Origin of the sequence: Qipengyuania marincola, from assembly GCF_029688625.1 — a bacterium.
In the GTDB taxonomy this organism is placed as follows: Bacteria; Pseudomonadota; Alphaproteobacteria; order Sphingomonadales; family Sphingomonadaceae; genus Qipengyuania.
In genome coordinates this window covers 729,638-787,167 of record NZ_JARULC010000001.1, presented here as the reverse complement: position 1 = coordinate 787,167, position 57,530 = coordinate 729,638, and the positions used below count along the sequence as shown (strand labels likewise).

Genomic DNA, 57,530 nt, shown 5'->3' with positions numbered 1-57,530 from the left:
GCCGAAAAAGATCAGCAACCAGAAGACCTGGCTCGACCATGTTTCGGCTAGCTGTGCTATCTGTGGCATGTCAGCTCTCGATTAGCGGGTGCGCTGAATTCAGGCGGCCGGTCGAGGGTGCCCCCGACCGACCGTATGGATCCGGTTCGTCTTAGGCGACGAAGATCAGGATCATGGCAACGACGAACGCCAGCAGGCCGAGAAGTTCGGCAGCGGCGAAGCCAATGAAAAGGCGGCCCTGCTGGCCGTCGGCCGCGCCGGGATTGCGCAGCGCGCTCTCGAGGAACGAGCCGAAGACGTTACCAACGCCGATGGCGGCCATGCCGGCACCGATTGCAGCGAGACCGGCACCAACCAGCTTTGCAGCTTCTACTTCCATGACAAACTCCTTTGGGAAAACAGGTAATTGAGTTGAAAACTTAGTGAAGGTGCTCTGCATCGTTGATGTAGAGCGAGGTCAGCAGGGCGAAGACATATGCCTGGATGCCTGCGACCAGAATTTCGAGGGCGCTGATGCCGATCATCAGGATGAAGCTCGGCAGGCCCACGAGGGCGCCAAAACCGAGGCCCGCGTTCGTTCCGTCGATCACGAAGCTCGACAGCACCTTGAGCAGCACGTGACCTGCCATCATCGCGACGAAGAGCCGCAGTGCGAGGCTAAAGGGACGCACCATGAACGAGATGAACTCGATCGGCGCAATCACCGGCACCATCGCGATCGGCGTGCCATGCGGGACAAACAGGCTGAAGAAGTGCAGTCCGTGCTTCCAGAAGCCAACCAGCAGGACGATCGAGAAACTGATGATCGCCAGCACGCCGGTTACGGTGAAATGGCTGGTGAAGGTGAACGGGTGGATTCCGACCAGACCAAGCGGCAGCAGGCCAAGCAGGTTCGCAATCAGGATGAACATGAACAGGCTGAAGACATAAGGCACATATTTGCGCCCTTCCTTGCCGATGTTCGCTTCCAGCATGTTGTCGATGAAGCCGGTGAAGGTTTCCACCATCATCTGCCAGCGACCGGGAACGAGCTCGCGCTTCATTCCGCCGAGCACGAACAGGAACAGCACGACGGTGGTGACCAGCATCCACATCGCGCTGTTGGTGAAGGCGATGTTGAAGCCGGCGAGTTCCCAGCCCTGCGTTCCTGCGATCGGTTCGATCGCGAACTGCTTCATCGGATCGACTTTGGCCGGTTCGGCTACCACGTCTGAAAGTCCCTACATCCTATAAACAACGCCCCGAAATCCCGTGTGGGGATTATTCATCGGGGCGCTTGTTTGCCGCGCGGATAATGTTCCTGAAAGCCACGATTATTCCGAGGAACAACCCGACCAACAGACCCCAGGGCGAGGTGCCGGCGAACCAGTCAACGGTCCATCCCAGCACCGCACCGCCGAGTATGCCCCCGAGAAGATCCGCCAATACCCGGTTTCCGGAACGATAATTATCGTCCGCGCCCGACATTTTCGGTTGGTTACGCTGACTTTCGCGCTGCTGGGCGGCATTGAGCCGTTGTTCCAGCGCGTCAATCCGCGCATCCTCATCGATGGGCTCTCGTGCAGGCTTGTCGTCGCTCATGCCAGGCTCCTTGTAAGGGGGTTGCGCGGCACGGGCACGGACTTGCCCGCCGAGGGCGCCGCCCCCTTAGAAGGGGGGCTTTGGGGAGTCAACACGCGAGGCCCCGGTTATCGCGCTCAGTTGGCCAAAAACATCGCCCCGCAACCGCTTCCGGCCACGGGGCGATCCTGAACCAGAGCGTTCCGGCACTTACGGGCAGCGCGAATCCCGAATGGGTGGTGCGCTGGTGCGGGTTTGCCAGCTGCCGTCGGGCGCCTGATACTTCTCGCCCGGCGATGTGGCGGCAATGGCCTGACAACCGGCAGTGAGCGCGTATTCTTCAAGCGTTGCGTTGTTCGCCTTGGCGCGCTCTGCGTAAACGGCACGGCGCTTGATGTTGATGTCGTTGACCAGGCGGCGCAGATCCGACGTTTCCGCCACGACGATACCTAGGTACCCATCCATCTTCTCACCGACCTGCCCGGCAGAACGGGCCGCGGCATAGGCGGGATCGCGCTGGGCGAAGGCGGGTGCGGCGAGGCCGCCGATGGCAGTGGCCACCGCAATCCCGGTCAGCAGTCCCTTCGAAATTCGTTTGGTCATCTTGTCACCCATCAGAAAATATCCGCGTTCTCTTCGATCGTGTTGCCCGCATCTTCGGCGAGGCGATAAATCACTTCCTGCCGGATGTTGACGTTCAGCTCGATCACGATCGGCTCTTCGGGTGCATTCACCGTGATGCATCCTGCCAAGGTGAGCGAGGCGAGCAATCCCGCCGCAATCCGTTTCGTGCCGCCCATTGCCCTGTCTCCCTGTGTCGAAGGAGTCTTCGCAGCGCCCGGGCGGCCCGTCAAATATCCGCTTTTCATAGCGCTTCCTCGCTTTCCTGCTCCTGAATGGTCTGTTCCTCCGGGATTACATCGTCCGGTTCGATCTCGGGTTCGGCTTCTTCGCCGGTGATGCTGCGCCGCAACAGCCGCTGGCCATCATCCGACAGCAGGCCGAGCTCGCGGGGATCGCGGACGGCCGCCGGATCATAGAGCGACTTGAGACTGGTCAGCAGCTGGTAGAATTGTGCGCGAATGTTCAGTCTGAACTGGAGTGGCAGCGCGGCAAGCCGCTTGGTGATGAAATTTCCGTCCGCCCCCTCGCCCTGGCTGACTCCGTCGAACCGCACCCGGGTGACGATCTCGCCCGTCAAGGGCCCTTCCATCACCACGCGCATCTGGGTGTAATCGAGGCTTTTCAAAGCGTTGAAAGCAAAATTGGCGATCGGCGAAAGGTCTTCGTAGGTCAGTTCGCCGATATAGGAGACGTTGCCGCCGGGCGGGCGTGAAATGAGCACGCCCGTATCGATCCGGCCGTTCCCCGCGGCGTCGAAAACGATTGGTATTGTGCCGTCGAAGCTGCCGGTGGCCGAGATATTCTCGAGCTCCATCTGCGCGACGAACTGCTGCGCCTCGAGACCGACGATCTCGAAGATGTAGCGCCGTTCTTCGCTCGCTCCCAAATTGAGGTCGACGTCGCGCAGAATCAGACGGCCGCCCATGAATGGCCAACTTCCGCCCTCTACGGCCAGCAACTCCCCATCTTGCAACGAAAAGCTGACTTCGCCGTCGAGCACCTCGACGCCCGGATTGATCGATGCCACGCGCAGGGTCTGGCTGGGTGCGGTGGTGAGATTGAGCAGGTCGGTGAATTCAATCGTCCCGCTGGCCCCCTCGACCGGACCGAATGCCGCTGCGAAATCGAGATCATCGGAGGAAAAGCGCCCGCTGCTGGTCACCTCGCCATCTTCGGCCCAATCGATGCGGCCCGTTCCCGTAACCACACCATCGGCATTGGCGATTATGCCCAAGGCAAGCCGCGACAATTCATCCGGTTGCAAAGCATCGTCGAATTGGATCCCGGGAATATCGAGGTCGGCATAGCCAGCACCGGTCGACAGATCGTGACGGATTTCGACGTTGGTAACGACCCGGTCGGTCTCCGGATTGCGCAGCAATGCCTCGGCATCGATGCGATTGTCGACGAGGGTCAGGCTGGCGTCACGCGCGACCAGCGGCTCGAACCGGTCGGGGTCTGCGCGATCGAACAGCCGGAACTCGCCCCCATCGAGGGCCAGTCGACCGTCGGAATAGCGCCAATCGCCAGACGCATTGCGAATATCCAGCGGAACCGCATCCAGAAGCACTTCGGCATCGGCGAATTTACCAGCAATATCCTCGCCGAAACGGGCGGTAAGGTCGGAAATGCGGAAGCGGCTGGCGGTATCGGTCGGGCCCAGCGCAACATCCAGCGACCGCGCCGTCATGACGCCCGGATAGGCGAAGCCGACCGGCCCGCTGGCAATCCGGATCGGCGTCTCGCCGAGAAACCCCTCAAGATCGAGATCGGTCGTTCCTGCCGCGACCCGCAGCCCGCCCGAGCCGGTGGACAGGATCGGCTGTCCGCGCGGCGGGCAGAGCGTCAGGCCCCGGCGTTCGAAGCGCAGGTTGGCAAGCTCGAGCATGTCGAAAGCGACAGGCGTGCAGGCATTCCACAACGCAAGCCGGCCATCGGGCCGCCAGGTGCCATCCACGGGCACACGAAGGTTGGAAGTCGATCCACCGGGCAGAGGCCCGCTCGCCTCGACCTGCCCGGCGAACCGAACAGCACCATTCGCCGACTGCACAATGGACAGGCGCGGTATTCTGAGCGCAGAATCGTCCACTGCATATCGCTCCATCGACAGGCGAAAGACCGATGCCCCGTCGCCGGACTGCTCCATGCGACCCGTGATGCGCGGCAGCCCGTTGCCGCCAGTCGTGATATTTCCGGATAGCCGCGGAACGCCATCGCCATCTGCGACATAGGAAAAGCGCGAGAGCGAGACGATCCGCTCGTTCCTTCCGCTGGTCAGTTCGGCACTCGGCAGGAGCAGGGACAGCCGGCCCTCGTTGCGGCGCAGGCGGAAATCCGTCTCGAGCGCACTGCCGCGGGTCTTGGCGGCAAGACTTGTCGCCATCCGGCGAGCTAGCGGCTCGAGCAGCGTGCCCTGCCCAGTCGTTGCCAGCGAACCCAGCCCTGCCGTGACCTGTTCCCCGGGACGCAGGCCATTGCCCTCGATCCGCCCCTCCATCTGGATGCGCTCAAGATCGGTGCTCAAGCGGCCCTGCCCCTCGACCGACAGGAGTGCCGCCAGCGCCTGGGGGCTCTCGACGCCGCGTCCGACCAGGGAAAACCGCAGTGCTGCGGCCCTGCCGTCATCGGGCAGGCTCGCCCGCACCGTGCCGGTCATGGCGGAGGCGGCATAGTCCGCATAGCGCGTTGCCCCGCCATCGACACGAGCGCTGACATCAGGATTTCCGAGTTCGTCATCGAGATTTGCGTCGAGCTCGAACGTATAGTCCGCAAGCGCAACACCGCTGTCCGCACATACGAAGCGGCCGATACGCAGAGGCCCGGCAAAGGAAGGCGCGCCCGCCCGCGTCGTGATGTCGCCATAGGCGGTGGCGCCGGAGGTCGCACACCCTGCAACCTGCAATTCCGGGGCAGTCGCGGCAAGAACCCCGTCGAAGCCATCGCTCAGGCGACCGGCCCCATCGGCCTTGATCCCGATGGGACCGAATTCGCTCTCGATGAGCCCCCGCCCGTCGACGATCCGCACATCAAACTCGGGCAGTCCCGGCGGGGCATCGCTTTCGCGATAGAGAACGTTGTCCAGCGCGCCGAAGCTCAAGGTGCCATCGCGCCAGCTACCGTAAATGCGCGGGCGGACGAGAGTGACGGACGCAATCTCCGGAAGCCCCAGCCTGTGACGCAGGCTTACGATCACTCGCTCGGCGGTCATATCCGGCGCCTCCGGATCGCCGATCACCAGATCGCTGACGATCTGGGTCCGCCCGCCGATCCGCTCGATATCATAGGTGGCATCGAGCTCGTATTCGGCGAGCTGGTCGGCGATCACGTTCTCGGCAATGTCGTAACGGCTGAACCAGGCTATCGCCAAGGCAGTCGAGGCGAGGACGACCATGCTGGCGGGGACCATCCAGCGCTTCTTGCGCCAGCGAGGGCGCGGCGCTTTTGCCCGCGTCGCGTACTCGTCCCCAGTCCCGCCGTCAGCGTCTGCCATCGGCGCACACTTGCGCCGATGAAACGACAAAGGCAATGCAAGTAATTGATACGACGGGTCGGGGGCATCGGTGTCGCAAAACGGAAAATCATCGCGCACGCATGATGGCCACGGCCATCGCGAACGACTGCGCCAGAGACTGGTTGGCGGCGGTCCCGAGGCGCTGGCCGATTACGAGCTGCTCGAATATCTGCTTTTCGCAGCCATCCGGCAGGGCGACACGAAGCCGGTCGCCAAGCGTCTGATCGACCATTTCGGCTCGCTCTCCGCCGTTCTGAACGCAGAAGTCGGTGCGCTGCGGCAGGTCAAGGGCATGGGCGAGGCGAGCGCAGCAGGACTTCATGCGGTCGCCCTCGCGGCGCGGCGCATGACGCGGGGGATGGTGGAAGACAAGCCTGTGCTTGGCAGTTGGCAGGCCCTGCTCGACTATCTTGCGGTCGATATGGCGCATCTGACGGTCGAGCGCGTCCGTGTGCTCTATCTCAACACCCAGAACCGGCTGATCCTCGATCACCATGTGGGAGACGGGTCGATCGACGAGGCGGCAATCCACCCGCGCGAGGTGATCCGCAAGGCGTTCGATATCGGCGCGACCGCGCTAATCCTCGTGCACAATCACCCCAGCGGCAATCCCGAACCAAGCCGCGCCGACATCCAGATCACCCAGCGGATCGCCGAAGCCGGCCGATTACTCGGCGTCACCGTCCATGACCACGTCATCATTGGACGCGGCGGTCATGTGTCGCTGCGTGCCAAAGGGCTTATCTGACCGCCCCCGGCAAATCCGGGCGATCAGCGCTTCGGACTCAACCCGTACCTTTCGTAGCGCGCCGCGATATCGGGCGACAGGCGCGTGGCGTAGAGAATATCGGTGTTTCCCTCGCTCTTTTGCCCGCGCTCCAGCCGAATGAGGCCGCGCAGGTAAAGACTCGCCGCCTGCGACGGCTCCTTGTTCAGCGCCGCATCGAGATCAGCCAGGGCTTCATCCATGCGGCCGAGGCGATGATAGACCAGCGCCCGGCTGTCGAGCGCGGCGGCGCTGTAGCCATTCGCCTTTACCGAGCGGTCGCACAGCTCCGCCCCGTCGTCGACGCGGTAGTTCCAAGTGCCCATGAACCAGCACTGTGAATTGAGCAGGTTCTCGTCGCCCGGACGGTCCGCCAGCGCTTCTTCCAGCATGGTCCAGCCTTCCTGGCTGCGATCCGTGTTGCCCGCGATTTCGGCGAATATCTGCGCCAGTGTCGCACGCTCCTCGCCGCTGACGTCGATTGCGTCCAGCACGGCCAAGCCCTGGTCGGCCCGTCCGGCAAGCGAAAGCGCCATGGCGTAAGCTGCGCCTTTCTCCATTTCGCCAGTCAGTTCATAGACTACGCGATAGGCCTCGGCAGCCTGGTCGAAGCGGCCGAGGAGATTGAGTGCGTTCGCCCGGAGCTCATAGGCCTCTGCCGTGCCCTCGAGAGCGATCGCCTCGTCGATGTCGTCCAGCGCCCCCTCGTAGTCGCGACCCACCATCTTCAGCGAACCGCGCAGGATGTGGAAACTCGCCTGCTCCGGATAGAGATCGAGCAGAGCTTGGGCGGACGGCATGAGCCCATCGGCCCGCTCGCCGATCTCTGTATCGCTCAGTTCCCATGACCGGCGGGGAGACTGGATGCGGATTTCCGGATCGGCGCTGGCCATGGCCCGCATGGCAGCACGTGCTGCGGGAATATCCGCAGGAGCGATTTCGCTGGGAATGTAGCTGGCCGAATCCTTCACCAGTACCGTGCCGCCGGTCATCGTGAGCGAGCGCTCGAATTTCGTGCCGGCCACGACCTGCGAAACCAGATCGCCCGAACCTTTTATCTCGACTCCTTTGCCGCCGTCGGGAAGCAGGAAGGTCGCCTCCTCCGCGGTGGTCATCGGTCCGCCGACCTTGTAGGGAATGTCGCGCCAGGCCGCGCGGGCACGATCCGGGTCGAACGCCCAGTTCGTCGTGGACGTGTAGATCTTGTGCGTAGCGACATCGCGTTCGATGCCGAACCCTTCGTTCAGCATCCCCTTGGCGCGCAGCATGCCAATTCCTGCATCGGGATCGTAGCTGTAGGACGCATCGTAGACGAAGCCTTCGAACAGATCTTCGGTGAACTTCTGCGCATGGGCGAGCACGAGTTTCGGATCGCTCTCGCTTGCCTTGGCCGCCATGCGCGCAGCCAGGACGCCGCGCGTTTCGACTTCCAGGTCGTAGAGCGCGGGAAAATCGACCCCGCGGCTGAGGTCGTATGTGATGCGGAAGGTCCGGTCGGCGAAGCCGGGCCAGCGCTGCTGGAGCGCGATTACATCGGAACCTTCGGCACGGATTGGGAGGGCATAGTCGAAATTCGGCACTTCGCGGATGGTCGCCAGACGCGTGCCCGCGCTGGTGCCGTCGAGCCAGTAGTGCTCGCCAGCGATGGTTGCGCGGACGACGACATGGTCGAAGGCCCCCGGCAGCGGCTTCGAGACGGACACTGCGTCGCCATTGCCGGTGTTCACCAGCATCGCTTCGGCGTCGATGTCCATCTCATGCAGCATCGCCATCAAAAGCAGCGTCTCGGCCTTGCAATCGCCGTAACGCAGCGACCAGGTCTCGGATGGTGACTGCGGCAGGTAATTGCCGCCGTCCATGCCGTTCATGAGATAGTTGATCTCGTCCTGCACCGTACGCAGGGCCAAGGCGGCGCGCGTCAGCGGATCGTCGCTCGCCGCGCGGATGCGCCCGACTTCGGCGGCCAGCGAACTGCCGGGCGCGATACTGCCCTCGGTGCGATAATGCGGGGCCATCACCGACGCGACATCGGCCCAGCTATCAAAGCTGCCGACCTGGATCGCGGGCTTTACCTTGTAACGACCGGGCGCATCGTCGGGCACCTCCTCGACCTTGTCGATCGGGAGAATGACCTCGACCGTTTTGAAGCTCCCATCATCGCCGATGGTCGGATCCGGAGCATCGCCCAGCATGGCGTAGCTGATCGAGGAGTCCTTCGGCCATGACATGCGCAAACGCCCGAAGCCCAGCTGGGTCGGTTCGGCTGTGAGCAGTTCTGTAGACTGGACCTCACCGGAGAGAGCCTGATCGCGGCTGGTCGTGCTGCTCGCGAAACGCAGTATGTCGCCGACCTTGAGGCCCGGGATCTTGAACAGAGCCGTCAGCGCGCCATTGACGGTGCGGCGCTCGAGCTCGGTCTCGCGCCGGATCACCTCATGCTCGATCCCATCGGCAATAAGATCGATGACCTTGCCGTCGCGAACGATCTCGAGCCGGTGGATAACGAGGTCGCCCTTGTCCGGAAGCCACGCGAACTGCAGCGTTCCAAGGCGCGAAAGCGCATCGGCACTGCGAATGTCGTAAGCGACGTCGGAATACCGCAGCACGACCCCATCCTCGAGCCTCACCTGACGATCGAACAGGATGATTTCGTGGCCCTCTGCCACTGCCGCGTCGAAATCGAGCGGGGCGACCCATTCGGGAGCGGCCTCGAACTGGACGGTATCGCCGGCCCATGCAGGCGCGGCGAGAACGGCCAACGGCGCGACAGCGCAATAAAAGGCAGCTTTCACAAGAATTTCCCCCAAGCAATATTTGCGACGCAGCCTAAGTGTACTTCCCCTGAAAGCCAACCGAATATCGATGAAAGAAAACGGTTCATCGTAATTTTCGAGTTGAGTTGGCTCTGCGGTTCGCAATGGCTCAGGCTTGCGCTCGCTCCCGCGCGCGCCTAGCGGCTGCGGCGCAACCTGCCGCCATTCCAAACCGGAGCCCCGCCCATGGTCCCCCGTTACGCCCGCCCCGACATGACTGCCCTGTGGGAGCCCGAAGCAAAGTATCGCATCTGGTTCGAAATCGAAGCGCATGCGACCGAAAAGCTGGGCGATCTCGGCGTCGTGCCGAAGAGCGCCGCGAAGGCGCTGTGGGATTGGTGGGCAACCGATCCCAAGATCGACGTCGAGGCGATCGATGCGATCGAAGCGGTGACCAAGCACGATGTCATCGCCTTTCTGACCTGGGTGGCCGAGAACGTGGGCGAGGAAGCGCGCTTCATGCACCAGGGCATGACCAGCTCCGACGTGCTCGACACGACACTGGCCGTGCAGCTGGCACGCGCGAGCGATATCCTGCTGGCCGATCTCGACGATCTGCTGGCGGCGATCAGGCGCCGCGCGGAAGAGCACAAATACACGCCCACGATCGGTCGCAGCCATGGCATCCATGCTGAGCCGGTCACTTTCGGCCTGAAGCTGGCGCAAGCCTATGCCGAGTTCGACCGTTGCAGGACCCGGCTCATCGCCGCGCGTGAGGAAATCGCGACCTGCGCCATCAGCGGCGCGGTCGGCACATTCGCCAATATCGATCCGAGTGTCGAGGAATATGTCGCCGAGAAGCTCGGCCTCAAGCCCGAACCGGTCTCGACCCAAGTCATCCCGCGCGATCGCCACGCCATGTATTTCTCCACGCTCGCCGTCATCGCGGGCAGCATCGAGCGCCTCGCGGTCGAGGTGCGCCATCTCCAGCGCACCGAAGTGCTGGAGGCCGAGGAGTATTTCTCCCCCGGCCAGAAGGGATCGAGCGCGATGCCGCACAAGCGCAATCCGATCCTGACCGAGAACCTGACCGGCCAGGCGCGCATGATCCGCGCCTATGCCCTGCCCGCGCTCGAGAACGTGGCGCTATGGCATGAGCGCGATATCTCGCACTCCTCGGTCGAGCGCTTCATCGGGCCGGACGCGACTATAACGCTCGATTTCGCCCTCGCGCGCCTTACTGGCGTGGTCGACAAGCTGCTCGTCTACCCCGAACGTATGCAGGCGAACATGGACCGCATGGGCGGCCTGATCCATTCCCAGCGCGTGCTGCTCGCCCTCACCCAGAACGGTGTGAGCCGCGAGGATGCCTATCGCCTGGTCCAGCGCAATGCGATGAAGGTGTGGGAATCGGATGGCCGCCTGATGCTGCTCGACCTGCTCAAGCAGGATGAGGAGGTGCGCGCCGCTCTGACCGAGGAGGAACTGGAAGAGCGCTTCGATCTCGAATACCACTTCAAGCATGTCGACACGGTGTTCGCGCGGGTGTTCGGCTGACGGCTTGGCCTAGACGGGCGCGCTTGCCCGGCCTAGCACAGCGGAAAAGACAGTTGGGGAGCCGATAACGCCATGCAGATCGTCCGCACTATAGTCTGGGTCTTGCTGCTGTTCGCCTTGCTGGCCTTCAGCTTCTTCAACTGGAAACCGGTCGAGGTCCAGATCTGGTCGAATATCGTGCTTGAAACCAAGCTTCCCGCCCTGGTCATCGTCGCCTTCCTGCTCGGCCTCATTCCGATGTGGCTCGTGCACCGGACGGCGAAATGGCGGATGACGCGCCGGGTCAATGCCCTCGAAGCTGCAACGACGCGGCTCGCAACGCCGAAAAGCGATACGCCGACCGCCGCGTCAACTGCGCCAGCCGCCGCCACGCCGCGGGCGGACAGCCCGCCGCAACCGGCCAATCCTGTCGATCCGGAACCGAAGACCCCGCAATGACCAATCCAGTCTATCTTGCCCTCGATGTTCCGCGCCTGCGCGAAGGGATCGAGCTTGCCAACCGAGTCAAGGGTCATGTCGGCGGGATCAAGCTCGGGCTGGAATTTTTCTGCGCCCACGGCGCCCATGGCGTCCACATGATCGGGCAGCTGGGATTGCCGATCTTCCTCGACCTCAAGCTCTACGACATTCCCAACACAGTCGCCGCCGCCATGCAAGCCATCCATGTGCTGGAGCCATCGATAGTGACAGTCCACGCGAGCGGCGGCCGCGCTATGCTGGAGGATGCCAAGGCCGCGGCAGCCGAGCATACCAAGGTCGTGGGTGTCACGATGCTGACCAGCATGGACGACCGCGATCTTCAACGCACAGGCATTCAGGGAAGCGCGCATGATCACGTGATGCGGCTTGCCGACCTGGCGCACGACGCCGGGCTCGACGGCATCGTCTGTTCAGGACAGGAAGTGAAGGCCGTGCACGGCCAGTGGAAGGATGGCTTCTTCGTCGTCCCCGGCCTGCGCCCGGCCGGCAGCGCCGCCGGCGACCAGAAGCGTGTCGTTACGCCCCGCCAGGCACGCGACGACGGAGCCAGCGTGCTGGTGATCGGCCGCCCGATCAGCCGTGCCGAAGACCCAGTGCAGGCAGCGCGTGAAATCGAGGCGACGCTGTAAGACACCATGAAAACGCAGATCAAGATATGCGGGCTTTCCACGCCTGAAACCATGGACGCGGCGATCGACGCGGGTGCGACCCACGTCGGTCTCGTACAATACGAAAAAAGTCCGCGGCACGTCCCCCTTGAGGACGCCGCCAAATTGCGCGCTCGCGTGCCCGCTACGGTGAAGGTGGTCATGGTCACGGTTGCCATGACGGGCGAGGAATTGGCGCGTGCTTTCGTGGCGATTAAGCCGGATATCGTCCAGTTCCACGGCAGCGAGACCATCGACTGGATGGCCGCGCAACGCCAGAACCTGAAAATCGAGACCTGGCGTGCGGTAGGATTACGCGACCACGGTTCGCTGGAACGCTCTCGCCGGTTCGTGGGTGTTTGCGATCGCGTGCTGTTCGATGCTCCGGCGAAAAGCCTGCCGGGAGGCAATGGCGTCTCGTTTCAATGGGATCTTCTAGACGGCTGGACGCCCTTCATCCCCTGGGGCCTTGCGGGCGGGCTGAATCCGGACAATGTGGCCGATGCCATTTCACGGACAGGCGCGCCGCTGGTGGATGCTTCGAGTGGGCTTGAAAGTGCACCCGGGGTCAAGGACGCCGGTCGCATCCGCGCCTTCTGCGATGCAGTGCGCTCGGCATCACCAGAGTGACCGGTGGGTCACGTAATGCTGGTTCGCGCTTTGCAAGCCATCCTGTCTCGACTTCGCACGGCGCCAACGGCATGGATTGGACAATGACTGAATCGACTCCCAACTCCTTCCGCAACCAGCCAGACGAACGCGGGCATTTCGGCGATTACGGTGGCCGCTATGTCGCCGAGACGCTGATGCCGCTGGTGCTCGACCTGGAGCGCGAGTATCGCGCGGCGCAGGCCGATCCCGAGTTCCAGCGCGAGTTCGACGATTTGCTCGAACATTACGTCGGCCGTCCTTCCCCCCTCTATTTCGCGGAGCGGCTGACCGAGGCGCTCGGCGGGGCACAAGTCTGGTTCAAGCGCGACGAGCTCAATCACACCGGCGCGCACAAGATCAACAATTGCATCGGGCAGATCCTGCTCGCGATCCGTATGGGCAAGACGCGCATCATCGCGGAGACTGGCGCGGGCCAGCACGGCGTCGCCACCGCCACCGTCTGCGCGCGCTTCGGTCTGCCCTGCGTCATCTACATGGGCGCGGAGGACGTGCGGCGGCAGTCGCCCAATGTCTTCCGCATGAAGCTGCTCGGCGCCGAAGTCGTGCCGGTCACCAGCGGTCGCGGCACGCTGAAGGACGCGATGAACGAAGGGCTGCGCGACTGGGTCGCGAACGTCCACGACACCTTCTACATCATCGGCACCGCCGCCGGGCCGCACCCCTATCCCGAGCTGGTGCGTGATTTCCAGAGCGTGATCGGCAAGGAAGCCCGGGCACAGATGCAGGACCGCATCGGCCGTCGGCCCGACCTGCTGGTGGCAGCCATCGGCGGCGGCTCCAACGCACTCGGTCTCTTCCACCCGTTCCTCGACGATCCGGACGTCAAGATGCTCGGCGTCGAAGCAGCGGGCCACGGCCTCGACGGCGACGAGCACGCGGCAAGCCTGCTCGGCGGCTTCCCCGGCGTGCTCCACGGCAACAAGACCTACCTGCTGCAAGACGAGGACGGCCAGATCACCGAGGGCCACTCGATCAGCGCCGGATTGGACTATCCCGGCATCGGCCCCGAACATGCCTGGCTGAAGGATACGGGCCGCGTCGAATATACCGCGATCACCGACGAGGAAGCGCTGGAAGCTTTCCAGCTGCTCTGCCGCACCGAGGGCATCATCCCCGCGCTCGAACCGAGCCACGCCATCGCGGCCGTGGCCAAGCGCGCGAAGGACATGCCAAAGGACAGCGTAATCCTCGCCAATTTGTGCGGGCGCGGAGACAAAGACATCTTTACCGTGGCGGAACGGTTGGGAGTGGAAATCTAGCCCTCTCCCCTTAAGGGGAGAGGGTTGGGAGAGGGGAATGAGAGACGCTGACTCGCTCAAAAAAGCGCGGAAAATGCGAGAGAACATGCCAGAGCCGGAAATGCGGATGTGGCTGGAATTGCGAGCCGCCAGATTTCGGGGCGTAAAGTTTCGCAGGCAAAAGGTAGTCGGAAAATTTATAGTCGATTTCGCCGCGAACCATCCCAAACTGGTCATCGAAATTGATGGGGATACGCATGCTGGGCGCGAAAGTTATGACATGCAACGAAGTCGGTTTCTGGAAGAGCAGGGATACAGGGTGATAAGGTTCTCGAATTCCGATGTGATGTCCAACATGGAAGGGGTGCTTCAGCAGCTTGGCTTGGTCATGGACGAGATGGTTTCCCCTCCCCCAACCCCCTCCCCTGAAGGTGAGGGGGCTTTGTCGTCACGTCTCCCTGGATACCGATAGATCCTGTCCTACACCCCGATAACCGTGCAAAGAGAAGCGCATGAACCGCCGCCTCTTTCTTACCTCCTCCAGACCGAAATCATCCCGCTCGCCCACCACCCGTTTTTCCTCCCTGGACAGTGTAACATGCGGTCCATGTCTCAGACTTCCGCCGAGTTAGATGAACGAACCTGACCCTATGACCACCTCGAATCGCCTCTCCTCCGCCTTCGCCAAGAACCACCCCGCGCTCGTCTGCTTCGTCACTGCAGGCGACGGCGACACGGCGGCCAATCTCGACGCGCTGGTCGAGGGAGGCGCGGATGTGATCGAGCTGGGGATGCCCTTCACCGATCCCATGGCCGATGGCCCGGCGATCCAGAAGGCCAACATCCGCTCGCTCGGTGCAGGGACGACCACTGCCGATGTGCTGCGCATCGCGACCGAGTTCCGTGCGCGCCATCCCGATGTCCCGCTGGTGCTGATGGGCTATGCCAATCCGATGATCCGGCGCGGGCCGGAGTGGTTCGCCTCCGCCGCGAAGGATGCCGGCGTCGACGGCGTCATCTGCGTCGATCTTGCACCGGAAGAGGACGCCGATCTCGGTCCCGCACTGCGCGCTCGGGGCCTCGACCTCATCTACCTCTCCACTCCGACGACCGACGACGAGCGCTTGCCGGCGGTCCTGAGAGGATGCGGGGGCTTCCTCTACTATGTCAGCGTGGCAGGGATCACCGGGAAGCAAAGCGCTCTCGTCGCCGATATCGCCAAGAACGTCAGCCGCATCAAACGGCAGACGGACTTGCCGGTCGCGGTCGGCTTCGGCGTGAGAACACCGGACCAAGCGGCCGCCATCGCACAGGTGGCGGATGGCGTCGTGGTGGGGAGCGCGCTGGTCGAACTGGTCGGCGATCACGGCGCCGATGCTCCGGCCAGGCTGCGCGAGCTCACCGCAGGGCTTGCCAAGGCCGTCCATTCGGCGGCAAGGGCCCCTCGGAAAGAAGAAAAAGCATGAACTGGTTCACCCGCGTCCGCAATTCGATCACCTCGCTCTCCAAGCGCACCACCGACAAGGATCTGTGGGTCAAGTGCCCCAGCTGCCAGCAGATGGTCTTCGCGCAGGAATACGAGGAGAACGCCTACGTCTGCCCGCGTTGTGATCATCACGGCCGTATCGGCGCGGACGAGCGCCTGCGCCAGCTGCTCGACGCGGGCTACGAGGTGCTTCCGGTGCCCGAAGTGAAAGAAGACCCGCTCAAGTTTCGCGACTCTATGAAGTACACCGACCGCCTCAAGAAGGCCCGCGCCAAGAGCCCGCACAAGGATGCCTTCATCGTCGGCTCCGGCGCGATCGAGGGCAAACCGGCGGTCGTCGGCGTTCAGGACTTCACCTTCATGGGCGGATCGATGGGCATGGCTGTCGGCACTGCCTTCTGCCAGGGCGCCGAGCGCGCGCTGACTCGCCGCGCGCCCTATATCGTGGTCACCGCAGCTGGTGGGGCGCGCATGCAGGAGGGCATTCTCAGCCTCATGCAAATGCCCAAGGCCACCGTGATGACGCGCCGCCTGAAAGAGGCGGGCCTCCCCTACATCGTGCTTCTGACCGACCCGACCACCGGCGGCGTCACGGCGAGCTATGCAATGCTCGGCGACATCCACATTGCAGAGCCTGGTGCTCTGATCGGCTTCGCCGGCCAGCGTGTGATCCAGGACACCATCCGCGAGCAATTGCCCGACGGCTTCCAGCGCGCCGAGTACCTCCACAAGCATGGCATGGTCGACATGGTCGTGCACCGCCACGACCTGAAGGAGACGCTGGCGACGCTGCTCGACTATCTGGCACCTGCCGAGGCTGCCTGAGGCCCGTCATGCGGGATTTCGCCCGCTCCGACAGTCCGGCAGTCCAGCGCCAGCTCGACCGGCTGGCTGCGCTGTCGGTGCCGGAGGGCCGGCTCGGTCTCGATACGATCCGCGCGCTGCTCGAACGGCTGGGACATCCGCACAGACGCCTGCCCCCGACTTTCCATGTGGCAGGAACCAACGGCAAGGGATCGACCTGCGCTTTCCTGCGCGCGATGCTCGAGGCCGAGGGTAATACGGTCCATGTCACCACGAGCCCGCATCTCGTGCGCTACAACGAGCGCATACGTGTCGCCGGCGAGCTGATTTCTGATGATCGGCTGGCCGAGGTCCTCGAACAGGTCCTCGATGCAGGTGAGGACCTGAACCCGAGCTTCTTCGAAGTCACCGTCGCCGCCGCTTTCGCCGAATTCGCGCGCGTTCCGGCCGATGCCTGCGTGGTCGAGGTCGGCCTTGGCGGGCGCTTTGATGCAACCAATGTGCTCGAACAACCGGCCGCTTGCGCCATCGCCGCGCTGGGCATCGATCACGAGCGCTTCCTGCTGGCACCCGAAGCCGGTGTGCCCACGGTCCCCCTCGCCCGCATCGCCTTCGAGAAGGCAGGCATCACGAAACAGGGTGCCTCGCTTGTCACGCTATCCTATCCCGACGCCGCCGAAGCGGAGATCAAGGCGGCAGCCATGCGCATGGGCGCGCCTATCGCCATGAGGGGCGCGGAGTGGTCGATGAGCGCGACGCCCACGGGCCTGCACTATGCCGATCGGCACGGCGAACTCGCACTGCCTTTGCCCACCATGCCAGGGCCGCACCAGGCAGAAAACGCCGCGCTTGCCATCGCCATGCTGCGTCATCAGGACTACATTTCCGTGTCACGCGACGCGTTCGCTACCGGCATCACTGGAGCTCGATGGCCGGCTCGCCTGCAACGGCTCACACCCGGCCCGCTAACCGGCGATCGCGAAATCTGGCTCGACGGGGGGCACAATCCCTCTGCAGGGGAAATGCTGGCCAAGCATTTTCAAGGGGAGCGGCTCCATCTCGTGATCGGAATGCTCGATGCGAAGGACCCGTCGGCACTGACCGGCCCGCTCGCCGACGCGATTGCAAGCCTGACGGCGGTTCCCGTTCCCGGGCATGACGCGCATCCTGCCGAAGCCTTCGGCGCGACAGCCAGGATGGCCGCGGATGTGCCCGCGGCACTTGCCAGCCTGCCTGACGACGGGCTCCCGGTGCTCGTCTCCGGCTCGCTCTATCTCGCCGGCGAGGTTTTGCGCCTCAACCGCGAATTGCCGGACTGATCACTCCGCGGGCACCGCTTTCCCCTCGCCCGCTTCCGGCGCCACGATCCCGGCATTCCTGCTGCGCCGTTCGCGATACCACTCCATGCACACGAGCACCGCCGCGGCGAGGCCGATCCATGTGGTCAGGATGAAGACGTCGAAATAGCCCTGGTTCTCGATCATCTCGCCAAGTGCCCCGCGGCCAAGCGTACCGACGAGCAGCGTCAGTGACGACAGCAGCGCATATTGCACCGCGCTGAATTTCTTCGACACGATCGACGACAGCCAGGCCACATAGGCCGCCCCGGCGATCCCGATCGCGAGGTTCTCAAAAGCGATGGTGATCGTCAGCTTGGCCAGATCGGCGTCGCCGATGCCCGGCACCTGGCTGATCAGATAGGTAAAGCCGATCGCCTCGCTGAAGGCAGCCATGTTGTGGCCGCCCACGGCCATGTCGGCGTAAAGAAGATTGGTGAGCGCTGCGAGAATACCGCCGATCAGCAATGTTGCCATGCGCCCGATCGTCGTCAGCAGCAGCCCCCCCAGCGCCAGCCCTGCGATGATCGCGCCCACACCGAAGAACTTCGAAGCGAAGGCCACATCGTCGTTCGTGTACTGCAGCTCGCCTAGGTAGAAGGGATATGCAAAGGTGCCCCAGATTGCGTCGCAGATACGATAGGTCAGCACGACCGCCAGGATCAGCACCAGCGACCAGCCCATCCGTCCGACAAATTCGACCAGCGGCAGCACAAGCGCACGGTAAAGGTGATCGAGCGCGTAGGACCCGCCCGAAACCGCAGGGGCATCGTCTGCCAGCAGGTGCCGCCCCTGCTTCTTCTGCGATGCAAGCCAGCCGGCGATCAGCGCGGGAAGAATGATCGTGGCCACGATGATCCATGGCCCGATATTGACCGTGAACTCGGTCGGATTCGGGCGATCTTCAGGCGCATAGGTCATCGACATGACCATGAAGGTGAGGACGACGCCGATCGCCCCGGCCCAAAGCAAGCCAACCAGGGCCAACGCGCGGTTGCGGATCTGCGGGTTCAACTCACCTGCCTTGCGCAAGGCCCGTACCTGCTCATCGCCTTGAGACAGCTCCGCCGCGCCAGCCGCATTGGGTGCCCAAAGACCCACAAAGCCGACTGCCAGAAGCATGCCGCCCATCAGCATGTACGTTTCGGGCCAGCCAATCCGGGCCGCGATGATCAGGCCCAGCGCCCCACCCACCAGCGAGGACAGCCGGAAACCCATCTGGTAGACGGTGGACAGGATATCGATCGTCGCGACCTCGTCCGCCACGTCGATGCGCCATGCATTGATCGCGATGTCCTGTGTCGCGCTGGCCAGAGCGCCAATGCCCGCCAATAACGAGAACATGCCGAGCTGTGTGCGCGGTTCCAGCAGGCTCATGGTGACGAGAATGGCGCCGAGCAGCAATTGCATCGGCACGATCCACTGCTTGCGCCTGCCGAGGCGCCGCAGCACGGGAATGTCGACCTTGTCGATCAGCGGCGACCAGAGAAACTGGAAGGCATAAGCCAGCCCGATAAGCGAAAAGATGCCCATCGTCTCGAGATCGACCTCAGCCTCGGTCAGCCATGCGAAAAGCGTGCCGAGGAACAGGGCGAACGGCAGCCCGCTCGCGAAGCCGAACAGGAGCATGAAGCCGGTCTTCCGATTGCCGAGCGCCATTCCCAGCACGCGCCAGGCTGATACCTTCTTCGTCTCGGCGTTTTCGGCCATGCGCACCCGTCCTTTCAATTATGGGGATTTCTTGCGACACTAGCCGCTGGAGAGAGAAAGGAAAGCGTCGTGGACGTTCCGACAAAGACCCAGCCTGAACGCCGGCCGACAGCAGGGATGCTCGCCCTGGCGAGGGACATCGCCGAAGATCGCAAACGCGACGTGGCAGAACCAAGCACCGTGCCCGCCTCGGTCTATACCGACCCGGCCTACTGGGAGCGCGAAAAAGCGGCTATCTATGACCGCATGCCGCAGATTCTGTGCCCGTCTGCGCTGTTGCCGGATCCTGGCATGGCTGTGCCGCATGATGCCACCGGCCGCCCTCTACTGATCACGCGCGGCAGTGACGGAAAGACCCACGTCTTTCTCAATGTCTGCCGCCATCGCGGAACTCGGCTGGTCGAGGGCGGCGAAGTCCAGTGCACCAGGAAGCTCGTGTGTCCCTATCACGCGTGGACTTATGCTGTGGACGGGCGTTTGCTGGCCCTTCCCCGCCCCGATACCTTCCCCGGCCTCGACAAGGCGGACTACGGCCTCGTCGAGCTGCCATCCTGCGAGACGGGCGGCCTCATCTGGTTCTGCCCACAGGAGCAGACCGCCGACTTCGCTCTTGCCAGAAAGCTGGGCGAGGATTTCGACGCGCTCGGAATGGGAGATCACGTGCTGTTCCGTCGCAAGACCCATGAGGTGGCGGGCAATTGGAAGCTCATCATGGATGCGTTTCTCGAAAGCTACCATGTCACGCGGCTGCACGCGCAGACCATCGGCCCGTTTTTCAAGGACGGCGCGACCAGCGGCGACATGATCGGTCCGCACTCGCGCAGCGCGGTCGGCCGGCTGGAGGAAATGGAAGGCGTTGACCTCGAAGACATGGCGGCGCTGCGCCGGGTCGTCACATATGCATATCAGCTCCTTCCCGGCGCGCTAATCATTCCCAGCCCGGATTACATCAATGTGATGGTGATGATGCCGCAGGCACACGATCGCACGCTGGTCGAGGATTTCATGCTTATTCCAGAGCATCCGAGCACAGATAAGGCGCGCAACCATTGGGAGCGCAGCTGGGCGCTACTCGACGGCGGCGTGTTTGCAGGGGAGGATTTCCGCGCCGCCGAATTAGGCCAGCAGGGCCTGGCCACGGGCGCGGTGCCGCACCTGAGCCTCGGTACGATGGAGGGCGGCATACGGCGCTATCACGAGACGGTCGAGGAAGCCTTGCGCGCCGCGAACTGAGGGCTTAACCCGCGCGCCATGTCCGACAACCGACTACCAGAAGCCGGCGACCGCATCGCCAAGCTGCTCGCGCGCGCAGGGGTCGCCAGCCGGCGCGAGGTCGAGCGCATGATCGCCGACGGGCGCGTGGCGATCAACGGCAAGGTGCTCGATACGCCAGCCGTGAAACTGGACAGCCTGCGCGGCGTGACGGTGGACGGAAAACCGGTCGGAAAGGCAGAGAATACGCGGCTGTTCGCCTTCCACAAGCCTGCCGGTATGCTCACGACCGAACATGATCCCAAGGGCCGAGCAACCATTTACACGGCCCTGCGCAACGCCCTGCCGAAGGATGCCGGTCGGGTGATGCCAGTAGGGCGGCTCGACTACAATACCGAGGGGCTGTTGCTTCTCACCAATGATGGCGAGATGAAGCGGGCGATGGAGCTGCCGTCCTATGGCGTGCCTCGGACCTATCGTGCACGTGCCTTCGGCGACGTGAGCCAGGCGCAGCTCGACGAACTCGTCGAGGGAGTCGAGGTCGATGGCGTGCGCTACGGACGGATCGAAGCCAATCTGGAACGCGGATCGGGTCGCAATCGCTGGATCGAGCTGACGTTGCGCGAAGGCAAGAACCGCGAAGTGCGCCGGGTGCTCGAGCATCTCGGGCTGGAGGTGAACCGTCTGCTGCGCATCGGCTATGGCCCCTTCCACATCGGCGACCTGCCGCGCGGCCAGGTGGCCGAGATCAAGCGCGGCGATGTCGAGGGCTTCAAGCGCGAACTGGCACGCGGCGGTCGGCAATGAGGATAATTGCCGGCGACTGGCGGGGGCGCAGGCTCGTTGCGCCGCCCGGAGAAGCGACGCGCCCCACCGCGGACCGTACGCGCGAAACGCTTTTCAACATGCTCGCCAGCCGTCTGGGCAGTTTCGAGGGATTGCACGTAGCGGACCTATTCGCCGGATCCGGCGCGCTCGGTCTAGAAGCGCTCTCGCGCGGTGCGGCGGCCTGTCTGTTCGTCGAACAGGACGCGGCTGCCATCAAGGCTATCCGCACCAATGTCGAGGCGCTTGGTGCAAAATCGCGAGCGACCGTACAGGCAGGCTCGGTGATGAGCCTGGCTCCCGCAAAGACGGCGCACGATTTGATCCTGCTCGACCCACCCTATGACACGGGCGCTGGCGAAGTCGCGCTCGACCGCATGCTGCGCCTTGGCTGGATCGGTCCCGCAACCTGGATCGCGCTGGAGACAGGCGCGAAGGAGGAGCCGGCGGTAAGACTGCTCGAATGTGTAGTGGATCGCCGCGTCGGGAAAGCTCGCCTCTCGCTCCTTCGGCTCGCACCCGACGCGGCGTGAGGCAACCCTAAGCGCGACCCATGGGCTCGGGGACTTCGGGAGCCTCATCCTCCACTCCGCTATCGTCATAGCCGTCTTCTGCGGCAGGATCGGCAGCGGCGGAGGAATCCTCTGGCGGCATTGTCGTATCATCGACCGGAGCCGCCGCGGGCGAATCTTCGGACGGCATCGGCGGATTATCGACGGGAGCGGTCTCGGGCGGGTTAGCGAGCTGGGCGTCAATCCTGGCCCAGGCCGCAGCCTGTCCCGCCTCGTCCATGCTCGCGAGTGCGACCTTGTCGCCATCCGTCAGACGCCAGAACACATCCTGCCGCTCAGGCGCGAGCGACCAGAAATAGGTCTGGACCTCGCCTGGCCACTGCCGGAATTGCGCCTGCTGATCCGCAGGCCAGGTGTCGACCGTAGCCATCTGGTCGGGCGTCATCATGGGTGCTGACGGTTGGGCATCGGCAGGGGGCGCTGCCCCATCGTCGCCGACATCCTGCGCGAATGCGGGGATGGAGATGGTGGCCAGTTGGCCACCGAGAATATACCAGAATGTCTTTCGCATGTACTCTTCCTTGGAAGTTTGACATGCGCGACGAACGCGACCCGTTTTTTCCCTGCGTCGGATACTCTGATTAGCTTAAACCGCCCCTATGACAAGAGCGGCGCCGCTCGCCTGTCTTCCCGCGAAAACGCACTGTCGGGATACGTGGCAAAAATGAGGCGAACGGCAGATAGCCTAGAAAAAGGGCAGACCCGCTAACGCGAACCTGCCCCTTTCTGTGTCTGCGCCAGCCTAAAGCTGGCTGCGTGACGAACCGTTATTGTCAGTCCATCTGGCTTGCGGGACGACCCGGCCAATAATCGAGCGGCTTCGTGCCAGTACCGCGCGCTTCCCAGGAATTGATGCAGTTATCCTGCTGATTGGGCGAGCAGATCGGCAGGTCGCCAGTCGGCGGGCCCTGATCGCCGGGGGTGGCCTGCACGCGCTCGTTGCGGACGAACCGGATGTTACTGCTGGTCGTCGTCGTTGCGGTCGCGGCGGGCGTCGTGGCGCTACCGTTGATCTGCGCAGAAATCTGCGTCCACGCAGCGGAGCGCTGGGCCGGCGTCATTTCCACGATCCGGACGCGCTGGGGATCGGTGAGCATCCACCAGCCCTCCTTCTGCGCGTCGGTCAGTGTCCAGTAGTATTCTTGCGCAGCGATCGGCCACGCCTTGTACGTCATCCGCTTGTCGTCGGTCCACGTCATGAAGTCGGCTTCCTGCGCGTCGGTCATCATGTAAGCTTCGGCTTCCATATGATCGTCGGCGATCGCGGGCGCAGCCACAAAAGCGAGGGCTGCAGCACCTGCCATAATCAGATTGCGCATTGATTTCTCTCCAATTTCAGCTTCGAACATGACCACACTACGAAGAAGTCGCCGAAGTTGTTCCGAGACCGTCGCGACCCGAGGCTTGTGCTGACGCTCTGCGTTCCCTACCTGTTCCGAAAGGCGCATGACCAACCTCCCCGAACCCTCCCCGGCGGCCCCTGGCGGCGACGTCCCGGCCTATGCGGCAATGCTCAATGCGCCGCAGCGCGAAGCCGTGCTGACGACCGAAGGCCCGGTGTTGATGCTGGCAGGTGCGGGGACGGGCAAGACCGCGGCACTTACCGCGCGGCTTGCACATCTCATCGCAACCCGGCGCGCGTGGCCATCAGAAATCCTGTGCGTGACCTTCACCAACAAGGCAGCGCGCGAGATGCGCGAGCGTGTTGGACGTCACATCGGGGATGCCGTCGAAGGCATGCCCTGGCTTGGCACTTTCCATTCGATCGGCGCGCGAATGCTGCGGCGTCACGCTGAGCTGGTCGGCTTGCAGAGCAATTATTCGATCATCGACACAGACGATCAGCTACGACTGCTCAAGCAGCTGATCCAGCAGAACGAGCTCGACGAGAAACGCTGGCCGGCAAGGCAGCTGGCGGGGCTGATTGATCGCTGGAAGAACCGCGGGCTCAATCCTGGCGATCTCGATGCCGCCGAGAACGAGGCCTATGCCAACGGCCTCGGCACTAAGTTCTACAAGCTCTACCAGGAGCGACTGCAGGCCCTCAACGCCTGCGATTTCGGCGACCTGTTGCTGCACATGCTCAACATCTTCCGCCAGCACCGCGATATACTCGAGCAATATCAGCGGCGCTTCAAATACATCCTCGTCGACGAATATCAGGACACCAACCAGGTCCAGTATCTTTGGCTCCGCCTGCTGGCACAGGATCGCAAGAACATCTGCGTCGTCGGCGACGACGACCAGTCGATCTATTCCTGGCGCGGAGCGGAAGTCGCCAATATCCTGAAATTCGAGAAGGATTTTCCGGGCGCGGCAGTCATCAAGCTGGAGCAGAATTATCGCTCTACGCCGCAGATTCTGGCTGCGGCATCGGGATTGATAGATGCGAACAGCGAACGGCTTGGCAAGACGCTGTGGACCGAACTTCCCGCTGGCGAAAAAGTCCGCGTGATCGGCGTGTGGGACGGCCCCGAAGAGGCACGCCGCGTCGGCGAGGAAATCGAGCGGCTGGAATCGGAAGGCGCTTCGCTCGACGAAGTGGCCATTCTGGTTCGTGCCCAGTACCAGACGCGAGAGTTCGAGGACCGCTTCATCCAGATCGGCCTCAATTATCGCATCGTCGGCGGCTTCCGCTTTTATGAGCGCGCCGAAATCCGCGATGCACTCGCCTATCTGCGCGTGATCGAGCAGCCGGCGGACGATCTGGCCTTCGAGCGCATCTATAACCAGCCAAAGCGCGGACTAGGAGCGAAGACACTGGAGGCCATGCGCCGCCATGCTCGGCGCATGCAGATGCCGCTGGCCGCGGCATCGCTCGACCTCGCGGACAGCGACGAGCTGCCGGCCCGCGCGCGAAATACGCTGACGGGACTGCTCGCGCAGTTCGTGCACTGGCGCGAGCAAGCCGAGAAGGTTACGCCCTCCGAGCTCTTGCGCTTGGTCGTCGCGGAAAGCGGCTACGAGGAGATGCTCCAGAAAGATCGCAGCGCTGAAAGCGCAGGACGGCTCGAAAACCTTTCCGAACTTGCCCGGGCGATGGAGGACTACGAAAGCCTGACCGACTTTCTCGAGCATGTCAGCCTGGTGATGGACAATGATGCACGCGACGATGGCGAAAAGCTCACCATCATGACCATGCATGCGGCGAAGGGGCTGGAATTCGACCACGTCTTCCTGCCCGGTTGGGAAGAAGGCGTGTTCCCCAGCCAGCGCGCGCTGGATGAAGGCGGCCTCGCCAGTCTCGAGGAAGAGCGCCGTCTGGCCTATGTCGCTATTACGCGGGCCAAGCGGCGATGCTCGATCTTCCACGCGGCAAACCGGCGGATCTATGGCCAGTGGACGAGTTCGATCCCCAGCCGTTTCATCGACGAATTGCCCGAGGAGACGATCGAGCGGGAGACGACTATGACGGGCGGTGCGTCGCTTTGGCGCGCAAATTGGACCGAGACCGAAGATCCCTTCGCGCATGTTTCAACCAGCCGGCCGGACCGGTCCACTGCCCGCGGACCGGGCTGGCAGAGAGCGCTATCGAGCGGCTATGACGCGACGCCCAAACGCATCGCCGAGCCAGGTCGCAGCGCGGCGAGCTTCGCAGCGAAGCCGCGGAGCGACATCGCCATCGGTGCGCGCGTGTTCCACGACAAGTTCGGCTACGGCACGGTAACCGATCAGGAAGGGAATAAGCTCGCGATCGAATTTGAGAAAGCTGGCGAGAAACGGGTTTTGGACAGCTTCGTGAAGCTGGCCGACTGAGCCCTCAGACGGCGGCCTTTTCGGGCGCCGCGCTATCTTGCGGCTCGCGCACTCGATAGCGTTCCTCCCACGGACGCTTGAGCTCTCCCCAGAAACCGCGCGTGCCTTCCTCGATCCCCGTCTCGCAATCGACATAGGGCGCAGGATCGCACCACGTCCCGAACAGCTTGTCCCACAGGGTGATGGTGTTGCCGAAATTGGTCCCCATCAGCTGTTCGTCGCGGATGTGATGAAGGCGGTGAGCGGCGGGAGAAATCATGATCTGGCCGAGAATGCCGAGAGTCCAGGGAACATCGGCATGGATGAAATACCCCCACCAGCTGCGCAACAGCATCGCCGTAAATATTGCCCACAACGGAAAACCGAGCAGCAGCACCAGCGACATGTCGAGCATCAGCGAAAGGAACTTCGCGATTGGATGCTTGCGTTGAACTGACAGCCAGTGGAGCGCCGTATCGGCGTGATGCGTGGCGTGATAGCGCCACAGGCTGGCGCTGTGTTCCAGGCGGTGCCGCCAATAGGCCGCCAGATCGACGACGCAGATTGCCGCGACGACGACCGCGATCGCTGGCAGGCGATCCCAGAAGCTCTCGAACCAGACCCTGCCGTCAAGCAACATGGCGAGTGTCGCGACAGGCACTGCGGTCAGCGGAACGAGGACCAGCGCATTGAGTGCGGCCAGGCCCATATTGGTTCGCGCTTCCGTACGGCACCGCTGATAAGCAGCGAAAATCGAGCGCCGCTTTACGATCAGGGCAAGCGCAGCGAATACCGCGAAATACATCGCAATGTCGCGCACGAAGGCCAGCATTGGATCAAACAGATCTGTCACATGGCAGGGAATGCCATATTTGGGTGAAGACCTCGTAAACGCCGGTGCCTAGTCGGCCGGCCCCTTCCACTCAGCGCCGTGATGACGGGCTATGATAGCGGCGATTTGTCGCGCTGCGGTTCCATCACCATAGGGATTGTGCGCACGAGCGACGGCCTCATATGCTTCCCGGTCATCCAGCAGCCGCACCGTTTCCGCCACGATCGCGTTGGTTTCCGCGCCCACCAGCCGGGCGGTGCCTGCCGCGATGCCTTCGGGTCTTTCAGTCGTGTCGCGCATGACGAGAACCGGTTTGCCAAGGCTAGGCGCCTCTTCCTGAATGCCGCCGCTGTCGGTGAGGATGATCTCCGCACGCGACATCATCCGCACGAAATTGGGATAGTCGAGCGGTGCGATGAGTGCGATGTTTCCGCACCCCGCCAGCGCCTCGCGCATGACGCCCTCCACATTCGGATTGGGGTGCACCGGGTAGACGATGGCAATATCGTCGCGCTCGGCCAGTTTGCGCAAGCCGGCAGCAATGTTCTGCATGCCGGCGCCGAAATTCTCGCGGCGATGTGCAGTCACAGCGATGATGCGCTTGCCAGCAAAACCGTCGAGCACGCGATCGATCTCGGCCGCGAGGTCAGGATTCACCCTCAGCTTGTCACGCGTGGCAAGCAGCGCATCGATCACCGTATTGCCTGTAACGAACACGGCATCGCGCGCGGTGTTTTCAGCAATCAAGGCACCGGCCGCGATGTCGGTCGGGGCGAAATGCAAGTCGGCGACGGTGCCAGTGACGCGGCGGTTTACCTCTTCTGGCCAGGGCGAGTAAATATCGCCGCTGCGTAGCCCGGCTTCGACATGGCCGACCGGGATTTTGCGGAAATAACACGCCAGCGTGACCATCATCGTTGTCAGCGTATCGCCATGGACAAGGACCCGATCCGGCTTCTCGCGGTCCAGAACCTCACCGAAATTCAGCAGGATACGCGATGCCAGCGCATCGAGGCTCTGGCCGTGTTGCATCAGGTCGAGATCGATATCGGGTGTCAGGCCGGCAATCGCCATCACCTGGTCCAGCATTTCGCGGTGCTGCGCCGTGACCACCACTTGCGCGTCACACCAGCCGCCTTCGCGCAGGGCATGCACGACCGGGAACATCTTGATCGCTTCTGGCCGCGTCCCAAAAGTAACGAAGATCTTCGGGCGAATACTCATGCCTCCAGCAGGCCGCGCGTGTCATACACCTGCTTCCCGGCGAAATCGCGCAAGGTCAAATGCTTGAAATCCGTGTGGTCGACGAGGATGGCATGGATATCGGCCTCCGCCAGCGCCGACGGCAAGTCGCACAGGCTGGCGCCGGTCTCTGCGAGACGCTCGGGAAGCTCGTCGACGAAGGGTTCGACGATCATCAGCCGACTGCCGAACTCGGTTGCCAGACGGTTGGCGACTTCCATCGCCGGGCTTTCGCGCAAATCGTCGATATCGGGTTTGAAGGCCAGGCCGAGCACCGCGATCTTCGCATCGCTTTCGCCGGAAGCCATCGCCAGCAGTCGCGCAACAACATGCTCGGTCTTGTTGAGGTTCACTTCCCGCGCCGTCCGGATCAGCGGCGTTTCCTCGGGAGCCGCAGCGACGAGAAACCACGGATCGACCGCGATGCAGTGGCCGCCCACTCCCGGTCCCGGCTGCAGAATGTTAACCCGCGGGTGGCGGTTGGCGAGGCGAATGACCTCCCAGACGTTGATCCCGAAGCGGTCCGCGACCAACGACAATTCGTTGGCGAAAGCGATGTTCACGTCGCGGAAGCTGTTCTCGACCAGCTTGACCATCTCGGCGGCGGCGGCGTTCGTATCGAAACACACCCCCAGCACGAATTGCGCATAAAGGCGCTTGGCAGCGATTGCGCATGCGGGGGTCATACCACCGATCACGCGGTCGTTCGAACGCAGCTCGGCGAGGATCTTGCCGGGGAGCACGCGTTCGGGACAATAGGCGATCGCGATATCCGCCGGCCCGTGGGTACTGCCCGGAACGCCAAGGTCGGGTCGAAGCCGAGCGATCAGCTGTGCGATCCGCTCGGTGGTGCCGACCGGCGAAGTCGACTCGAGGATCACGCAATCGCCGGGGCGCAGCCGGGGCGCGATGGTTTCGGCCGCGCTCATCACGCTGGCGAGCCCGGGCTGCCTGTCGTCCCCCAGCGGAGTAGGAACGGCAATGACGTGAAACTTGGCTGCAGCCGCTTCGTGCGAGGCGACAAGCATGTCCTGTTTGACGACCCGCTCGACCAGTTGGTCGAGGTCCTTTTCCTCGATGTGGATGGCGCCGCGATTGATGGTTTCCACCACGCGGGCGGAAGTATCCACCCCGCAAACCCGAAGACCCGCTGACGCGATTACCGATGCTGTCGGCAGACCGATATAGCCGAGGCCGAATACGCAGACGTCGAAATTCTCGGTCCCAGCGCTGGCGTAGGGCTCGGAAATGTCCACGTCGAATTCCCCCGGGCCTGTGTCCATCGCCAGCGCGGCTTGCGCTGCTTCATCATCCGCGACTCAATGCACCAAGGGTCGCGAAACGGCTCAATGCTCGATTAAAGTAAATCGAGCGTGAACCAAGGCTACACAGCCGATATGTCGAGGAATCCCGGCTTGGGGCCGTTCCACTCGCCCGCCGCGTCGGACGTCTGTGCGGAATCGGGCTGGCGGTCGGATTTGCGCCCGGTCTTGCGGGGTTCTTTGGCAGCGGCCCTGGGTGCGGAAGCCTTCGGCTCGCTCTTGCCCTCACCCCGCTTTGAACGCTTGCGTTTCTCGCTCTGCTCTTCGCGCTGTGGCTCGGCGCCATCGCTCTCGGCCTGCTGTTGCTCGGGCTCTTTCAGCGCGACACGCACGTCCTTCTTGCCGAACACGTCAATCTTGGCGCCGGTGAGCTTTTCGACATTCTCGATGGCTTCGGCATCGTCTTCGGCGACGAAGGTGAACGCCCGCCCCTTCGCCCCCGCGCGACCGGTGCGCCCGATCCGGTGAACGTAATCATCAGGGTGCCAGGGCGTATCGAAGTTGAACACGTGACTGACGCCCTTGATGTCCAGCCCGCGTGCGGCGACGTCGGAAGCGACGAGGATATTGACCTCGCCCTTCTTGAAGCGATCGAGTTCCTTCAACCGGCTCGACTGGTCCATGTCGCCGTGAATTTCGCTCGATGCGAAACCGTGGCTCTGCAGGCTCTTGTTGAGCTCGCGCACGGTGGTCTTGCGATTGGCAAAGATGATCGCGGTTTCGACCAGGTCGTTGCGCAGCAGCCAGCGCAGCGTCTCGCGCTTCTGGCGGCTTTTCACCGGAACCTTGAAAGCGGTAATGTCTTTGTTGGTCGTCGCCGCCCGGCTGACTTCGATCCGTTTGGGATTGCTGAGGAATTTCTTCGCCAGCTTCTCGATCGGCGGGGGCATCGTGGCCGAGAAAAGCATGGTCTGCCGCGTCTCGGGCAGTTTGTCGCAGATGAACTCGATGTCCGGGATGAAGCCCATGTCGAGCATCCGGTCTGCCTCGTCGATGACCAGCAGCTCGCAGCCATTGAGCAGGATCTTGCCGCGCTCGAACAGGTCCATGAGGCGCCCCGGCGTCGCGATCAGCACGTCGACGCCCTCGTTCAGCGCCTTGACCTGGTCACCCATCTGTACGCCGCCGATCAGGAGCGCCATCTTGAGATCGTGGTTCTTGCCGTACTTCTCGAAGTTCTCCGCAACCTGTGCCGCTAGCTCACGGGTCGGCTCGAGGATCAGGGATCGCGGCATGAGCGCGCGCCGCCGGCCACTTGCCATGATATCGATCATCGGCAGGACGAAGCTGGCGGTCTTGCCGGTGCCCGTCTGGGCGATACCGATGATATCTTTCATCATCAGCACGGGCGGTATCGCCTCGCGCTGGATATCGGTCGGCTCGGTGTAGCCGGCCTCTTCGACCGCCTTCAGCAGGTCCTTGGAAAGGCCGAGATCGGCAAATGTCATGCGCGTCGAATGTATCCCTGGATGGAGTGCCGGTGAAAAGCACGACAGATCGCGCAAAACGGCTGGTCGCGCCCTTTGCCCGATAGGGCGAATAAGTCAAGGATGACGGACCGGTTGGGTGCCGGCTGGCCTAGTCGCGTGGCCTCACTGCAACGAGACGGTTGAGTTCGGAAATGCGACACTTCGCCCCGGCACGCGAAAGCAGCCGGTCCCGATCGGCGCAAAGCTGCCCGTCCGCATTCCGCTCGACGTAGAAGCCAAGGTAGAAGTCGCGCGGGCTGCAGGCCTTTTCGAGCTGCGCGGATATCAGGCTGCGATCGCGCATGTAAATGATGAGCCTGCTGCCGTTGTCGGACACACCGACGATATTGTTGGCAGGAAGACATTGCGTCATCGACTGCTCCACCAGCCGCGTCGGCGTCGCCTGGCTCGGCAGTTGAGCGAGCAGGTTGCTGCCGCGCGTGCGGCCGGGCTGCGGACTGATGCGCAAGATCACACGCCGCTCGATCCGGACCTGATTGGCAACGGGCGCGCGGACTTCCCTGGAAAGATCGCGCCAGTCGGGCGGCCGGTCAGACAAAGACATCGGTGCGAGCGGGCCTGCCGGCTTTCCATGCCGCTCGCCAGCCGCATCCATGTCCCCACCGTTCGCAGGAGTTGCGAGCGGCAGAAGGAGAGACAGCAAGGCAGAAACAAGTGGCATCGGCGCTGGTAGGTCCGTTCCTCTTTCCGGCAGGATAGCAGGCACCTGCAGTTCGGTGGTGGGCGGTCCTTGCCCCGATCCGTTTGAATATCCGCTTAATTGATCCTCCTGCCATGGCAAGGGAGTGGAAATTGCGTGAGCAGATGTGGCAAGGACGCCGCAATGCCCAACGACAATTCCTTCGCACAGGCCGCTGCCGACCTCCTGGGGCCGCGCGGTTTCACCCACGATCCGGAACTGGTCGATCCCTGGCTGACCGATTGGCGCGGTCGCTATACGGGTAAGGCGGTCGGTCTCGCTTCGCCTGCCGACGTGTCGGAGGTGGCAGCGCTCGTGAAGCTGTGTGCCGCGCATGGGGTGCCGATCGTGCCCCAGGGCGGAAACAGCGGGATGTCGGGCGGCGCCACTCCCGACAACAGCGGCGAGGCTGTGATCCTGTCACTGCGCAGGATGGATGCGATCCGCACCATCGACGTCGACGCTCGGGAAATTACCTGCGAGGCCGGAGTCATTCTCCAGACCCTGCATGAGGCCGCCGAAGGAGAACGGCTTCGTTTCCCGCTGACACTGGGCGGAAAGGGCTCGGCCACGATCGGGGGGCTTATTTCGACCAATGCCGGCGGCACGCAGGTTTTGCGGCATGGGACGATGCGCGCGCAGGTGCTGGGCATCGAGGCGGTCCTGGCCGACGGATCGGTGTTCGATTCGCTGACTCCGCTAAAAAAGGACAATCGCGGTTTCGACCTGAAGCAGATGCTGATCGGGTCGGAAGGCACGCTGGGTATCGTTACCGCCGCGACCTTGCGCCTCCTGCCGGAGATCGGCGGCCGCGTGGTTGCCTGGGCCGGTCTGCCCTCGATCTCGGCGGCGCGCGAACTGCTCCTACATTGCGAGAAGCAGGCTGGCGACAAGCTCGAAGGTTTCGAGGTCTTGCCAAAGCATTGCCTCCAGTCGGTCCTCGCCCACCTCCCCGATGCCAGGTCACCGCTGACCAGCGAACATGCATGGCATGCGCTTATCGAACTGGTCGCCGAGCGGGGCGAGGAAGACCGGCTTCGGGACATGGCGGAAACCATGCTCGCAGACGCGATCGAGGCCGGTCTCCTGGAAGATGCAGCGATCGCAGCGAATGAAAGCCAGGCGGATGATTTCTGGCTGATGCGCGATTCGATCGCCCCTGCCGAACGCGCTATCGGACCCGCCATGCAGCACGATATTTCGGTGCCGGTCGCGCGCATGGCTCGCTTTGTGGAAGAGGCCTCCCTCGAGATCGAAGCCCGCTTTCCGGGCACGACGGCGGTCGGATTCGGTCACTTGGGCGACGGTAATATCCATTTCCACGTCCTCGCCCCGGAAGGCGCGACTCGCGGGGAATGGGAAGCACAGGCAGGTAAACGGATCAGCGCTTTCGTACATGATCTCGTTACCCGCTATGATGGCTCGATCAGCGCCGAACACGGGATTGGCCAGATGAAGCGGGATGAGCTGGGTCGGCTTGGCGATCCGGTTGCGCTGGATCTCATGCGCAAGGTCAAGCAGGCGCTCGACCCGCAGGGATTGCTAAATCCGGGCAAGCTGGTGCCGCTTGCGAAAGCCGGTCCAACCGCTTAAAGCGCAGCGCTTCACGCGCGTGCCAGACACGCCCGTTACATCCCACCGTCTATCGGAGAGTTTCCATGGCCAGCGCGCCGCAGCCGAACCTGCCCCTGTTCTACAACGATCTCATGCCGCTCAACAGCAATGATCACGCCGATCTCAAGACCCGGCCCGTCGATCTTGCTCCGTGGCTTTCCAAGCAGCATGCCGTGCCGTTGACCGTGGACGAATTCGTCCAGGCTCAGCGCCAGCTTCCGATCGTGTTTTCCGCAGGCGAGAACGCCCTGCCCCTGGCGTTGTTCGCGCTCAATGAAGGGGTGAACACCTTCGTCGACGAAACCGGCAAGGTCACCGAGCCGGTCTACCTTCCCGCCTACATCCGTCGCTATCCTTTCATGCTCGCGCGGCTGCGCCCGGACGCCGAAGAGCTGTCGCTATGCTTCGACCCGACTGCCGATTCTGTGGGCGAGTTCGAGGATGGGGATGCCTTCTTCGACGGTAAGGAGCCCAGCGAGGCGACGAAGACCATCCTGCAGTTCTGCGAGAGCTTCGAGCAGGCCGGCCAGCGCACCCAGGCCTTCATGAAAGAACTGAAGGATGCCGATTTGCTGATGGATGGCGAAGTCGCGATCCAGCGTCCCGACGAGGACAAGCCTTTCATCTATCGCGGATTCCAGATGGTGAACGCCGAGAAGCTGCGCGAGCTGCGCGGCGATCAGCTGCGCAAGTGGAACGAGAGCGGCCTGCTCCAGCTCATTTTCGCGCACCTCTTCTCGCTCGAACAGATGCGCGTGCTCTTCGCGCGACAGGCAAACCAGGGCACCGCGCCCAAGCCACAGGCGCAGCTCAATGGCGTTGAAGGCGCGCCCGCTGCGTAAGCAGTCAGCATTTCTAGGGGCGGCCGGGCTGGTCTCGGCCGCCTTTTTTGCTGCCCCCTCTCCTGCCGTTGGACAAGACGAGAGGCCGGAGACCGAGACCCAGTCGCCCCTGCAGATATTCCAGCATCGCGAAGACCTCCTCTTCCGGGTCGGATACCGGCTGGCGGTTGCCAACGCCGAGTTCTGCGATGCGCGTGTTCCGGCAACGGGAATGCTGGTGCACGATGCCGCAGCATATGGCGATCCGCGGGCTGTGCGCGCTCTATTCAATTTGAGCGGTGACCTTGCTGTGCAGTCGGTCGCCCCCGGCTCGCCTGCCTCGCGCGCTGGGCTGCGCGTCAACGATACGCTCGTGGCCATCGCGGGCAAAGCTATCGCCGAAACCTGGCAACCGACCGATCCGGCCTGGAAACGAAGCCAGGAAATCCGTGAGTACCTCGACCAGCAGTTGCAACTAGGCCCGGTGCGCCTGACATGGCGCGACGCAGCCGGGATGCTGCGCGAGGCAGTGCTCGAACCTGTCGAATCCTGCGCATCGCGATTCGAATTGCTCACCTCCTCCTCCAAGGCGAGCGCCGATGGTGATCGCGTACTGGTGGGCGAGGATTTTCCAGGCTTCGGCTACGCCGAAGATGAATTCGCGGCGATGGTCGCGCATGAGATGGCGCATAATCTGCTCGGCCATCTCGACTATCTGGAAGAGACGGGCCGCAAGCGTCGGTTGGTTCGGCTGACCGAGCGCGATGCCGATCGCCTGATGCCCTGGTTGCTGGTCAATGCCGGATATGACCCGAAAGCCGCAATCCGGTTCATGCGCCAATGGGGTCCCCGCCACGGCGGCTGGATCTTCCGCAAGCGGACGCATGACGGATGGGACGAACGAATCGAGTTCATCGAGGCTGAAGTGAAAAAGATTGAAGCGGCGCGCACCGCTGGCAAGATGGGGAAGGCCGATTGGTCGCTCGGTTTCATCGGTCAAAGCCTTGCAACACGAGACGACGGAAATTAGACCCAGGAAGCGCGAGCGCGCTTTCAGCAATTCAGCCTTTCGTCATCTGATCGGTCTGACCGTGTAAGCACTCACTCAAAACCCTGGAGCAGTCTTTGCCGAAAATCGTGCCCGTCATCCTTTGCGGAGGAAACGGAACCCGTTTGTGGCCGCGCAGCCGTGCCTCGAAACCCAAGCCGTTTCTGCCGCTGCTCGGGGACAGGACGCTCTTCCAGTCCACTCTCGATCGCTGCTCGGACCATGAGATGTTCGATCCGCCGACTATCGTCATCGGAGAGCAGCACCTTGAGTTTGCACGAGCGCAAGCGGCAGATGTCCCAGGAGATCCGCTCTTCATCGTCGAACCGATGGGACGGAATACGGCGCCTGCCATAGCGCTTGCCGCCCTTGCCCTAGATCCCGATCAAATCATGCTCGTTTGTCCGAGCGATCACCATATTGTTGACCCGGACGCCTTCCGATCTGCGGCGCGTTCCGCTGCGACGCTGGCCCGCGATGACTGGATGGTGTCTTTCGGCATTGCCGCCACCAGCCCGGAAACAGGCTATGGCTATATTCGCAGAGGCGAAGCCGTCGGTGATGGTTTTCGCGTCCACAGTTTTGTCGAGAAGCCCGACATGGAACGAGCGATCACATTTCTGGCCGACGGGAACTATGCGTGGAATGGCGGAATATTCGCCTTCAAGGCGTGCACCTATCTTGCCGAACTCGAAACCCATCGCCCGGAAATCTTTGCAGCCGTTTCGACTGCTTTTGAACGGGGTAATCGAGATGGTGAAACTATCAGACCAGAAGCGGCAGAATTCGCGAAAGTCGAGAAGGAATCAGTCGATTACGCGGTAATGGAAAATACGCAACGCGCCGCCATGGTCGATGTATCCATGGGCTGGTCCGATATCGGAAACTGGGATGCGCTAGTTGAGCAACGCGGTTCCGGGACCCAGGACAATGTCGTCGTAGGTCCGGGTGAGATCATCGGATCGTCTGGGACGATGATCGATAGCGATGGGCCGCATGTGACGGTCGTAGGCGCCGACAATATCGTGGTTGTGGTTGATGGCGACGACGTCCTCGTCGTCTCGCGCGATGCAGTGCAGCGGGTGGGCGAAGCGAAGCGGTGTTCGGGCACATGATCCGGAAGCTACCCCAACGATTTGTGGAGAAGATCTGGGGAGTCGAACGCCTTCCGTCCTTCTTCGCGCACGCACCACAGAGCCGAATTGGGGAAATCTGGTTCGAGCCGCCCCCCGAGCTCGACGCCCTTCTGGTCAAATATATCTTCACGAGCGAGCGGCTTTCGGTCCAGGCCCATCCGAACGACCAGCAAGTCCGCAGCATGGGGCTCGGCAAGACCGGGAAAAGTGAATGCTGGGTCATTATCGATGCCGAACCTGGAGCTGAGATCGCGGCGGGATTCGAGAACAAGGTGGACCCGGATGGGATGCGCCGTTCGGCACTCGACGGATCAATTCTCGACCTGCTTAGCTGGCACCGCGTCGAAGCGGGCGATGTGTTCTACATCCCGGCCGGTACCGTCCATGCAATTGGTGCGGGCGTCAGCCTTATCGAAGTGCAGCAGAATAGCGACATCACCTTCCGCCTGTACGACTACGGGAGACCGCGCGAGTTGCATCTCGACCAGGGAATGCAAGTTGCCTCAGGCCTACCGTATCCCGAACAGCTGAAATCCCGGGTCACGAACGCGGCAGGGCCCGTTGTAAAATCGCCCCACTTTACGCTTTATCTCTGGAAAAAGGACACCTCGCCCTTCCCATCCCCTCTGCATGAGGGTCCGGCGCTCGTTATACCTTACGGTGGAGAGATTCATCTCGCCGGGGAGACGTTGAAGCCCGGCGAGTGCGCACTTGCGCTCTCGTCGCATGATCAATCGCTTTCCGGAGAAGGAAGCGCCCTGATCGCGCAAGCGGTCGATCCAATCTCGGGAAACGTCGGTTAAGCGGGCTTCAGTTGCGCCGGAATGGTGGCCAATATTCGCGCGCGCACTCTTGAATTTTCGGATTCACGAAACCATTTTCGATCTGTCGGGCGGCGCACCCCCTCATTGCCTGCCCGACAATGCACGTGAGTGCATTTCCTCCCTGAACCTTGGCCACCCTGTGTCTTTCGACGCGGGGTGGTTTTTTATTCGGCCGCCTGGGCAGACCAGCCTCGGCCGAGAAAACGTAATTCTTCCCCCAAGCTCCATACAATGCCTTCGACGAGGCGAGCAACCACGGGCAATCTGGCACTTGGCTCCACAAGTCGGCTGTCGAGGTACATTCCGCGGCAGAGTTCCAGCTGTATGGCGTGAATTCCCCGTCGCGGCTGTCCGTACCGCTCAAGGACATAGCCGCCCGAATACGGGCGATTGTGCGATACGGTTCGGCCCTTGGTCCGCAGGTGAGCCATAACGGAGTCGGCCAACGCTGCGTCGCACGTAGCTCCGAAGCGGTCTCCCACCACAAACTCCGCCGCCGGCCCGTCCGATCGAGCCGGTCGCAGTGGCGGCATGGAGTGCAGATCAAGAAGGAGGGCCACGCCGTGCTGATCGCGGAGCCGCTCCAGCTCGCATTGAAGCGCGTCGTGGTAGGGTCGGTAAATCGTTTCGATGCGGTGCTGCAGCTCCTCGTGGCGAAGTGGCTCGCGCCAGATTTCACCGAGTCCGGAAATGCGACGCGGAACGAGTCCCAGACCGTTGCGTGCCCGATAGGTGGCAAGCGACGCTCGGCCCCGTGTTGCGCCGGCGCCCGAAACCATCGTCCAGTCGATGTCCTTCGTGGATCGATTGAGGTCGATCATTGCGCGTGGCGCATGAGCCCGCAGAACGCTCAGCTGCGTACTCGCTGACACGAGGTCCGCAACCAGGCCGACATGGCGGTCCTCAAGCCGAAGGCGTTGTTCCGGCTTGCGCAGCCTCTGCAGAACGTCGTCAGGGTAGAATTGGCCATCATGCGGAATCGCGAGCAATATCGGAGGCGCGTCACGCCCACCCCGCGTTAGCGTGTAAGCATGACTGCCATCAATACCGGGGATGCTTCCACCGGACTGACCAGGCGGGTATTTCCCGAAGGACCTCTCGTTCAAACCAGATCTCGCGCAATCGTACCGACCATAGGGTAAGAGGTGCAAAGCCAGCCTACAACCGCATTCGCAATGAACAGCCCGCCGTCCGGCAGTCTGGTCATGGCTCCAAGCGTCGGGTGGTTGTCGGACTACATGATTTTTTAAACGATGCAGGTTACACCGCCCGATATGAGCCACTCCCAGCCACAGGCGATTCTGCTCGCGGAAGACGACAATGCGATGCGCACCTATCTGGAGCGTGCGCTGGTGGCTGCAGGATATGAGGTCGATTCCGTCGATCGCGGCACGAGTGCGGTACCCTTGCTCGAAAGTCGGCAATATGATCTGCTGCTTTCGGATATCGTAATGCCGGAGATGGACGGTATCGAGCTGGCGCAGCGATGCAACGAGATCAGCCCCGATACGAAGGTCATGTTCATCACCGGATTCGCGGCCGTGACGCTCAAGGCCAGCCGCGAACAGCCGCATGCAAAAGTGCTGTCCAAACCCTTTCATCTGCGCGATCTCGTGCTTGAGGTGGAGCGCATTCTGGACGAGCGGGTGCACGCCCAGTTTTAGTGGTTCATTTTGCCTTGCGCGCATGGTGAAGGCTCGCTAAAGCGCCGCCCTGCCCTGACCCCGGGGCCGTAGGATGAGTGGGCGTATAGCTCAGTGGTAGAGCACTGTGTTGACATCGCAGGGGTCGGAAGTTCGAACCTTCCTACGCCCACCATCACGACTTTCGAGATAATGGCGCAGCGTTGGCGAGCGGTCTACCTCCTGATGCAGCCCTGAGGCGTGATCGCCCAGTGCGGGACATGTCTATTGCGCCCGCCCCGGCTGAAGCCCGATCCCTCCAATCCCCTTCAATTCGCCCGGCGTTTCCCGCCAGCTCCTTGTCCCGCGGCGATCGTTCCAGAAATTGAAAGGCAGATTGACTTAAAGGAGTGCGCGTCGAAGGCATAGGTCCGTCGATTTCTAATCGCAATCTCGGGAGTTCACCCTGCAGCGACGTTCTTTCCTTGATGGTGCAGCTGCGCTCGCAACCCTCGCCCTGACCGGCACGGGCCGATATACCGAGACCCGGTCCATCCAAGCGGGCTCCACAGGCGATCTTACCGCCACTCTCGACACATTAGGCAGTGGCGATAGCCTTGTGATCGAGCCAGGCATCTGGACAATCTCGTACGATACATATGTTCGCGGAAACCTGATCTTCGACGGAGGCGTCCTGCGCATCATGCCCGGTGTGACGCTGTCACTCGCGAAGGAACCCGCGGTTGCGGCAAACGCGGCTGCGTTCGATGTCTCGCTACTCGCTTGGAATCGCGGCATTTTGCGACGAGCCGACATACCCCAGGGCAGTTGGATCTGGTCTGTCGATGGAGGCGTCCGCTTTCCCGGCACTGCCTACGCAAGCTGGTTCGGTGCACGCGAAGGCGCTGGAATAGACAACAGCAAAGCCCTGCAGGTCATGCTTCAGAGCGGAGCGCGGGATGCGGTGCTGGATGGATTTTACGATCACATCGCAAACTGGCTCGGCGACGGCCAGGTCCTGCGCGGAATGGCCCCTTTCGGCGGAGGGGGCCGTTTTGGATTGCGGACTATCCCTCATCCTCAGGACTTTGACAGTCTCCTTCGCAATCGGGATCCCAAGTCTCCGAGAGAGGCCGCCTTTCGCGGACTCTCGACAGTCAGCGGCGCCTCGTCCGCGGAATTTCGCGACTTTGAGTACGACGGTTCGGCCCGCCAAAGCCGCGACCACGCCGATGGTTACCGCGCGTACCTCGCCGCGCCGCAAGAAGGCAAAAGCAAAGGCAAGCAACGGCTGCGCCGGTATCGCTTGCGTCAAGGCGGCATCAACCTAGGAATGACAGGTCGCAAAGAGGATTATGTCGCTCCCGCTCGAACCCTCATGGAACGGCTCTATATCCACAACACCGTGCGCAATTGCATCGTTGCAAACGAGGCGCCGAACGTCACCATTCGTGATTGCAGGCTTGCGGACAGCGACACCGATCATCTCATCTACGCGGATCGCAATCCGGATCTGGTTGTCGAGAGAACGGTTTTCAGCGGTTATGCCTGCGATGGCATGCTGGTAATCTCGGGCGGCAACATACAAGACTGCGTATTCACCGATTTACAACCGAACCCAACCGCTGAACTCGACATCAACTTCCTGATTTCCTTGCGAAACGACATAGCGGCGCCAGCGCGATTGTCGCGCCTGTCCATCGAAGGAGACCTATCTGCGATCATGAAGGCACCCGGCGAGGGCGCCGTGATACGCTTCGCCGGCGAACGCCAGGCTGAGATTTCCCAATTGCAGGTCAGGCACCGTGGCCCGGACGACACCAGGTTCTCGGTTTTCGGTGCGGAGTTTTCGGCAAGTTCCATCAAGGTCATCGAAATGATGGCGCTCGGCATGCCCCGCGGCGCAAGGCTGTGGAAAACGGACATGACGATTCGCGATCTCGAAATGCGCAATGTTGCTTGGGCCTCATCGACAATGGATAGCTACCCCGAACTCATGCACTTCGGTTCGCTGAAGCGTTACGTGTTTTCTGACTTTGACGTGCAAGGCGGTGCCTTTACGCGCCTCGCGAACATTCAGCGCCCACCGGAAGCCATCGATTTGCGCAGCGTCGCTCCGCAGTAGGCCGCGATGCGAGGCATTTGCCGAAAATTGGCTCGATCGCAGCGATGGTTCTATCGATCAACAAGGAGCGATGCGCCCAACAACTTTTTCGCTCGATATCGCTGGCTACGCTAAATGAAGTGACCTTATCCTATCGGCACATCTTCGCAGCGCCTCAAGGAATGAAAGGTACGCAACCGACCCCGAATTTCAATTCCTTTTTTACATATATCATCGGGTGGTTAGGGCGCACGAACTGTTTGACGTTTTATTTAATCAGTGATGCTAAAACCGATTTCTCAATATCTCGACAAGGTTTTACTTAGATGCTTTTCATTTCTAATTTGCTATATCATGAATGAATATCGCTGTTCGTGCTGATCGACAGCTTTTTTCAGGCCCGACTTAAGTGTTTTTTTACCATTCAATGGCGCTAAAGGGTCGATCCCTGTGTCTTTTTTGCGACAATGGGCTGTGCCGTTTCTTTTTGAGGGCGGTCTGAGGTTGCGAACCGGGATCGCATGGGCTAGCAAGCCGTTGAAATCCGCGGTGAGTAAGCGTCCCTGTTTCGGGTTCGCGTGGTCGCACGGAATTGAAGTAAGTAAGGAGAAAAGCATGCTTTTGAAGAATGTATTGATGTCTGCCGCCGCAGCATCGCTGGCCGTTGCGCCGGCCGCTGTTTCGGCTGCACCCGCGGTCGACCGCATCTCGCAGCCGAGCGCGGAAACCTCCGAGCTTGGTGGGCCCGGCCTGATCATCGCGATCATTGCTGGCGTTGCTATCATCGCCGGTATCATCATCGCTGCCGACGATGACGACGATGAGCCGCTGAGCCCCTGATTTTTTAAATCAACGGGAGGGCCGGTTGCGGATTTTCCGTAGCCGGCCCTTTTCGTGTTTGCTGACAGGACCGACTGCTGACTTCGGTGAATGCGAACTGACATGAACCGACAGACTTTGCCCTGAGGCGACTAAAGACGTTCGATAATTTCTCTCGCGCATTGTCCTGAAAACCCACGGAGAGCGCCTGCGGTGAGCCACCGTATCAGGTTATAAATGCCCGTGCCGAGCTCGATCGCTCCGCATTGCAAGGTCAAACCCCGTCTCATGTGCAGACTGGTCCAATTCTGCTTTGCGGCTCCCGCTGGAGGCGGCAGCGGAGCGCAACGGAGCGCCCCCTTTCGCACGGCTATGTCGCCAACGGAATCCATCGGGAGCAGCAAAGCCGCGTGATCAAAGCATCGACGCGTGCTACTCCAAGGCACCTGCCCGATCCCACTTAGAATACGAGCCGGAGCGCTTGGCGCTATGCCCACTGATTCTTCCTGTGAAAAACCTCCTTTGGTTTCGATAATCATACCGACGTACAATGACGATCCCGCACGCTTGGCCGAAACTCTCCAGTCGGTCCTGGCGCAAAGTTTTACCGACTTCGAAATCATTCTGGTCGACGATCAGTCGGAAACGCCGCCACATGCGGTGGTGAACCGCTTGAACGACAGTCGGATTCGCCCCGTCTACAGGGCCAAAAATGGTGGAGGCTCGGCTGCTCGAAATAGCGGCACCAAGGCCGCTCGAGGTCGGTTTATCGCCTATCTCGACAGCGACGACCTATGGCATCCCGAAAAACTGGCAAAGCAGTTGAATTTCATGCACTCGCATGACTCCGCCTTCACTTATACCCTCTATGACATCATCGACGAGAACGGGAATACGTATTCCCATAGCGGATCAATCAAGTCCTCGGCGACCTATGCGGAATTACTTCCGTTCTGCTTCATCCGAACTTCGAGCATTATGTACGACAGACGCAAGACGAAATGGCGTCTGGGCTTTCCGGCGCTTCGACGGAGGCAAGACTTCGGCCTGTTTCTGCGTATTTTGAAGAGGGTACCGAAAGCAGAGCTCGTTCCCGAGACGCTGTGCTCGTACCGCGTACGGCCCGACAGCCTTTCGTCCCAAAAATTTGGGAATATCCGCTATCAGTGGATGATCTACCGCCATGTCGAAAAGCTGGGCCTGTTGCGTTCTGCCAAGCTTCTGGTGCAATGGTTTTTCATGGCCGGCACCACGCATTTGCGAAGGCAGTCCGGTAAACTGCAGGCTGGGACATGACGGTGTCCCCATCGAGCTCGCGAAAACTATTTGTGGTAGGTGCGCCCAGGAGCGGCACTTCGCTCGTGCGCGACCTTATCAATCGTTCGCCCGACATCGCCCTGTTGGAGGATGAATTGCAGGTCCTCCCTCAGCTCATCGAACTTTCGCGCAATGGGGCGACTTGGCAGGAAATGGAGAAACTCCTCCGTGCCAGTGCTTATGGTGCGAGGCGGGTTCAGGATGGGAGCTGGCCCGGAAAAGCCGCTTTCGCGCAGGCTCTCAATGGGCTGGACGGCATCGACTTGCTCGACGCGCTGTTCATCTTCCTAATTGGCGGCGGGAGCGAAGAGGGCGTCGTTTATATCGGCGAGAAAACACCCGAAAATATCTTCGCCCTGCGAAAGATTGCCGAAACCTGGCCCGACTGTTTTTTCCTTTTCGTTCGTCGCGATCCGCGCGCGACCGTATACTCTATGCATCGCTCTTGGGGCCGCAGCATCGTTCGCGGTGCAGAGATCTGGCGCCAGGCGTCCGCAACCAGTTCCCGCTGGACCACGTCGGGATCCTGCACCAACAGCCACGTTATCCGCTATGAGGACCTGCTCGACGATCCTCGCGCTGAATTGGCAAAAGCGTTTGATGCCCTCGGTGTCACGCCCGAATTCGCAGGCCTCGATGCGCAAGCCAAGCCCGACGAATGGAGCCCCTCACGGCGAACCGCGGGGATCGCGCGGCAGGACAGCAACTGGCGCAAGCAGTTGTCACCTCGCGACCAATTGCTGATAGAGCAGATTGCATACGAACAGATGATGGCGGATGGCTACGAACCCGAACTCGCGACGAGCGGCCGTGAGGTCGGCAGGATACGCCTTGCCATGGCGTCACTCGGCGATGCGATACGCGTGCTCAGAAGCTATACCAAGAGCAAGGGCCTCGTCAGTGGATTGACCTACAAACTGCGCCAGTGGTCTGCCCGCTACCTTGTTACGCGCTGAGTTGAGCGCCTCTCCCCGTTCTGGATAGAAAGACAAAATTGGAAAATGTCTCCCGAGAATGTCCTCATCGTTGCCAAGGGATTTCCGCCAGACGACGGAGGAATAGAAACATACTCCTACAACGTTGCGAAAGCGTTTGAAGAACTTGGGCACTGTGTCCATGTGGTTACGTCGGTACGGCGCCCTTCGGGAGCTCCCCGCAATCAATTTCATTGGTTCAAGGCCGTACGGCAGCGCGCCCAAATTCTCACAGCTTTCAGCATGATGAGGGTTTGTATCGCCCTGAAAAGGTCTGGTTACTGTCCAGACTTGATCCACGCTACCAGTTGGCGCGTCGCCGCAATTAGCCAATTCCTCTGGCTCAGAACTCCTATTGTCGTGACTGTGCATGGCAAGGAGGTTTTCGGTCTGTCTAGCTTGATCCGCCGCCTTGCAGAATTCGTATTGGCACGCGCGCAAACGATCGTTTTCGTCAGCGATGCTATCAGACAACGCTTTCTTTCCGAATTCCCGAGTTTCACCGAGGCCAACACGATAGTCTCATGGAACGGCTGCACCGATTTCGGCGACGTCAGTGATCTTCCTGCGAAAGAGCCGAATGCAATATTCACGGTCTGCCGCCTGGTCGAACGAAAGAACCTGCATCTCGCGCTCGAAGCAGTCTCACTCATCGATCACGATAAATATCCGTTCAAGTATCGCTTGGCCGGAACCGGCCCTTTGGCAGCTTCACTTAAGGCGAAGGCTCACGCTCTGGGCCTGGATGATCGTTTTGAAATGCTGGGTTTCGTACCTGATGACGAGATCGCGCGCGAATATAGCCGGGCCAGCATTTTTCTTCATCCGCAAATTGAGGCTGATGGCGGAACAGATATCGAGGGGTTCGGCATTGTATTGGCTGATGCCATGCGGTTTGGCGCAGTTCCAATAGCCGGCGATAATGGAGGGCCTCGGGATTTCATACATCACGGCGAAAATGGTTATCTCGTGGAAGGCGATAGCGCCGAAGAGCTAGCTGACATCCTCACAAGAGCTTTGACTGACCTCAACAAATCAGGAGAATTACGGTCTGCTACCAAGGAATTTGCGCAATCTTTTTTCACGTGGGAGCGCCACGTGAATAAGATAAAAACTGCTTCAGGTTTATGGATTAGGGAAATGTGAAGCAATCCGCTATTTAATTTTCAAAACCGAACCGCCAAGCTTTTGTACTGATCCTGACGTGACCCCCAGCATTGTTCCAGCTGGGATTAGTTTCGGGCGGTTGTTTTGCGCATCTACGAAGGTGAAGGCATGGCTTGCGTAGCGGAGCCCGTAGGGCGTAGCGAAGCAGGCTATTGCTTTATCCAGTTCGGCGGCGAGCGCCGCCGGTGTAGCGTAACCGAGAAATGTGTCCGGTCGCTGCCGGTTGTAGTCTTCGACCCATGCAGCGATCTTGATCCGGGCATGAGCCACACTCATCAACAGTGTCTCGTTGAGCAGCTCATCGCCCATACGGCCGGTAAAGCTCTCGACGTAGCCGTTCTGCATCGACCTGCCCGGTGCAATGGAATGCCAGTGTATGGCCGCTGGGTTTTCTTCCGGTTGACCATAATCCCCTTTCGGCGCAGCAGAATGTGCAGACGGCGATAGCCGAACCGACGACGCTGGTTGGCCAGCTCGCGCAGCTTCTCACGCAGACCTGCATCATCGTCCCGGGTGGAACGGTAGCGCATGCTGCCTCCGACAGGCTCAAGACATGCTTGCGATCGGCATCGATGACACGGCACGCCCGCCGCTCGCTCATCCCGTGGCAGGACTGAAAATGAGCAACGACTTCCCGGTAGGCGCTACACGCCGCCTTCGGCCCCATGGCGGGCGTCAGAACTTTCTTGCCAGAAGATCCTTCAGCGCGGCCTTGTCCAACATCGCATCGCCCAACAGCCGCTTGAGCTTCGCCTTCTCGCTCTCCAGCTCCTTCAGGCGGCGAGCGTCAGACACCTCCAACCCGCCATACTTCGACTTCCGACTGTAGATCGTCGCTTCAGATACGCCGTGTGCCGACGGGCCAGCTCAGCGGTCTTGACGTCCGCCTCGGCCTCCTCCAGCACGCCGATAATCTGCTCTGGTGCAAACCTCGTTCTCTTCGTCTCGTCCCTCCTTCTCGTTGGGCAGGACGCCAATCGAGGAGGAAAATCAGGGTCACGTCAGCAACGATTGGTAGAAGCCGTTGTGCACCAGGAGCGTTTCCAAAAGCCCCATCGGTCAAACGCATGACCTCTTTCTGCACTACGAATGCTCGGACCACTTCAAAACCTGCGAACTTGAGGTGAGAAACGACGGCCACGATTACCCGGTGAGAGTTGGTGAATCTTTCAAGGAGTCGATATCCGCTGCCACTCACAGACTGCTCTGGCGATGCAAAACGCCCAGACGCCTAAGTAATTTTTCTGTTGCGTTGCCATCGTATCGACCGATCTTCTCGTCGCCTCGTTCGATCTGCCTGAATGCTGAAATTACTCCTGCGTCAAAACACAATGCGGATCGCACCTCCTCATATAAAGATTCGAAATCCGTTATGACCTTGCCTCGAATTATCTCATAGCTTTCATCTATGATACCGCGGCTCTTCATGTATTCATTGAGGTCTGGACAGTATAGAAGGGTTTGCTTACTTACAGAAACCGCATCGAAATATATTGATGACAAATCGGTAATTAGTAACCTACAAATTCCAAGCAATTGATAAAGTGAGATGTTTGCTTCCAAGAGCTCAGAATCCGTCATGCAAACTATGTTGCTGTATTCTTCTAGATCGAGGGGCGGAGCATTAGGATGACTTTTAATAATACAGATGGTATCAGACGATTTGAATAGGGCGTTAAGCTTCTTTAATTGTTCTGGTTGGTTGACGGAGGCCTTGTCCTCGTCACCGTCGCTGCGCAGATCGTATCGCACGGACCTCCTGTAGGTGGGAAGCCAAAGACACAAATACCTTGCCTCAGAAAAAATTTCTTCAACTCGAAGATGCGACGTCCGACAGCACTGATCGAGCCTTGGGTGAAATAATCGGAGGACACTCGACTTCGGAAGGTCGAACGACTTTGCCATTATATCGCGGAATAAATCGCTATGCGCGATCGTTAGATCAAACGCATTCTTGCCAGGATACCAATTTGGCAAGTAGGCTCCGATTTTTTTAATTGGCATACCATGCCAAACATTGCAGAGTACTTGCTTTTCAGTCGTAGGCAGAAATTTGTACAACCCGTGCGTAACAATGATAACTCGCGCTCTAAGAAATAGCCAAATCCCCTTTACACTATTGCGCCGAACCAGCGCAACGTCGTCTGAGTCTACCCAGGAAGGCGCGGCTTCGGGTTCCGAGACCAGAAAAGTGGTGTGGAATTTACTTTCAGATACCGCAGATAACAAAGATCTTGTCGTATCGTCGTAATCGGGGAAAGTTGAAACTATTAAAAGATCAGATTTTGGTATCAGTCGCGAAATAAGGCGAATTAGGAATTTAAAAGCGATGATCAAGCGAAGTTTCAATGCGAAAACCAGTCTACTAGCTGAAAAATATATCTGTTTATTTGTTCGCGGTGATGATGGCTCTCAAAAACACGCCGTCGGGATTGCGTTGAGAGAAATTGGCTGCCGTCGTGTACGCCGTCCTTCTACGCACGATGAGTTTCCGCCCCGCAGCTGTCATCGCAAGCAAACGACCTACTGCCTTCCTTACTTTCGAGCCGAAAGAGGGGCGGCGGACTGCAGGGCCCGCAGTGAAGGATTCGACGATGCGGAGGCCTGCAACCTGAATGAGGTTGCGCAATGTGGGTTCAGTCATAAACGTGAGATGAGGTTCATCAGGTCCGTTGAGCGGCACGATACCCTCTAGATCGTTGGGCACTTCTACAATTATAACCCCGCCAGAGGTCAGCGCCTGACCTGCCGATCGCAACAAAGATACTGGATCGGTGAAATGCTCTAGCACATGGGAGAGCACAATAAGGTCGAAAGGGCCATCATCTAGCGAACCGGGCTGGGCTACGCCGCCGAATCGCATCGTCTCATCGAGTTCGTCGGTAAAGAATTCTGCGTCAGGAAACCTAGCCTTGATCGCTTTGAGGTTGTAACCGTACCCAGCACCGAGCTCGAAGACTCTCTGTGGCATCCCTGGCACTAATTCGGCAATGGCTTTCGCGCGAGACTGATACCATGGGCTCGATCCCTCGTTCAATTCGACTGCTATTTTCGCGACATTGCGGTAGTCGTACGCGTAGTAGCGCAGCAACGCGTCTTCGTTAACCTTTGACACGTCTGCTTGGCGTAGGCCGCATTTTTCACATTTATAAACAAATTTATCTTTGTAAACATTTTTAAATATGTTAGACTTGAAATTATACTTTGAAAAGGGGGCCAAGGCCCCATTGTCGACGACGCATTTCACTCTAATCTCCTTCATTCTCCGATACGAAGAAGGAATTAATTTCCCCGAAAAAGGTACGCCCTGTGGCATTAAGCCAGAATTGCACTTTTCGTGCGTACGGAACATAGCCTTTATCTACCATGCGCTGACCCAACTGGCCTCTTAGCTCACCAGGGTCAATGGGTTGATTCTCCCGAGTATGCATCATAAGGGGCTGGTCATCACGCCGGCAGTTCGGGAGAGCGGATTTTCTGATAGGCGGGGTCGACTTGAGGGACAACTTTAAGTGGTGCGACCGGCGGGGTCGGCGCCTAATATGAAGCGCGTTTCGCCGCCAGTTAGGTGACCTCCCTTCTACGTAATTCGCAACTTTCCGGCACGGATGTCTTTAGATCATTAGAGCGAATCATATGCGGGTTATCACGTTCGGAACATTCGATCTGTTCCATATCGGACATGTGCGGCTCCTGAAAAGAGCGCGCGAATTGGGCGGCAGCCTAACAGTCGGAGTTTCCACCGACGCACTGAATGTAGAGAAAAAAGGTTTGTCGCCTTTTTATTCCCAGGACCATAGGCTTGAAATCGTAGATTCACTTCGTTTTGTGGACGAGGTTTTTTATGAAGAATCCTTAGAAAAAAAGCGATCTTACGTTGAATTTTACCGTGCCGATATCCTCGTGATGGGAGAAGACTGGGCCGGTAAGTTCGATTACCTTTCGGACGCCTGTTCTGTCGTCTACTTGCCTCGGACCGATGGCGTGTCGTCTACTTTAATACGTGACGCGCTTTCCGGAGAAAAGCGATGAGCTGCGAACGTGTGACGGTGTTGGGTGGCGGTTCATTCGGTACCGGGGTTGCAGCTGCACTTGCACGGTCCGGAACGGAGGTCAAACTTTACTGCAGAAGCAGCGAGCAAGCCGAGGAAATCGAGTGCACACGAGTAAACTCGCGCTACTTTCCCGGTCATAGTCTCGACCCGCTTATATCGGCGTCCCATGATCTCGAAGATGCACTTAACACGCGCGTTGTTTTTCTGGCTATCCCGGCCCGCGAGGTCGACAACTATATTCCATACCTACAGGCTCGTGCATCGTCGGAAAGCATAATCGTCAATTTGGCCAAGGGCCTTCATCCACGCCATTTTACCTTTTACCAGCTCTTCAAAACCACAGTTCCTCAAGCACAGTATGTCGCGCTCAAGGGCCCTACCTTCGCTAGACCTATTCTCTTGGGCGAGTTGTCGGGCTTCACATGCGGAACCAACTCTTTAACGGCGCGTGAACACATAAGCCGCCTCTTCCGGGACTCTAACATCTGCCTGGACTACTCGGATACGCCCGATGCTGTTGACGCTCTTGGTGCCATTAAAAACACCTACGCATTGGTGCTCGGGATAGCGGCCGCTCTGGGTCTATCAGAGAATACTGTGTACCTTCTTGTGACCCGCATTCTGAAAGAGGTTTCGGACCTGCTATCGCTGCTGGGCCACGATCCTTCGGCTCTTTTCAGCTATGGGGGAGTCGGAGATCTACTTCTTACCGGTCTGTGTGATACGAGCAGAAATCGAACGTTTGGCTTTATTCTTGGACGGGGCATCGAGGTGGACCTCGACCGGAACAGAGGCTTCTTGTCGGAAGGCGCTCGGGCAATAAACATTCTTCTGTCCCGGTGCGAACCTGAAGCCGCCCCCCTTCTTTTCAAAGTGAGAGATATTTTGGCTGGAAACGCGCTTCCGAACTCAATTTTAAGCGATTGAAGTCGTTCGCTCCAAACTGCACTTCGCTCGCGGTGGGAAGACAGTCAAAATTTTTTTGAGGACAAGACTTGGAGGTCCGATGGGAAAGAAGGCTCGCTGCTTACTGGGGGAGCGGTTCATACAGTATTGGAAAAATTTTGCTTTGGTGCCTCGTCGTGGATAAGCAGCCAAATGCAAAGGTAAAAACTAGGATGATCGCGAAATCCGAATTCTCCCCACCATTGAGAGGAAGCTCGTATCTATCCCTACGCGGCGTTTGACTTCCACCCAAGCCCAAACATTCCAGACAGCCATGGTGCACATGACTACGGCAGCGGCACCGATTCCGTCGAACGCCCAGATCGCAAAGGGTAGTAGCGCTAGTCCAAGGAAATTGGTGACGAAAAGAATGCGCAGCATGACGCCCTCATGACCGGTCATTTGCAAAGCCTGAACATTCGGCCCAAAGGCCGCCATTGCAACATATCCGGCGGCGAGCACCACCAAAGAGGGGTAAGCCTCGGCGAACCCCTCACCGAAGGCAGTCAGAATAAAGTCGCCAAAGAAAACCATAAATAAAAATCCACAGAAAGAAAAAGCCGTACCAAGACAAGCAACCACAGCTGAAATCATTTGCATTTCCTTTTTGTCGCCGAGCGCATGCGCTTTTGAGAGCAACGGTGCCGCAACAATATTACTTGCTAGCAGAAACAAATTTAGAATCTGAGCTGATTTCAGTGCAGCAAAAAATGGTCCTACCTTATCCGGTGCCGCGAGGAAGGCCAATGCAACCGTGGATAGTTGCGCAGCTGCGATATTGACTACGCTGCTGAACCAAAACAACATACTGGAACGGCGCCAATCGCGTATCTCCTTCTCCTTGCGCATGAGATTCCACGGCCGAACTGGTTGATAGGCTAGGGTTTGAGCGAGCACCATTCCTACCAGTAAGACGGCAATGACTAACATGGCGGTTGAGGGTTCCATGCTGATTCCGGAGAAATAGGTTGCTGCGGCGAACGCAATTACCGCAATACGCCAGCCAATCTCTCTGGGCCCCAACGCCAAAGCAACGAGCCCATGTCCGCGAAGCAGCGATGTCTGAAGCTCGCTTATTGCCATAACCGTCACAAAAGCAGCCACAGCCAAATATATCATGTCACCGGTGATGAGAGCAGAGGACGCTAAGAGAAGCCCAGCAACAGCGCAACCAATTGCGACCACCCCGTAGCCATGCGCTGCAACCCCTCGTTGAAGCTTTGCGTTTTCAGAGTTTGCGGAAACCTCTTTCAATACGAGTTGCTGCTGTCCGAGAAGGGCCCCCTTGGCTAAAAGAGTTCCCAAGCTAAATGCAAACCCGAATACTCCAAATCCTTCGATGGTCATTGTCCGAGCGAGGAAAGCTAGCATCGCAAACGAAAGAATTGCAGATAGGCCTTTGATAGCAAAAGCCCAAGCTCCTCCTTTCAATAGAGTTTTTCGGCTTGGGGTGGAGAATTTGCGCAGCAGAAAGTCATATACGGCACTAACGCTGTTTTTCGAAAGCACGACCTACGACCTCCTTTCGGGCAGGGATAGAGGGCATTGACATTGCATAGGTTATCCAGTTTGCCGTCCTCTGCCGACTCAAGAACCGGCCATTGTTTTGGCCCGAACCTTTTTAGTAAGTCCGCCGAGACAATATAAGTTACATTACGATGCCTTATTAATCACGATCGAAAAGCGCTCAAAATTAAACAGCCTCGACGCGAACAAAGCTTATTTGCTTCGACGGGGGGGGGAATCACGACAGACCAGATGTACAGAGACGAAATTCGGAATGCGTGGCATTAAAAATTGTGCAACTACGTACCTTTTTATGCTGCCGTCGCATAACTTTGATCCGATAATTAAAGATATAATTACTTTTGTCGGCTCCTTACTAAAATTCGTGCCCTGCCTTTCCTCTCGAACTTATTGTGGTACGATGCACCAAACCAATATCCACGGCCCGACGAAGTGGCATCGGCTGTTGTAAATCGCAGGCTCTCCAAATTCCAGAATGGCAACCCCGCAAGCCGCTCCTAGCTTAGCCAGACACATCCCTCGTCTTCCAAAAGTTAATATCACCCGGACGGTCAAGACCAATGCTGCCGCCTGAGGGAATGATGCACGATTCCCTCGAGTTTTCTACGACCCTTGATCCGCACCTGCGGCAGATGATTGAGACGCACGTGAAGCCCCTACGCAGTCTTTGCCTGGATACCAAGAGAATCTGGCTTCTGCCGAGCGCATAGTGCGATGATGGCGAACGGTAAAACAATTCGGGCATACGGCGGCTGTGAAATCCGGCGCGTCGACCCACGGCAGTTAGAAGCTCGCTTCAAACGGGCCGTGACCACTTTTTAACGCAGTGACGTGACCTCCAGCATTGTTCCAGCTGGGATTAGTTTCGGGCGGTTGTTTTGCGCATCTACGAAGGTGAAGGCATGGCTTGCGTAGCGGAGCCCGTAGGGCGTAGCGAAGCAGGCTATTGCTTTATCCAGTTCGGCGGCGAGCGCCGCCGGTGTAGCGTAACCGAGAAATGTGTCCGGTCGCTGCCGGTTGTAGTCTTCGACCCATGCAGCGATCTTGATCCGGGCATGAGCCACACTCATCAACAGTGTCTCGTTGAGCAGCTCATCGCCCATACGGCCGGTAAAGCTCTCGACGTAGCCGTTCTGCATCGACCTGCCCGGTGCAATGGAATGCCAGTGTATGGCCGCTGGGTTTTCTTCCGGTTGACCATAATCCCCTTTCGGCGCAGCAGAATGTGCAGACGGCGATAGCCGAACCGACGACGCTGGTTGGCCAGCTCGCGCAGCTTCTCACGCAGACCTGCATCATCGTCCCGGGTGGAACGGTAGCGCATGCTGCCTCCGACAGGCTCAAGACATGCTTGCGATCGGCATCGATGACACGGCACGCCCGCCGCTCGCTCATCCCGTGGCAGGACTGAAAATGAGCAACGACTTCCCGGTAGGCGCTACACGCCGCCTTCGGCCCCATGGCGGGCGTCAGAACTTTCTTGCCAGAAGATCCTTCAGCGCGGCCTTGTCCAACATCGCATCGCCCAACAGCCGCTTGAGCTTCGCCTTCTCGCTCTCCAGCTCCTTCAGGCGGCGAGCGTCAGACACCTCCAACCCGCCATACTTCGACTTCCGACTGTAGATCGTCGCTTCAGATACGCCGTGTGCCGACGGGCCAGCTCAGCGGTCTTGACGTCCGCCTCGGCCTCCTCCAGCACGCCGATAATCTGCTCTGGTGCAAACCTCGTTCTCTTCGTCTCGTCCCTCCTTCTCGTTGGGCAGGACGCCAATCGAGGAGGAAAATCAGGGTCACGTCAGCAACGATTGGTAGAAGCCGTTGTGCACCAGGAGCGTTTCCAAAAGCCCCATCGGTCAAACGCATGACCTCTTTCTGCACTACGAATGCTCGGACCACTTCAAAACCTGCGAACTTGAGGTGAGAAAATGGCTGCTAATAACTGTATCAAGAAACACTATTTTTCAGATGATGCGATTTAAGCGCCGTTTTGGCGGTATTAAAGATCGAACGATGTCTAGTAGAAGTTGACCTTGGAAATCCGAAGCAATGCGTTCTGACGACCTGGTACGACCGACATAGTTAGCCTGACGTTTGCGAAATCGCAATTTTGACGTGGAAATGACGCTGCTGCCGCATCGGCGTTCGGATCTAGCCGGGCGGTCGCGATGGGGCTTTCTTCTTCATCCGCACATATTGCGCTGACCTCGAGGGTCGCGGTTTCCGGAATCTTTTGAGCCATTCTCACTGAGAATTCTGTGATCCCATCCAGCGCAATTATACGCTCCGCGATAAGACCAGCCGCACCAGCTTCGGCATCGATTTCCAGCTCGCCGGTATCCGGCCGGATCCTCGTCGAAAAGGATCCGTCCGAATATACCATCCAACCGAACGGCGCACCGTCTTGAACAGCTGGGAATGCGCCTTCCTTATCGTCGTCCCCGGTGTTCGCGTCAGCGAAGAAGGCCAGATCCCGGAATAGGTTCCGCTCACGGAGATTGGCGTAAAGTTGCGATCGCAGGGTCTGGTCGAAGCGGGCGGTTGTCATGCTTGTAGCTGCGAAAAATTCCGAGGAATTCTCCAGACCGACCGGATTGTTGACGAAGTTCGTCCAGAACTCCTCCTCCCACTCCGGCTCGCGCTCGAGCAGTTCGCCAAGCGGCGCAAAACTGCGGCTGTCGTTCAAGGTGTTGACCAGGATCGGGATCGCCGCCTCGCGAGCCCGAGGACTGGCGCGCATCGCAAGATCGAGCGATGCAAGCATTCTATCCACATCGCCGGCCTGCGCGAAATTCTGAGCAAGCCACAGGTTCGTAAGCGGGTCGCGCTTGCTGATAAGAGTGGCAGCTTCCAGCAAGGCGATGGCGCGTCCCGGGACTTCGCTGGCGATCCGGCCGATCGTCATGATCCGGATCATCGCCATATCCAGGGGATCGGCCAGGAAGGCCTGTTCGGCTCGGCTGTAAAGGCCATCCGTAATGATATTGCCCGCCAACCCCCCATCGGCTGCCGCTTCGGCCAAAGCTTGCCTGAAGTCGCGTTCCACCGACGCGGCCGCTACAGTCGAGCCAAGACCGCTCGATACCAGAACCGGCGCTTGCGGCACGTCGACGCGAACCTCGGAGGCAGCGTGATACGCAGAAGCCGCTGCTACGGGTACGGCGATACCGGCCAGGACTGCAAGTTTGGCAAACTTCATGAACCCTGTCCTTTCGCTGGAGCTCAATCGCTCTCTTCGCCAGTCTTTCCGTAACCGTAACCATAGCCATAGCCGTAGCCGTAGCCATACTCGCTGTTGCGGCTGTCCATCTTGCTTACGATAGCGCCAAAGACCTCGGCATTGCCGGCGCGCAAACGCTCTATGCTGTTCGATAGCTGACGCATACCCACGCGGTTCGCTTCGATGACAAAGACGGCCCCTTCGACACGGCGTGCGAGCAATGGCGCATCGGCCAAGCCCAGAACCGGCGGCGCATCAATGACCACATGATCGTATTGCGAACGCAGTTCGGCGATAAAGGCAGCCGTTTTCTCACTGGAAATGAGTTCGCCGGGATTGGGGGGCTTTTTGCCTGTAGTCACAATCGAAAGATTATCGCGATCGCCGGTTTGCAGAACCTCCTGCAAGCTTAGCCGCCCGGTAAGAACATCGGTGACACCCCTCTCGTTGGGCAGGCCGACGCGTTTCCCGATTGACGGATTGCGAAGATCGAAATCGACCAGAGCGACACGGCGACCGTCCCGCGCGAGGCGGTTGGCGAGCGCATAGGACGAACTGGTCTTGCCCTCGCCCGGGCTGGCGCTGGTAACCAGCAACGTGCGGGGGAACCCGTGATCGGTCGCCAGGTCGAGATTGGCCCCGATCGACAGATAGGCCTCGGCCATATCGCTGTTCGGATCTTCGACATCGTCGATAACCGTTTCACTGTCGACCTTTGGCGTTATGCCAAGAAGGGGCACACCGAGCACACGCTTGACATCTGCCGGGTCGCGCAAGGTCCGGTCGATCTGCTCGCGAACGAACAGGAACCCGCCCGCCAGACCGACCCCCGCCAACAAGCCAAGGATCAGGTTTAGTGGAAGGCTGGGGCTGGATGGCTCATCGGGTATCGACGGGGCGTCGATCAGCTGGGCATTGCTCGCCTCGACGCCTGCAACGCCGATCTCCTTGTAGCGCTGGAGCAGACCGTTGTAGAGTTCGCGGTTGGTATCGACCTCCCGTCGCAGGATATTGTACTGAATAGTCGCGCGTCGTTCGTCCTGAAAACGGCCGCGAAGCGCATTCACCTGCTCCTCGAGCCGACGCTCCTGCTCGACGGCAGCGTTGTAGGAGCGTTGCAGTTCCTGTCGTTTTTCCGCTTGCGCCTGCGCCAGCTGGCGATCCAGTTCCGCCAGTTGGTCGGTAAGAGCAACAACTCCGGGGTAAGAGCTTTCGAAACGCGTGAGCAATTCGGCACGCTCGGCCGCAACCTGCGCGCGCTGGCTGCGCAGGTTTGCATTGACCGCGTCGGAGACAGATGACGCACCTGCACGCAACGCGCTTTGCGCTTCGATCCGCTCCGCCTGTGCGCGGGTCAGCGCTGCATTCATATTCGCCAGATCGTTACCGACGAGAGTTCCGCTTTCCTCTGCACTCTGCCCGGCCAGTCCGGGTACCGCGATAATGCCGCTCTGCGAGGCGTACGCTACGAACTGGCGTTCGGAGTCTTCCAGACGACTGCGCAATTGGGCCAGCTGCTCCTGAAGGAAATCGCGAGCATCATTGGTCGATGCAAAGCGCCGCTCGACACTGCCTTCGATAAATTCGTCGACCCATGCTGACGAGATCCTTGCAGAAAGCCGCGCGGACGGACTGGTAAACTCGACATCGACCAGGCTCGATCCCCGAATGGGATTGATCGAAACGTGTTCGAGAAGAACTTCGGCAATATTGCTGATGGCGTCACGCGTGGTGCCCTGGGCGATGGTCTCTTCAAGATCGAAGGCTGCAATGAATTCGCCGTCGTCGACTAGGTTCAGATCGCGCGCAACCCGCTCGGCCAGAGCCGTCGATTCCAGCAAGGCATATTGCGTGTTGTAGAATTCTTCATAGAGAAGTGCCGCCCCGGTCGGTTCGAGCCCCTCGACATCCGAGACGTTGGACTGGATCCGGTTGACCTGCAAACGCGCCGTCGCAGTGTATTGCGGGGTCATCAAAAGTGTGATGATCAAGGCTGCAACCACGCTGACAATGATTAAGCCGGCTATGACGAAGCGATTAATCCACGCGATCCGCCAGAGCCTCTGCAGCGGTGAGGTCTCGAGTGCTTCATCATCGGTTGGCCGCCGGTCCCCCGCATTCTGCGAAGAGAAGAAATCTCCGTTGGTCAGTGTGTTCACGGTCAATTTCGCCTAATCAGAAACAGGAGAGGAGCGGTGGCGAGACTTACAAAAGGCTGAGCAGTCTGCAGGAAGCGCTGCACCTGGGATTCACTGACGACGATCTTGTCGTTGGGATATACGGCGGGGTCAGCATAGTTGCCGTACCGAATTGCCTGAAGATCATAGACGCCGACGTATTGCTGGCCTCCAGATTCGCGAAAGATCAGTACTGCACTTCTGCGCGCGAAATCGGTGTCGCCTTCAGCCATGGCGATTGCTTGGCCAAGCGTCATCTTCCGATAGACAGGGAACAGGCCGGGCTTGTTTACTTCGCCCTCGACGGTGAGCAGGTTGCTGGTCGCCGTGACAAGATTCACGCTCACCCGCGGATCGCGAACGTAATTGCGCCGCATGTTGTTTTCCAACGCGCGTGCAAGTTCAGTCGTCGTCATACCGGCAGCCGACACAGAATCGGCCATCGGATAGGACACCATGCCCTGTCCGTCGATCACCAGCTCCCGACGCAGCTCTGGCATGCCTTCCACCTCGACGCTGATCGTGTCCAGGGCGCCAAGCGTGTAGACGAACGATCCGTCTTCTGCGACCCCGTCGGGGGCCGGCAACTGGTCTTCCGGAGCGCGCTCTATTTGCGGTGCCTGAGCGATCGGCGGCATCCCGCCACATCCGGTCAGAGCTATCACCGACAGCGCCAGAATACTCCTACGAAACATCGGTAGAGTCCTTGTGAGTTAAATGCGGGCTGCTGCGGGCGGCGTCAGAGCTCACAGTACGCTCTTGTCCGGGGGCAGCGAAAGGCTGCCGGGTGCTAGAGGCAGCGAGTTGGGCCGTCAAGACTGCCACGATCATCGCTGCCAATGGTGTTCGTAACGGGTAGTCGACAATGCTGGCCATCCCCCACAACACGATGGAGCCTGCGATAAAGATCGCAAGATTAATCTCAGCTTTCTTACCAGTACGCCACAACCGGACGACCCTCAGAACCAGCCATACCAGACCGAAGCCGAGCAGCAATACGCCGGGGATTCCTGCCTCGATCAAGACCTGCAGGAAATCGTTATGCGCTTCGTTCAAATAGCGCGACGAAAGGGTGGCCGCTGGTTCGTACAATCCGAATGCCGCTTCGA

The 57,530-nt window shown here is 60.1% G+C and carries 51 protein-coding genes, 1 tRNA gene and 2 pseudogenes (2 of these 54 running past the window's edge); 28 read left to right on the top strand and 26 right to left on the bottom strand.

Features of this window, described 5'->3' with window-relative positions; all coding sequences use genetic code 11:
* From P8Q88_RS03925 to P8Q88_RS03895, 7 genes are all read right to left on the bottom strand, one after another.
* Positions 1–69, bottom strand: partial view of a F0F1 ATP synthase subunit B family protein gene (locus P8Q88_RS03925; protein WP_278322512.1) — the 5' end (the start) only. The gene continues 426 nt to the left of window position 1, outside the view; only the first 69 of its 495 coding nucleotides appear in the window; its start codon is at positions 67–69; its stop codon lies off the left edge, out of view.
* A gap of 82 nt (positions 70–151) precedes the next feature.
* On the bottom strand, positions 152–379 hold the full coding sequence (locus tag P8Q88_RS03920; protein WP_040964046.1) for a F0F1 ATP synthase subunit C: 228 nt from the start codon (positions 377–379) through the stop codon (positions 152–154).
* Between the two features lie 40 nt (positions 380–419).
* Positions 420–1,178 carry a F0F1 ATP synthase subunit A gene (locus tag P8Q88_RS03915; RefSeq protein WP_278322766.1) on the bottom strand — a complete coding sequence of 253 codons (759 nt, stop codon included), beginning with the start codon at positions 1,176–1,178 and terminating at the stop codon, positions 420–422.
* An 82-nt stretch (positions 1,179–1,260) separates the two neighbouring features.
* Positions 1,261–1,581 (bottom strand): AtpZ/AtpI family protein, encoded by a 321-nt coding sequence (locus P8Q88_RS03910; protein WP_278322511.1) that lies wholly within the window; start codon positions 1,579–1,581, stop codon positions 1,261–1,263.
* A 189-nt stretch (positions 1,582–1,770) separates the two neighbouring features.
* A complete protein-coding gene (locus P8Q88_RS03905; protein ID WP_278322510.1) occupies positions 1,771–2,163 on the bottom strand; it encodes a YdbL family probable chaperone protein in 393 nt (130 codons plus the stop codon).
* Between the two features lie 11 nt (positions 2,164–2,174).
* The gene (locus P8Q88_RS03900; RefSeq protein ID WP_278322509.1) at positions 2,175–2,360 is read right to left on the bottom strand and encodes a YnbE family lipoprotein; all 186 of its coding nucleotides are present in this window, start codon (positions 2,358–2,360) and stop codon (positions 2,175–2,177) included.
* Positions 2,361–2,425: 65 nt separating this feature from the next.
* A complete protein-coding gene (locus P8Q88_RS03895; protein WP_278322508.1) occupies positions 2,426–5,674 on the bottom strand; it encodes an intermembrane phospholipid transport protein YdbH family protein in 3,249 nt (1,082 codons plus the stop codon).
* 70 nt (positions 5,675–5,744) lie between these two features.
* On the opposite strand from P8Q88_RS03895, the gene radC reads away from it, so the two are divergent.
* Positions 5,745–6,443, top strand: a complete 699-nt coding sequence (gene radC, locus P8Q88_RS03890) for a RadC family protein (protein WP_278322507.1) — start codon at positions 5,745–5,747, stop codon at positions 6,441–6,443.
* Between the two features lie 23 nt (positions 6,444–6,466).
* Here the strand turns inward: radC and P8Q88_RS03885 are convergent, their stop codons facing one another.
* Positions 6,467–9,253 carry a DUF3857 domain-containing protein gene (locus tag P8Q88_RS03885; protein WP_278322506.1) on the bottom strand — a complete coding sequence of 929 codons (2,787 nt, stop codon included), beginning with the start codon at positions 9,251–9,253 and terminating at the stop codon, positions 6,467–6,469.
* A 207-nt stretch (positions 9,254–9,460) separates the two neighbouring features.
* On the opposite strand from P8Q88_RS03885, the gene purB reads away from it, so the two are divergent.
* The 9 genes from purB (at position 9,461) to P8Q88_RS03840 (ending at position 17,417) form a co-directional block, all read left to right on the top strand.
* On the top strand, positions 9,461–10,771 hold the full coding sequence (purB, locus tag P8Q88_RS03880) for an adenylosuccinate lyase (RefSeq protein ID WP_278322505.1): 1,311 nt from the start codon (positions 9,461–9,463) through the stop codon (positions 10,769–10,771).
* 72 nt (positions 10,772–10,843) lie between these two features.
* Positions 10,844–11,209 carry a DUF1049 domain-containing protein gene (locus tag P8Q88_RS03875; RefSeq protein WP_278322504.1) on the top strand — a complete coding sequence of 122 codons (366 nt, stop codon included), beginning with the start codon at positions 10,844–10,846 and terminating at the stop codon, positions 11,207–11,209.
* Positions 11,206–11,880, top strand: coding sequence for an orotidine-5'-phosphate decarboxylase (gene pyrF / locus P8Q88_RS03870; protein ID WP_278322503.1), 675 nt, complete (start codon positions 11,206–11,208; stop codon positions 11,878–11,880). The genes P8Q88_RS03875 and pyrF overlap by 4 nt, the downstream gene beginning before the upstream one ends.
* A 6-nt stretch (positions 11,881–11,886) precedes the next feature.
* Positions 11,887–12,528, top strand: a complete 642-nt coding sequence (locus tag P8Q88_RS03865; RefSeq protein WP_278322502.1) for a phosphoribosylanthranilate isomerase — start codon at positions 11,887–11,889, stop codon at positions 12,526–12,528.
* Positions 12,529–12,611: 83 nt separating this feature from the next.
* Positions 12,612–13,829 carry a tryptophan synthase subunit beta gene (trpB, locus tag P8Q88_RS03860; protein ID WP_278322501.1) on the top strand — a complete coding sequence of 406 codons (1,218 nt, stop codon included), beginning with the start codon at positions 12,612–12,614 and terminating at the stop codon, positions 13,827–13,829.
* 37 nt (positions 13,830–13,866) lie between these two features.
* Positions 13,867–14,280 carry an endonuclease domain-containing protein gene (locus tag P8Q88_RS03855; RefSeq protein ID WP_278322500.1) on the top strand — a complete coding sequence of 138 codons (414 nt, stop codon included), beginning with the start codon at positions 13,867–13,869 and terminating at the stop codon, positions 14,278–14,280.
* Between the two features lie 178 nt (positions 14,281–14,458).
* A complete protein-coding gene (trpA, locus tag P8Q88_RS03850; RefSeq protein WP_278322499.1) occupies positions 14,459–15,274 on the top strand; it encodes a tryptophan synthase subunit alpha in 816 nt (271 codons plus the stop codon).
* Positions 15,271–16,119, top strand: coding sequence for an acetyl-CoA carboxylase, carboxyltransferase subunit beta (gene accD / locus P8Q88_RS03845; RefSeq protein WP_278322498.1), 849 nt, complete (start codon positions 15,271–15,273; stop codon positions 16,117–16,119). The genes trpA and accD overlap by 4 nt, the downstream gene beginning before the upstream one ends.
* Positions 16,120–16,127: 8 nt before the next feature.
* Positions 16,128–17,417 carry a bifunctional folylpolyglutamate synthase/dihydrofolate synthase gene (locus P8Q88_RS03840; RefSeq protein ID WP_278322497.1) on the top strand — a complete coding sequence of 430 codons (1,290 nt, stop codon included), beginning with the start codon at positions 16,128–16,130 and terminating at the stop codon, positions 17,415–17,417.
* On the opposite strand, the gene P8Q88_RS03835 is transcribed toward P8Q88_RS03840, so the two are convergent.
* Positions 17,418–19,145 carry an AmpG family muropeptide MFS transporter gene (locus P8Q88_RS03835; protein ID WP_278322496.1) on the bottom strand — a complete coding sequence of 576 codons (1,728 nt, stop codon included), beginning with the start codon at positions 19,143–19,145 and terminating at the stop codon, positions 17,418–17,420.
* A 69-nt stretch (positions 19,146–19,214) separates the two neighbouring features.
* Here P8Q88_RS03835 and P8Q88_RS03830 point away from each other — a divergent pair, with 69 nt between their 5' ends.
* From P8Q88_RS03830 to rsmD, 3 genes are read left to right on the top strand one after another with little or no spacing between them, the layout of a single operon-like run.
* Positions 19,215–20,378 (top strand): aromatic ring-hydroxylating oxygenase subunit alpha, encoded by a 1,164-nt coding sequence (locus tag P8Q88_RS03830; RefSeq protein ID WP_278322495.1) that lies wholly within the window; start codon positions 19,215–19,217, stop codon positions 20,376–20,378.
* Between the two features lie 18 nt (positions 20,379–20,396).
* The gene (locus P8Q88_RS03825; protein WP_278322494.1) at positions 20,397–21,164 is read left to right on the top strand and encodes a pseudouridine synthase; all 768 of its coding nucleotides are present in this window, start codon (positions 20,397–20,399) and stop codon (positions 21,162–21,164) included.
* Positions 21,161–21,715 (top strand): 16S rRNA (guanine(966)-N(2))-methyltransferase RsmD, encoded by a 555-nt coding sequence (rsmD, locus tag P8Q88_RS03820; RefSeq protein ID WP_278322493.1) that lies wholly within the window; start codon positions 21,161–21,163, stop codon positions 21,713–21,715. Before P8Q88_RS03825 ends, rsmD begins: the two co-directional genes overlap by 4 nt.
* A 7-nt stretch (positions 21,716–21,722) precedes the next feature.
* Here the strand turns inward: rsmD and P8Q88_RS03815 are convergent, their stop codons facing one another.
* Both P8Q88_RS03815 and P8Q88_RS03810 read right to left on the bottom strand, forming a co-directional pair.
* Positions 21,723–22,265, bottom strand: coding sequence for a hypothetical protein (locus tag P8Q88_RS03815; RefSeq protein WP_278322492.1), 543 nt, complete (start codon positions 22,263–22,265; stop codon positions 21,723–21,725).
* 262 nt (positions 22,266–22,527) lie between these two features.
* Positions 22,528–23,073: a hypothetical protein gene (locus tag P8Q88_RS03810; protein ID WP_278322491.1), complete on the bottom strand. Its 546-nt coding sequence runs from the start codon at positions 23,071–23,073 to the stop codon at positions 22,528–22,530.
* Positions 23,074–23,200: 127 nt separating this feature from the next.
* Here P8Q88_RS03810 and P8Q88_RS03805 point away from each other — a divergent pair, with 127 nt between their 5' ends.
* On the top strand, positions 23,201–25,510 hold the full coding sequence (locus tag P8Q88_RS03805) for an ATP-dependent helicase (protein ID WP_446532527.1): 2,310 nt from the start codon (positions 23,201–23,203) through the stop codon (positions 25,508–25,510).
* A 4-nt stretch (positions 25,511–25,514) separates the two neighbouring features.
* Here the strand turns inward: P8Q88_RS03805 and P8Q88_RS03800 are convergent, their stop codons facing one another.
* From P8Q88_RS03800 to P8Q88_RS03780, 5 genes are all read right to left on the bottom strand, one after another.
* Positions 25,515–26,342 (bottom strand): sterol desaturase family protein, encoded by an 828-nt coding sequence (locus P8Q88_RS03800; protein ID WP_278322490.1) that lies wholly within the window; start codon positions 26,340–26,342, stop codon positions 25,515–25,517.
* Positions 26,343–26,390: 48 nt separating this feature from the next.
* Complete coding sequence (gene wecB / locus P8Q88_RS03795; protein ID WP_278322489.1) at positions 26,391–27,545, bottom strand: non-hydrolyzing UDP-N-acetylglucosamine 2-epimerase; 1,155 nt, start codon at positions 27,543–27,545, stop codon at positions 26,391–26,393.
* The gene (gene wecC / locus P8Q88_RS03790) at positions 27,542–28,819 is read right to left on the bottom strand and encodes a UDP-N-acetyl-D-mannosamine dehydrogenase (protein ID WP_278322488.1); all 1,278 of its coding nucleotides are present in this window, start codon (positions 28,817–28,819) and stop codon (positions 27,542–27,544) included. The genes wecB and wecC overlap by 4 nt, the downstream gene beginning before the upstream one ends.
* Before the next feature lie 128 nt (positions 28,820–28,947).
* The gene (locus P8Q88_RS03785) at positions 28,948–30,333 is read right to left on the bottom strand and encodes a DEAD/DEAH box helicase (protein ID WP_278322487.1); all 1,386 of its coding nucleotides are present in this window, start codon (positions 30,331–30,333) and stop codon (positions 28,948–28,950) included.
* A gap of 130 nt (positions 30,334–30,463) precedes the next feature.
* Positions 30,464–30,970, bottom strand: a complete 507-nt coding sequence (locus P8Q88_RS03780) for a hypothetical protein (RefSeq protein WP_278322486.1) — start codon at positions 30,968–30,970, stop codon at positions 30,464–30,466.
* Between the two features lie 228 nt (positions 30,971–31,198).
* Here P8Q88_RS03780 and P8Q88_RS03775 point away from each other — a divergent pair, with 228 nt between their 5' ends.
* From P8Q88_RS03775 to P8Q88_RS03755, 5 genes are all read left to right on the top strand, one after another.
* Positions 31,199–32,647 (top strand): FAD-binding oxidoreductase, encoded by a 1,449-nt coding sequence (locus P8Q88_RS03775; protein ID WP_278322485.1) that lies wholly within the window; start codon positions 31,199–31,201, stop codon positions 32,645–32,647.
* A 65-nt stretch (positions 32,648–32,712) separates the two neighbouring features.
* On the top strand, positions 32,713–33,510 hold the full coding sequence (locus P8Q88_RS03770; protein ID WP_278322484.1) for a SapC family protein: 798 nt from the start codon (positions 32,713–32,715) through the stop codon (positions 33,508–33,510).
* Positions 33,482–34,519, top strand: a complete 1,038-nt coding sequence (locus P8Q88_RS03765; RefSeq protein ID WP_278322483.1) for a PDZ domain-containing protein — start codon at positions 33,482–33,484, stop codon at positions 34,517–34,519. The genes P8Q88_RS03770 and P8Q88_RS03765 overlap by 29 nt, the downstream gene beginning before the upstream one ends.
* A 107-nt stretch (positions 34,520–34,626) precedes the next feature.
* A complete protein-coding gene (locus P8Q88_RS03760) occupies positions 34,627–35,652 on the top strand; it encodes a mannose-1-phosphate guanylyltransferase (protein ID WP_347569002.1) in 1,026 nt (341 codons plus the stop codon).
* The gene (locus P8Q88_RS03755; RefSeq protein WP_278322481.1) at positions 35,649–36,476 is read left to right on the top strand and encodes a class I mannose-6-phosphate isomerase; all 828 of its coding nucleotides are present in this window, start codon (positions 35,649–35,651) and stop codon (positions 36,474–36,476) included. Before P8Q88_RS03760 ends, P8Q88_RS03755 begins: the two co-directional genes overlap by 4 nt.
* A 185-nt stretch (positions 36,477–36,661) precedes the next feature.
* On the opposite strand, the gene P8Q88_RS03750 is transcribed toward P8Q88_RS03755, so the two are convergent.
* On the bottom strand, positions 36,662–37,780 hold the full coding sequence (locus P8Q88_RS03750) for an N-formylglutamate amidohydrolase (RefSeq protein ID WP_278322480.1): 1,119 nt from the start codon (positions 37,778–37,780) through the stop codon (positions 36,662–36,664).
* Here P8Q88_RS03750 and cpdR point away from each other — a divergent pair.
* The 7 genes from cpdR to P8Q88_RS03715 all read left to right on the top strand — a co-directional run bounded on the left by cpdR (position 37,751) and on the right by P8Q88_RS03715 (position 44,479).
* Positions 37,751–38,161: a cell cycle two-component system response regulator CpdR gene (gene cpdR, locus P8Q88_RS03745; protein ID WP_278322479.1), complete on the top strand. Its 411-nt coding sequence runs from the start codon at positions 37,751–37,753 to the stop codon at positions 38,159–38,161. The genes P8Q88_RS03750 and cpdR overlap by 30 nt on opposite strands.
* Positions 38,162–38,240: 79 nt before the next feature.
* A tRNA-Val gene (locus tag P8Q88_RS03740) sits at positions 38,241–38,315 on the top strand.
* Positions 38,316–38,738: 423 nt separating this feature from the next.
* Entirely contained in the window at positions 38,739–40,244 is a 1,506-nt protein-coding gene (locus P8Q88_RS03735) for a right-handed parallel beta-helix repeat-containing protein (RefSeq protein ID WP_278322478.1), read from the top strand.
* Between the two features lie 594 nt (positions 40,245–40,838).
* Positions 40,839–41,063, top strand: a complete 225-nt coding sequence (locus tag P8Q88_RS03730) for a hypothetical protein (RefSeq protein ID WP_278322477.1) — start codon at positions 40,839–40,841, stop codon at positions 41,061–41,063.
* A 468-nt stretch (positions 41,064–41,531) separates the two neighbouring features.
* Positions 41,532–42,338 (top strand): glycosyltransferase family 2 protein, encoded by an 807-nt coding sequence (locus P8Q88_RS03725; RefSeq protein ID WP_278322476.1) that lies wholly within the window; start codon positions 41,532–41,534, stop codon positions 42,336–42,338.
* Positions 42,335–43,315, top strand: coding sequence for a sulfotransferase family protein (locus P8Q88_RS03720; RefSeq protein WP_278322475.1), 981 nt, complete (start codon positions 42,335–42,337; stop codon positions 43,313–43,315). The genes P8Q88_RS03725 and P8Q88_RS03720 overlap by 4 nt, the downstream gene beginning before the upstream one ends.
* Before the next feature lie 45 nt (positions 43,316–43,360).
* On the top strand, positions 43,361–44,479 hold the full coding sequence (locus P8Q88_RS03715; RefSeq protein ID WP_278322474.1) for a glycosyltransferase family 4 protein: 1,119 nt from the start codon (positions 43,361–43,363) through the stop codon (positions 44,477–44,479).
* A 113-nt stretch (positions 44,480–44,592) separates the two neighbouring features.
* Here the strand turns inward: P8Q88_RS03715 and P8Q88_RS03710 are convergent.
* From P8Q88_RS03710 to P8Q88_RS03700, 3 genes and pseudogenes are all read right to left on the bottom strand, one after another.
* Positions 44,593–45,477 (bottom strand): annotated as a pseudogene (locus tag P8Q88_RS03710) (integrase core domain-containing protein).
* A 217-nt stretch (positions 45,478–45,694) separates the two neighbouring features.
* Positions 45,695–46,837: a CDP-glycerol glycerophosphotransferase family protein gene (locus P8Q88_RS03705; RefSeq protein WP_278322473.1), complete on the bottom strand. Its 1,143-nt coding sequence runs from the start codon at positions 46,835–46,837 to the stop codon at positions 45,695–45,697.
* A gap of 49 nt (positions 46,838–46,886) precedes the next feature.
* Positions 46,887–47,747: a class I SAM-dependent methyltransferase gene (locus tag P8Q88_RS03700; RefSeq protein ID WP_278322472.1), complete on the bottom strand. Its 861-nt coding sequence runs from the start codon at positions 47,745–47,747 to the stop codon at positions 46,887–46,889.
* Between the two features lie 389 nt (positions 47,748–48,136).
* On the opposite strand from P8Q88_RS03700, the gene P8Q88_RS03695 reads away from it, so the two are divergent.
* Both P8Q88_RS03695 and P8Q88_RS03690 read left to right on the top strand, forming a co-directional pair.
* Complete coding sequence (locus tag P8Q88_RS03695; protein WP_278322471.1) at positions 48,137–48,532, top strand: FAD synthase family protein; 396 nt, start codon at positions 48,137–48,139, stop codon at positions 48,530–48,532.
* On the top strand, positions 48,529–49,482 hold the full coding sequence (locus P8Q88_RS03690; protein ID WP_278322470.1) for an NAD(P)H-dependent glycerol-3-phosphate dehydrogenase: 954 nt from the start codon (positions 48,529–48,531) through the stop codon (positions 49,480–49,482). The genes P8Q88_RS03695 and P8Q88_RS03690 overlap by 4 nt, the downstream gene beginning before the upstream one ends.
* Positions 49,483–49,668: 186 nt before the next feature.
* Here P8Q88_RS03690 and P8Q88_RS03685 read toward each other — a convergent pair whose 3' ends face one another.
* From P8Q88_RS03685 to P8Q88_RS03660, 6 genes and pseudogenes are all read right to left on the bottom strand, one after another.
* Positions 49,669–51,009 carry an oligosaccharide flippase family protein gene (locus tag P8Q88_RS03685; protein WP_278322469.1) on the bottom strand — a complete coding sequence of 447 codons (1,341 nt, stop codon included), beginning with the start codon at positions 51,007–51,009 and terminating at the stop codon, positions 49,669–49,671.
* A 904-nt stretch (positions 51,010–51,913) separates the two neighbouring features.
* Positions 51,914–52,798: pseudogene (locus tag P8Q88_RS03680) on the bottom strand (integrase core domain-containing protein).
* A gap of 243 nt (positions 52,799–53,041) precedes the next feature.
* The gene (locus P8Q88_RS03675) at positions 53,042–54,250 is read right to left on the bottom strand and encodes a hypothetical protein (protein WP_278322468.1); all 1,209 of its coding nucleotides are present in this window, start codon (positions 54,248–54,250) and stop codon (positions 53,042–53,044) included.
* Positions 54,247–56,403, bottom strand: a complete 2,157-nt coding sequence (locus P8Q88_RS03670; protein ID WP_278322467.1) for a GumC family protein — start codon at positions 56,401–56,403, stop codon at positions 54,247–54,249. The genes P8Q88_RS03675 and P8Q88_RS03670 overlap by 4 nt, the downstream gene beginning before the upstream one ends.
* Positions 56,404–56,405: 2 nt before the next feature.
* Positions 56,406–57,116, bottom strand: coding sequence for a polysaccharide biosynthesis/export family protein (locus P8Q88_RS03665; RefSeq protein WP_278322466.1), 711 nt, complete (start codon positions 57,114–57,116; stop codon positions 56,406–56,408).
* Positions 57,106–57,530 carry the 3' portion of an O-antigen ligase family protein gene (locus P8Q88_RS03660; protein WP_278322465.1) on the bottom strand. The gene runs 994 nt beyond the window's last position, so 425 of the gene's 1,419 nt are visible here — the last part of the coding sequence; its start codon lies off the right edge, out of view — the gene reads right to left on this strand; it ends in the stop codon at positions 57,106–57,108. Before P8Q88_RS03660 ends, P8Q88_RS03665 begins: the two co-directional genes overlap by 11 nt.

Excerpts from the sequence above, each read along its gene's own strand:
- P8Q88_RS03920 (WP_040964046.1), bottom strand. The coding sequence starts at position 379 with ATGGAAGTAGAAGCTGCAAAGCTGGTTGGTGCCGGTCTCGCTGCAATC.
- P8Q88_RS03915 (WP_278322766.1), bottom strand. The coding sequence starts at position 1,178 with ATGAAGCAGTTCGCGATCGAACCGATCGCAGGAACGCAGGGCTGGGAA.
- P8Q88_RS03910 (WP_278322511.1), bottom strand. The coding sequence starts at position 1,581 with ATGAGCGACGACAAGCCTGCACGAGAGCCCATCGATGAGGATGCGCGG.
- P8Q88_RS03905 (WP_278322510.1), bottom strand. The coding sequence starts at position 2,163 with ATGACCAAACGAATTTCGAAGGGACTGCTGACCGGGATTGCGGTGGCC.
- P8Q88_RS03900 (WP_278322509.1), bottom strand. The coding sequence starts at position 2,360 with ATGGGCGGCACGAAACGGATTGCGGCGGGATTGCTCGCCTCGCTCACC.
- P8Q88_RS03895 (WP_278322508.1), bottom strand. The coding sequence starts at position 5,674 with ATGGCAGACGCTGACGGCGGGACTGGGGACGAGTACGCGACGCGGGCA.
- purB (WP_278322505.1), top strand. The coding sequence starts at position 9,461 with ATGGTCCCCCGTTACGCCCGCCCCGACATGACTGCCCTGTGGGAGCCC.
- P8Q88_RS03875 (WP_278322504.1), top strand. The coding sequence starts at position 10,844 with ATGCAGATCGTCCGCACTATAGTCTGGGTCTTGCTGCTGTTCGCCTTG.
- pyrF (WP_278322503.1), top strand. The coding sequence starts at position 11,206 with ATGACCAATCCAGTCTATCTTGCCCTCGATGTTCCGCGCCTGCGCGAA.
- P8Q88_RS03865 (WP_278322502.1), top strand. The coding sequence starts at position 11,887 with ATGAAAACGCAGATCAAGATATGCGGGCTTTCCACGCCTGAAACCATG.
- trpB (WP_278322501.1), top strand. The coding sequence starts at position 12,612 with ATGACTGAATCGACTCCCAACTCCTTCCGCAACCAGCCAGACGAACGC.
- P8Q88_RS03855 (WP_278322500.1), top strand. The coding sequence starts at position 13,867 with ATGAGAGACGCTGACTCGCTCAAAAAAGCGCGGAAAATGCGAGAGAAC.
- trpA (WP_278322499.1), top strand. The coding sequence starts at position 14,459 with ATGACCACCTCGAATCGCCTCTCCTCCGCCTTCGCCAAGAACCACCCC.
- accD (WP_278322498.1), top strand. The coding sequence starts at position 15,271 with ATGAACTGGTTCACCCGCGTCCGCAATTCGATCACCTCGCTCTCCAAG.
- P8Q88_RS03840 (WP_278322497.1), top strand. The coding sequence starts at position 16,128 with ATGCGGGATTTCGCCCGCTCCGACAGTCCGGCAGTCCAGCGCCAGCTC.
- P8Q88_RS03835 (WP_278322496.1), bottom strand. The coding sequence starts at position 19,145 with ATGGCCGAAAACGCCGAGACGAAGAAGGTATCAGCCTGGCGCGTGCTG.
- P8Q88_RS03825 (WP_278322494.1), top strand. The coding sequence starts at position 20,397 with ATGTCCGACAACCGACTACCAGAAGCCGGCGACCGCATCGCCAAGCTG.
- rsmD (WP_278322493.1), top strand. The coding sequence starts at position 21,161 with ATGAGGATAATTGCCGGCGACTGGCGGGGGCGCAGGCTCGTTGCGCCG.
- P8Q88_RS03815 (WP_278322492.1), bottom strand. The coding sequence starts at position 22,265 with ATGCGAAAGACATTCTGGTATATTCTCGGTGGCCAACTGGCCACCATC.
- P8Q88_RS03810 (WP_278322491.1), bottom strand. The coding sequence starts at position 23,073 with ATGCGCAATCTGATTATGGCAGGTGCTGCAGCCCTCGCTTTTGTGGCT.
- P8Q88_RS03805 (WP_446532527.1), top strand. The coding sequence starts at position 23,201 with ATGACCAACCTCCCCGAACCCTCCCCGGCGGCCCCTGGCGGCGACGTC.
- wecB (WP_278322489.1), bottom strand. The coding sequence starts at position 27,545 with ATGAGTATTCGCCCGAAGATCTTCGTTACTTTTGGGACGCGGCCAGAA.
- P8Q88_RS03785 (WP_278322487.1), bottom strand. The coding sequence starts at position 30,333 with ATGACATTTGCCGATCTCGGCCTTTCCAAGGACCTGCTGAAGGCGGTC.
- P8Q88_RS03780 (WP_278322486.1), bottom strand. The coding sequence starts at position 30,970 with ATGGATGCGGCTGGCGAGCGGCATGGAAAGCCGGCAGGCCCGCTCGCA.
- P8Q88_RS03775 (WP_278322485.1), top strand. The coding sequence starts at position 31,199 with ATGCCCAACGACAATTCCTTCGCACAGGCCGCTGCCGACCTCCTGGGG.
- P8Q88_RS03770 (WP_278322484.1), top strand. The coding sequence starts at position 32,713 with ATGGCCAGCGCGCCGCAGCCGAACCTGCCCCTGTTCTACAACGATCTC.
- P8Q88_RS03765 (WP_278322483.1), top strand. The coding sequence starts at position 33,482 with ATGGCGTTGAAGGCGCGCCCGCTGCGTAAGCAGTCAGCATTTCTAGGG.
- P8Q88_RS03755 (WP_278322481.1), top strand. The coding sequence starts at position 35,649 with ATGATCCGGAAGCTACCCCAACGATTTGTGGAGAAGATCTGGGGAGTC.
- cpdR (WP_278322479.1), top strand. The coding sequence starts at position 37,751 with ATGCAGGTTACACCGCCCGATATGAGCCACTCCCAGCCACAGGCGATT.
- P8Q88_RS03730 (WP_278322477.1), top strand. The coding sequence starts at position 40,839 with ATGCTTTTGAAGAATGTATTGATGTCTGCCGCCGCAGCATCGCTGGCC.
- P8Q88_RS03725 (WP_278322476.1), top strand. The coding sequence starts at position 41,532 with ATGCCCACTGATTCTTCCTGTGAAAAACCTCCTTTGGTTTCGATAATC.
- P8Q88_RS03720 (WP_278322475.1), top strand. The coding sequence starts at position 42,335 with ATGACGGTGTCCCCATCGAGCTCGCGAAAACTATTTGTGGTAGGTGCG.
- P8Q88_RS03715 (WP_278322474.1), top strand. The coding sequence starts at position 43,361 with ATGTCTCCCGAGAATGTCCTCATCGTTGCCAAGGGATTTCCGCCAGAC.
- P8Q88_RS03695 (WP_278322471.1), top strand. The coding sequence starts at position 48,137 with ATGCGGGTTATCACGTTCGGAACATTCGATCTGTTCCATATCGGACAT.
- P8Q88_RS03690 (WP_278322470.1), top strand. The coding sequence starts at position 48,529 with ATGAGCTGCGAACGTGTGACGGTGTTGGGTGGCGGTTCATTCGGTACC.
- P8Q88_RS03665 (WP_278322466.1), bottom strand. The coding sequence starts at position 57,116 with ATGTTTCGTAGGAGTATTCTGGCGCTGTCGGTGATAGCTCTGACCGGA.